Annotated in this window: 52 protein-coding genes (2 of these 52 only partly in view); 42 read left to right on the forward strand and 10 right to left on the reverse strand. The window is 72.2% G+C overall.

What is annotated here, in order from left to right; all coding sequences use genetic code 11:
• From AC27IY_RS32145 to AC27IY_RS32155, 3 genes are all read right to left on the reverse strand, one after another.
• A protein-coding gene (locus AC27IY_RS32145) for a hypothetical protein (protein WP_487180200.1) crosses the window boundary here: on the reverse strand, nt 1-242 show its beginning. It extends 247 nt beyond the left edge of the window; 242 of the gene's 489 nt are visible here — the first part of the coding sequence; the start codon lies at nt 240-242; its stop codon lies beyond the left edge, outside the window.
• Nucleotides 243-507: 265 nt separating this feature from the next.
• Nucleotides 508-3,456, reverse strand: a complete 2,949-nt coding sequence (locus tag AC27IY_RS32150) for a DUF6351 family protein (protein ID WP_487180201.1) — start codon at nt 3,454-3,456, stop codon at nt 508-510.
• Nucleotides 3,457-3,526: 70 nt separating this feature from the next.
• A complete protein-coding gene (locus AC27IY_RS32155) occupies nt 3,527-4,993 on the reverse strand; it encodes a hypothetical protein (protein ID WP_435408341.1) in 1,467 nt (488 codons plus the stop codon).
• Nucleotides 4,994-5,157: 164 nt separating this feature from the next.
• Here AC27IY_RS32155 and AC27IY_RS32160 point away from each other — a divergent pair, with 164 nt between their 5' ends.
• From AC27IY_RS32160 to AC27IY_RS32190, 7 genes are read left to right on the forward strand one after another with little or no spacing between them, the layout of a single operon-like run.
• A complete protein-coding gene (locus tag AC27IY_RS32160; protein ID WP_423475829.1) occupies nt 5,158-6,483 on the forward strand; it encodes an ABC transporter substrate-binding protein in 1,326 nt (441 codons plus the stop codon).
• Nucleotides 6,484-6,524: 41 nt separating this feature from the next.
• Nucleotides 6,525-7,472 carry a carbohydrate ABC transporter permease gene (locus tag AC27IY_RS32165; protein ID WP_487180202.1) on the forward strand — a complete coding sequence of 316 codons (948 nt, stop codon included), beginning with the start codon at nt 6,525-6,527 and terminating at the stop codon, nt 7,470-7,472.
• Nucleotides 7,469-8,338, forward strand: a complete 870-nt coding sequence (locus AC27IY_RS32170) for a carbohydrate ABC transporter permease (protein WP_487180203.1) — start codon at nt 7,469-7,471, stop codon at nt 8,336-8,338. Before AC27IY_RS32165 ends, AC27IY_RS32170 begins: the two co-directional genes overlap by 4 nt.
• Entirely contained in the window at nt 8,335-9,828 is a 1,494-nt protein-coding gene (locus AC27IY_RS32175; protein ID WP_487180204.1) for a DUF4127 family protein, read from the forward strand. The genes AC27IY_RS32170 and AC27IY_RS32175 overlap by 4 nt, the downstream gene beginning before the upstream one ends.
• On the forward strand, nt 9,825-10,880 hold the full coding sequence (locus AC27IY_RS32180) for a LacI family DNA-binding transcriptional regulator (RefSeq protein WP_423475827.1): 1,056 nt from the start codon (nt 9,825-9,827) through the stop codon (nt 10,878-10,880). Before AC27IY_RS32175 ends, AC27IY_RS32180 begins: the two co-directional genes overlap by 4 nt.
• A complete protein-coding gene (locus AC27IY_RS32185; protein ID WP_487180205.1) occupies nt 10,881-12,491 on the forward strand; it encodes an FAD-dependent oxidoreductase in 1,611 nt (536 codons plus the stop codon).
• Nucleotides 12,492-12,504: 13 nt separating this feature from the next.
• Nucleotides 12,505-13,167, forward strand: coding sequence for a hypothetical protein (locus tag AC27IY_RS32190; protein ID WP_487180206.1), 663 nt, complete (start codon nt 12,505-12,507; stop codon nt 13,165-13,167).
• A 78-nt stretch (nt 13,168-13,245) separates the two neighbouring features.
• Here the strand turns inward: AC27IY_RS32190 and AC27IY_RS32195 are convergent, their stop codons facing one another.
• On the reverse strand, nt 13,246-14,436 hold the full coding sequence (locus AC27IY_RS32195; RefSeq protein WP_423450113.1) for an NADH:flavin oxidoreductase: 1,191 nt from the start codon (nt 14,434-14,436) through the stop codon (nt 13,246-13,248).
• Between the two features lie 25 nt (nt 14,437-14,461).
• On the opposite strand from AC27IY_RS32195, the gene AC27IY_RS32200 reads away from it, so the two are divergent.
• The 6 genes from AC27IY_RS32200 to AC27IY_RS32225 all read left to right on the forward strand — a co-directional run bounded on the left by AC27IY_RS32200 (nt 14,462) and on the right by AC27IY_RS32225 (nt 20,998).
• Nucleotides 14,462-15,067, forward strand: coding sequence for a TetR/AcrR family transcriptional regulator (locus AC27IY_RS32200; protein ID WP_423450115.1), 606 nt, complete (start codon nt 14,462-14,464; stop codon nt 15,065-15,067).
• An 8-nt stretch (nt 15,068-15,075) separates the two neighbouring features.
• Entirely contained in the window at nt 15,076-15,900 is an 825-nt protein-coding gene (locus AC27IY_RS32205) for an SDR family oxidoreductase (protein ID WP_487180207.1), read from the forward strand.
• Nucleotides 15,901-16,022: 122 nt separating this feature from the next.
• Nucleotides 16,023-16,760, forward strand: coding sequence for an IclR family transcriptional regulator (locus AC27IY_RS32210; protein WP_423475823.1), 738 nt, complete (start codon nt 16,023-16,025; stop codon nt 16,758-16,760).
• A gap of 91 nt (nt 16,761-16,851) precedes the next feature.
• Nucleotides 16,852-18,372 carry an FAD-binding protein gene (locus AC27IY_RS32215; RefSeq protein ID WP_487180208.1) on the forward strand — a complete coding sequence of 507 codons (1,521 nt, stop codon included), beginning with the start codon at nt 16,852-16,854 and terminating at the stop codon, nt 18,370-18,372.
• Nucleotides 18,365-19,522: an acetyl-CoA C-acetyltransferase gene (locus tag AC27IY_RS32220; protein WP_487180209.1), complete on the forward strand. Its 1,158-nt coding sequence runs from the start codon at nt 18,365-18,367 to the stop codon at nt 19,520-19,522. The genes AC27IY_RS32215 and AC27IY_RS32220 overlap by 8 nt, the downstream gene beginning before the upstream one ends.
• Nucleotides 19,523-19,741: 219 nt before the next feature.
• Complete coding sequence (locus AC27IY_RS32225; protein ID WP_487180210.1) at nt 19,742-20,998, forward strand: TIR domain-containing protein; 1,257 nt, start codon at nt 19,742-19,744, stop codon at nt 20,996-20,998.
• 5 nt (nt 20,999-21,003) lie between these two features.
• Here the strand turns inward: AC27IY_RS32225 and AC27IY_RS32230 are convergent, their stop codons facing one another.
• The 3 genes from AC27IY_RS32230 to AC27IY_RS32240 all read right to left on the reverse strand — a co-directional run bounded on the left by AC27IY_RS32230 (nt 21,004) and on the right by AC27IY_RS32240 (nt 27,232).
• Nucleotides 21,004-21,879 carry a macro domain-containing protein gene (locus AC27IY_RS32230; RefSeq protein WP_487180211.1) on the reverse strand — a complete coding sequence of 292 codons (876 nt, stop codon included), beginning with the start codon at nt 21,877-21,879 and terminating at the stop codon, nt 21,004-21,006.
• 5 nt (nt 21,880-21,884) lie between these two features.
• The gene (locus tag AC27IY_RS32235) at nt 21,885-26,066 is read right to left on the reverse strand and encodes a CHAT domain-containing protein (protein ID WP_487180212.1); all 4,182 of its coding nucleotides are present in this window, start codon (nt 26,064-26,066) and stop codon (nt 21,885-21,887) included.
• Between the two features lie 110 nt (nt 26,067-26,176).
• Nucleotides 26,177-27,232, reverse strand: coding sequence for a MarR family winged helix-turn-helix transcriptional regulator (locus AC27IY_RS32240; RefSeq protein ID WP_423475817.1), 1,056 nt, complete (start codon nt 27,230-27,232; stop codon nt 26,177-26,179).
• Between the two features lie 207 nt (nt 27,233-27,439).
• On the opposite strand from AC27IY_RS32240, the gene AC27IY_RS32245 reads away from it, so the two are divergent.
• Genes AC27IY_RS32245 through AC27IY_RS32295 form a run of 11 tightly spaced genes read left to right on the forward strand, consistent with a single transcriptional unit; the run spans nt 27,440 to nt 37,778 of the window.
• Nucleotides 27,440-28,267, forward strand: coding sequence for a CoA transferase subunit A (locus AC27IY_RS32245; protein WP_423476338.1), 828 nt, complete (start codon nt 27,440-27,442; stop codon nt 28,265-28,267).
• Nucleotides 28,264-29,004 (forward strand): CoA-transferase subunit beta, encoded by a 741-nt coding sequence (locus tag AC27IY_RS32250; RefSeq protein ID WP_487180213.1) that lies wholly within the window; start codon nt 28,264-28,266, stop codon nt 29,002-29,004. Before AC27IY_RS32245 ends, AC27IY_RS32250 begins: the two co-directional genes overlap by 4 nt.
• Before the next feature lie 5 nt (nt 29,005-29,009).
• Nucleotides 29,010-30,080 (forward strand): NAD(P)H-dependent flavin oxidoreductase, encoded by a 1,071-nt coding sequence (locus AC27IY_RS32255; protein ID WP_487180780.1) that lies wholly within the window; start codon nt 29,010-29,012, stop codon nt 30,078-30,080.
• Nucleotides 30,077-30,838 carry an SDR family oxidoreductase gene (locus AC27IY_RS32260; RefSeq protein WP_487180214.1) on the forward strand — a complete coding sequence of 254 codons (762 nt, stop codon included), beginning with the start codon at nt 30,077-30,079 and terminating at the stop codon, nt 30,836-30,838. The genes AC27IY_RS32255 and AC27IY_RS32260 overlap by 4 nt, the downstream gene beginning before the upstream one ends.
• Before the next feature lie 9 nt (nt 30,839-30,847).
• A complete protein-coding gene (locus tag AC27IY_RS32265) occupies nt 30,848-31,585 on the forward strand; it encodes an enoyl-CoA hydratase family protein (protein WP_423475814.1) in 738 nt (245 codons plus the stop codon).
• 1 nt (nt 31,586) lies between these two features.
• Nucleotides 31,587-32,720: an acyl-CoA dehydrogenase family protein gene (locus tag AC27IY_RS32270; RefSeq protein ID WP_487180215.1), complete on the forward strand. Its 1,134-nt coding sequence runs from the start codon at nt 31,587-31,589 to the stop codon at nt 32,718-32,720.
• 2 nt (nt 32,721-32,722) lie between these two features.
• Nucleotides 32,723-33,703 (forward strand): acyl-CoA dehydrogenase family protein, encoded by a 981-nt coding sequence (locus tag AC27IY_RS32275; RefSeq protein WP_487180216.1) that lies wholly within the window; start codon nt 32,723-32,725, stop codon nt 33,701-33,703.
• Entirely contained in the window at nt 33,700-34,542 is an 843-nt protein-coding gene (locus tag AC27IY_RS32280) for an enoyl-CoA hydratase (protein WP_487180217.1), read from the forward strand. The genes AC27IY_RS32275 and AC27IY_RS32280 overlap by 4 nt, the downstream gene beginning before the upstream one ends.
• Nucleotides 34,539-35,402, forward strand: coding sequence for an SDR family oxidoreductase (locus tag AC27IY_RS32285; protein ID WP_487180218.1), 864 nt, complete (start codon nt 34,539-34,541; stop codon nt 35,400-35,402). The genes AC27IY_RS32280 and AC27IY_RS32285 overlap by 4 nt, the downstream gene beginning before the upstream one ends.
• A 4-nt stretch (nt 35,403-35,406) precedes the next feature.
• The gene (locus AC27IY_RS32290) at nt 35,407-36,576 is read left to right on the forward strand and encodes an acyl-CoA dehydrogenase family protein (protein WP_487180219.1); all 1,170 of its coding nucleotides are present in this window, start codon (nt 35,407-35,409) and stop codon (nt 36,574-36,576) included.
• 5 nt (nt 36,577-36,581) lie between these two features.
• The gene (locus AC27IY_RS32295) at nt 36,582-37,778 is read left to right on the forward strand and encodes an acyl-CoA dehydrogenase family protein (RefSeq protein WP_487180220.1); all 1,197 of its coding nucleotides are present in this window, start codon (nt 36,582-36,584) and stop codon (nt 37,776-37,778) included.
• 15 nt (nt 37,779-37,793) lie between these two features.
• Here the strand turns inward: AC27IY_RS32295 and AC27IY_RS32300 are convergent, their stop codons facing one another.
• Together AC27IY_RS32300 and AC27IY_RS32305 are read right to left on the reverse strand one after the other, a co-directional pair.
• Entirely contained in the window at nt 37,794-38,537 is a 744-nt protein-coding gene (locus tag AC27IY_RS32300) for an SDR family oxidoreductase (RefSeq protein ID WP_487180221.1), read from the reverse strand.
• Complete coding sequence (locus AC27IY_RS32305) at nt 38,530-40,041, reverse strand: FadD3 family acyl-CoA ligase (RefSeq protein WP_487180222.1); 1,512 nt, start codon at nt 40,039-40,041, stop codon at nt 38,530-38,532. Before AC27IY_RS32305 ends, AC27IY_RS32300 begins: the two co-directional genes overlap by 8 nt.
• 123 nt (nt 40,042-40,164) lie before the next feature.
• Between AC27IY_RS32305 and AC27IY_RS32310 the strand changes: the two genes are divergently transcribed.
• The 17 genes from AC27IY_RS32310 to dmpG are packed head-to-tail and all read left to right on the forward strand — an operon-like array spanning nt 40,165 to nt 55,666.
• Entirely contained in the window at nt 40,165-41,379 is a 1,215-nt protein-coding gene (locus AC27IY_RS32310; RefSeq protein ID WP_487180223.1) for a DegT/DnrJ/EryC1/StrS family aminotransferase, read from the forward strand.
• Nucleotides 41,380-41,389: 10 nt separating this feature from the next.
• A complete protein-coding gene (locus tag AC27IY_RS32315; protein ID WP_487180224.1) occupies nt 41,390-42,547 on the forward strand; it encodes a 3-ketosteroid-9-alpha-monooxygenase, oxygenase component in 1,158 nt (385 codons plus the stop codon).
• On the forward strand, nt 42,544-42,771 hold the full coding sequence (locus AC27IY_RS32320) for a hypothetical protein (protein ID WP_487180225.1): 228 nt from the start codon (nt 42,544-42,546) through the stop codon (nt 42,769-42,771). The genes AC27IY_RS32315 and AC27IY_RS32320 overlap by 4 nt, the downstream gene beginning before the upstream one ends.
• Nucleotides 42,768-43,268, forward strand: a complete 501-nt coding sequence (gene hsaB / locus AC27IY_RS32325) for a 3-hydroxy-9,10-secoandrosta-1,3,5(10)-triene-9,17-dione monooxygenase reductase subunit (RefSeq protein ID WP_423475802.1) — start codon at nt 42,768-42,770, stop codon at nt 43,266-43,268. Before AC27IY_RS32320 ends, hsaB begins: the two co-directional genes overlap by 4 nt.
• An 8-nt stretch (nt 43,269-43,276) precedes the next feature.
• Complete coding sequence (locus tag AC27IY_RS32330) at nt 43,277-45,529, forward strand: CaiB/BaiF CoA-transferase family protein (protein WP_487180226.1); 2,253 nt, start codon at nt 43,277-43,279, stop codon at nt 45,527-45,529.
• 13 nt (nt 45,530-45,542) lie between these two features.
• Nucleotides 45,543-46,682 (forward strand): thiolase family protein, encoded by a 1,140-nt coding sequence (locus tag AC27IY_RS32335; RefSeq protein ID WP_449956961.1) that lies wholly within the window; start codon nt 45,543-45,545, stop codon nt 46,680-46,682.
• Complete coding sequence (locus AC27IY_RS32340) at nt 46,679-47,104, forward strand: Zn-ribbon domain-containing OB-fold protein (protein ID WP_449956963.1); 426 nt, start codon at nt 46,679-46,681, stop codon at nt 47,102-47,104. Before AC27IY_RS32335 ends, AC27IY_RS32340 begins: the two co-directional genes overlap by 4 nt.
• A complete protein-coding gene (locus AC27IY_RS32345) occupies nt 47,101-47,940 on the forward strand; it encodes an SDR family NAD(P)-dependent oxidoreductase (RefSeq protein WP_487180227.1) in 840 nt (279 codons plus the stop codon). The genes AC27IY_RS32340 and AC27IY_RS32345 overlap by 4 nt, the downstream gene beginning before the upstream one ends.
• Nucleotides 47,937-48,935 carry an amidohydrolase family protein gene (locus AC27IY_RS32350; RefSeq protein WP_487180228.1) on the forward strand — a complete coding sequence of 333 codons (999 nt, stop codon included), beginning with the start codon at nt 47,937-47,939 and terminating at the stop codon, nt 48,933-48,935. Before AC27IY_RS32345 ends, AC27IY_RS32350 begins: the two co-directional genes overlap by 4 nt.
• Entirely contained in the window at nt 48,932-49,807 is an 876-nt protein-coding gene (locus AC27IY_RS32355) for an SDR family NAD(P)-dependent oxidoreductase (protein WP_449956969.1), read from the forward strand. Before AC27IY_RS32350 ends, AC27IY_RS32355 begins: the two co-directional genes overlap by 4 nt.
• Nucleotide 49,808: 1 nt before the next feature.
• Nucleotides 49,809-50,972 (forward strand): amidohydrolase family protein, encoded by a 1,164-nt coding sequence (locus tag AC27IY_RS32360; protein WP_423475795.1) that lies wholly within the window; start codon nt 49,809-49,811, stop codon nt 50,970-50,972.
• A 3-nt stretch (nt 50,973-50,975) separates the two neighbouring features.
• The gene (locus AC27IY_RS32365; protein WP_423475794.1) at nt 50,976-51,188 is read left to right on the forward strand and encodes a hypothetical protein; all 213 of its coding nucleotides are present in this window, start codon (nt 50,976-50,978) and stop codon (nt 51,186-51,188) included.
• A gap of 5 nt (nt 51,189-51,193) precedes the next feature.
• Nucleotides 51,194-52,054 carry a dihydropteroate synthase gene (gene folP / locus AC27IY_RS32370; RefSeq protein WP_487180229.1) on the forward strand — a complete coding sequence of 287 codons (861 nt, stop codon included), beginning with the start codon at nt 51,194-51,196 and terminating at the stop codon, nt 52,052-52,054.
• Nucleotides 52,051-52,761, forward strand: a complete 711-nt coding sequence (locus AC27IY_RS32375) for a class III extradiol ring-cleavage dioxygenase family protein (RefSeq protein WP_487180230.1) — start codon at nt 52,051-52,053, stop codon at nt 52,759-52,761. The genes folP and AC27IY_RS32375 overlap by 4 nt, the downstream gene beginning before the upstream one ends.
• Before the next feature lie 48 nt (nt 52,762-52,809).
• Entirely contained in the window at nt 52,810-53,673 is an 864-nt protein-coding gene (locus AC27IY_RS32380) for an alpha/beta fold hydrolase (RefSeq protein WP_487180231.1), read from the forward strand.
• Nucleotides 53,674-53,723: 50 nt separating this feature from the next.
• The gene (locus AC27IY_RS32385) at nt 53,724-54,641 is read left to right on the forward strand and encodes an acetaldehyde dehydrogenase (acetylating) (protein ID WP_423450118.1); all 918 of its coding nucleotides are present in this window, start codon (nt 53,724-53,726) and stop codon (nt 54,639-54,641) included.
• Complete coding sequence (dmpG, locus tag AC27IY_RS32390; RefSeq protein ID WP_487180232.1) at nt 54,638-55,666, forward strand: 4-hydroxy-2-oxovalerate aldolase; 1,029 nt, start codon at nt 54,638-54,640, stop codon at nt 55,664-55,666. The genes AC27IY_RS32385 and dmpG overlap by 4 nt, the downstream gene beginning before the upstream one ends.
• A 51-nt stretch (nt 55,667-55,717) precedes the next feature.
• Here the strand turns inward: dmpG and AC27IY_RS32395 are convergent, their stop codons facing one another.
• Nucleotides 55,718-57,391 carry an FAD-binding protein gene (locus tag AC27IY_RS32395; protein WP_487180233.1) on the reverse strand — a complete coding sequence of 558 codons (1,674 nt, stop codon included), beginning with the start codon at nt 57,389-57,391 and terminating at the stop codon, nt 55,718-55,720.
• Between the two features lie 193 nt (nt 57,392-57,584).
• Between AC27IY_RS32395 and AC27IY_RS32400 the strand changes: the two genes are divergently transcribed.
• A protein-coding gene (locus tag AC27IY_RS32400) for an acyl-CoA dehydrogenase family protein (RefSeq protein ID WP_487180234.1) crosses the window boundary here: on the forward strand, nt 57,585-57,671 show its 5' end (the start). 1,101 nt of this gene lie beyond the right edge of the window; only the first 87 of its 1,188 coding nucleotides appear in the window; it begins with the start codon at nt 57,585-57,587; the stop codon falls past the right edge of the window.

Consider the following 57,671-nt stretch of genomic DNA (forward strand, 5'->3'; position numbering starts at 1 on the left):
GCGCCGTCTTGCTGGGCGAAGTCGAGGCTGGCGTTCAGGAGGTAGTTGCCCGCACCGGGCAGTTGGACGGTGGCCACAATGATGGGAGCTGTGTTGGCCCGGTGGATGCCGTAGCTGTCCTCGTCGATGAACACCTCGCCCGGAACGGGAGCCGCGGCGGCGGTGGCTTCCTCTGCCGAAGCGGCGCTGCCAGTGGTGATGACGGTCAGGGCGGCACACGCAATGACGATGATCTTCTTCATGTGAACGGACGTTATAGATCGCGACTGAAAGGCGAGTTGGAGATGACTGGGATCGGGGCGTGAGGAGCCGGCCCTGAGCGCCCAGCGCGGGTGCGCGCGTGCCGGCCACGATCGACAGGATGCGCGGCCGCACCGGATCGTCCAGCGCCGGGTGCGGCCCTTCCTGTCCCTGGTCGTACGTGACTCCTCCGGCATGGCCACGCCGTCCAGGGACAGGAAGGTGGATCGCTCTCCTTATGCGCCGTCGTCGCTCAGCGGTCCGTCGTCAGAAGCGCTGCCAGGTGTTCTTCGTGCGCTGCTGGGACACCCCGGGCTTTGAGTAGTCGCACACTCCCTGAGGGAAGATCGTCCGCAGCCGCTCCCACTGCTGGTCCGTCCACTGGACCCCGTAACCGTCGCGCTTCAGCTTGGTCAGCCGGCACGTGATGATGTCGGCGGTGACGTCCTCCCCCGCCACCTCCCGGGGGAAGGACGCGGTCGGGTACAGCCGCTCGCACGCGCTCGCGGGATCGCGCTCAAGTGTCTCGGCCACGAACCGCGGCTTCTCGTCGCGGGTGTTGCAGCCCTCGACCAGGGTGTTCGGCCGCGCGGTGGTGATCCGCTGAATGGCCTTGCCTCCGGGGCGGAGGCCGGCGAGGTTCGTCAGCCAGTGGTCCATCTGGGTCACGGCGTGCCGCACCAGCGCGCTCTCGGTGCTGAACAGCCCGTATCGGGCGTCCTCCAGCAGGCTGACGTGGTTGGCCGCCGTCCCGTTGGCCTCCTTCAGCCGTTCCCGCATGGAGAAGGTGTGGTAGCGGACGTGGATGTCGCCCCAGGACACGTCGTCCCAGTACGAGCGGTAGTCGATGATCGGCGTCGTGGCCAGCCCGCGACCGCCGCTGATCACCCGCCCGGTGCGGTACGCGATCTTGGTGGCCGCCGGGTCGGCCTCGGTCCGCCGTGGCACGACGTTCGCGTCGGCGTCGAGGCCGCCGATGCGCTCGTTGAGGTCGAGGAACTGCTCCGGCGTGATGGCGCCGTCCTTCAGCGCGCCGAGCCCGTACTGGATGCCGACGTTGTCCAGCGGCCTGCGCGCGAAGCCGGTGGCCGGGTCGGCGCCGTAGATGTTGATCATGTGGTCGTAGACGCCGCAGCGGACGCCGCCGCGGTTGGTGTCCGGGTTGTAGCGCTGCTGCTCGGGGACCATGTCGCAGTCGAGCCGCGGGTCGATCCTGTTGGCGCCCCGCGACATGGCCGACACCATGGCCGCCGTCGCGAAGCCGGAGGCCTTGCGCTTCTGCTCGTCCGTCCACGCGAGCGTCGCGCCGGAGTTGAAGTACGTGTCGAGCAGCCGCGCGTCGGTGAGGAAGTTGACCGTGCTGATGCCGACCTCGGGGAACGAGCAGCCGACGACGATGCCGTCGAAGATGCCCGGGTAGTTGTCGGCGATCTGGTGAGCCTGGTAGGACCCGCCCGAGCAGCCGTAGCCGATCGTGTGCTCGACCGGCCCGTGCCTCTCGACGAACAGCTCCTTCGTCATCATCGCCGTCTCGGCCGCCGTGACGTCGTTGCAGTTGTTGCCGAAGACGTTCAGCGAGGACGACATCAGCGCGAACCCGCGGCCGAGCATGAACGCGTCGGTGACGGTGCCGGTGCCGCTGCCCGACCGGTACCACCCGCCGGCGCAGCCGCCGCCGAGGGTGAACACGGCCCGGCCGTTCCAGCCCGCGGGACGCGCCGCGGGCGAGGGCGCGGGCTCGGCCAGCGGGTCGTGCAGCATGCTCATCTGGACCACCGCGCGGTTGGCGGTGGACGTCTCCATCCGGACGACGAACTTGACCGTGACGCCGAGCGAGTTCGTCGTGGTGGCCAGGTCCGAGGGGTAGGCGGTGGCGCCGGCCGGCCAGGCCTTGTACGCGTTGCCGGTGGTCCGGTAGAAGTAGTCGACCCGGGGGGCGATCGTGCAGTCCGCGTCGAGCGGCTCGCCGAGCCTGCCGCCGATCACCGGGATCGCGAACGCCGCGGTCTCGCAGGCGAACGGCCGCTCGTGCGGGCCGGAGAACACCGGGCCCTGGGCGGGGTGGTTGACCAGCGTGATCGAGGCGCGCGGCCCGCCGGGCGTACGCGTGGTGACCTCGACCGTGTTCTCGCCCTCCCGTAGCCCGGTCACCAGCCCCAGGAGCTCGCCGGCGCCCGCCCCGGCCTGGAAGGCCGGTGTGACGTCGGCCTGGCCGTTCACCGTCACCTGGAGGTCCTCGCGCGAGACGGCGCGGGGCAGCGCGATCCGGAGCAGCGAGTCGCCGCCGGTCACCATGTCGGGCCTGCCGGAGATCGCGGAGATCGCGAGCTCGTCCGGCCTCGACTCGCCCGGCTCGGCGGTCACCGTGATGGTGACGGTCGCGGTCGAGCGCTCGGAGTCGTCGCCGACCCCGTAGGTGAAGGTGTCGACGCCGACGTACCCGCGGTCGGGCCGGTAGCGGAACGACCCGTCCGCGGACGTCGTCAGGGTGCCGTGGGCCGGCTCGGACCACGCCGTCACCGCGGGCGTGACACCGTCGGGGAAGCTGTCGTTGCCGAGCACGCCGGGCGCGTCGGCCACCAGCTCGGTCCCCTGGGTGACGGTGCGGAAGTCGTCGGCGGCGATGGGACGCGGCGTGGGCGGTCCCTCGCCGGGCGCTCTGACGACCAGCTCGTACAGGCGGGCCGCGTTCGTGCTGTGCCGTGACTTCTTGGTGATCACCAGGCGGAGCGTGTCGGTCGTGAGGTCGGTGCTGAACGTGACCACCGGCTTGGTGTTGTCGACCGCGGTCCCGACGGTCACCCAGCCGTCATCGGTCCGGGCCTCGACGGTGAAGTCCACCAGGACCGTGTCGGCGTACGGGTTGGGCCAGCCGGAACCGCTGTAGATCCCGACCGTGCCGACCCGGGTCCGGGCCGGGAACTTGATCGTCAGTGTGGGGGTGGCGTCGGCCGCCGACGACATCCAGCGGGAGGACTCCGCGCACAGGCCGTCGACGGCGTTCTTCGCGCCGTAGCTCGAGCTGAAGGTCGAGGACGCCGTGACGGTCGCCCCCATCGCCCGGTGACCGGTGCATTCGATGTCCGATGCCAGGGCGGAGTTCTGGGTGGTGGTGGTCTCGGCCGACAGCGATGGGGCGGTCAGACCGCCCGCTGCCAGCAGGGCGGTGGTCAGCAGCGCGATGACCGAGGACCTCAGGTGCATCCTCGCGGACACGACGTCTCCTCGTCTACGTGGTGGGGGGTGGGGGCCCGCCGGCCGCGTGGCCGGCGGGCCTCGCGATCACTCAGGGGCCGTCGGGGTAGGTGAGGTGGACCCGGATGTTGGTCCAGTTCTGCGGGCAGTTCGCCGCCTGGCAGGTGCTGGGGTCGTGCACGCCGGTGAACTCCGGGCTCAGCTGCCAGGTCTTGCCGTAGTCGTAGGAGACCTCGAAGTAGGTGGACTCGCCGAGGTTGTTCGGGTCGAACGTGGTCCGGGCGTACATGCCGAACACCGGCGCGATCGCCTCCCAGCCCGGGGAGAACGAGGGCTTGCCGTCGATGATGTACCGCTTGTCGAACAGCCGCTTCGGGTCGGCGCCGACCGGGCCGACGATGAGCCACTGGGGCCGGCCCATGAACGAGTTCTGGCCGAGGTCGTTGCTGAGGAACTTCACGTGGTTCGCGGGGACGATCTGGAAGCCGCCGCGGACGTTCTCGTCCCAGCTGAAGCCGACGTACGGCGAGGTCGAGAAGGTCATCGCGCCGGGGTGGTTGGTGTCCATCTGGCCGATGTGGGCGAACTCCGTGCCGCCGAAGCGCCCGGTGCCCTCGACCCGCTGGACGACGTCGGCGACGTGGCGCTTCGCGCCCTTGGCGTAGCCGACGTAGATCCCGCCGTTCTTCTGGTGCGTCTTCCCCGCGACCGTGTCGCCCGCGGCCCAGTTCTCGAACTCGATGTAGGTCGGCGAGGCGTTGCGCACGAGGGGCTGGTAGGCGGTGAAGCGCAGCTTGCGCGGGGGCGCCGCGGCCGGGTCGGCGCGGAAGTGCTCGGCGATGGGGCGCCAGTCCTGCTTCGCCTCGTCGAAGTAGGACAGCGGCGCGCCGGTGGGCAGCGCGCTCTTCCCGCCGAAGATGCCCGAGCCGCCCGGGATGTCGGTGTAGATGGTGTCGGCCAGCCAGTTGCCCCAGTCCGCGCCGATGTACCGGTCGGGCCGGATGTTGAGCAGGCTGGTGGTCCAGTCGCGCTCGCCGGTGGCCGGGTCGAAGTTCTCGTAGCGCAGCGGGTCGTAGCTCTCCTCGGGCCAGACCTTGGAGCGCAGCACGTAGACCGACGTGGCGAGCAGGTGGCCCGCGGTGCCGTCGATGGCGCGCGAGTACTTCGACGCCCAGAAACCGTCGTTGGCCTTGACGGTGGCGGTCGCCGGCCGCTGCACGTGGCCCAGCACGGTACGAGTGCCGTCCAGCGCGACGTGCTCGATGGCGCCGCCCGTGGAGTTGTCGATCTCGACGTGGAACTGCGCGACGAAGCGCGGGTTGTTCTCGGGCGTGGCGTGCGGGGGGATCGGGGTTCCCGCCATGTTGCTGATGCCTGCCGGGGGACCGCCGCGGTGGTCCCCGACGGGCGACGCGGTGGCCGCGGTGGCGGGGGCGAGCAGCGCCACCGTCGCGAGGCCCACGCACCACAGGCGGGCGCTGCGACGTCGGCGGGTGGTCGTGGTGTGGGGGGTGGCTTGCACGGTGTCCGGGCGAGCCGCCCGGCGATCGGGAACCACGGGATGGTCCCTCCTTCTGGTGTTGCGCATTATCGCGGCTGCAAGTGTCGGCCAGTGTTCCGACCCGATCAGCGCCTGTCAAGATCTGGTATTGACTGATAATGCGCAACACCACCATGATGTTGCGCATTATCGAACCGGGGGGCAGCCCTCAGGAGGTACAGATGATCACAAAATCCCGTGGCGCTTCTCGTCTGGCGGCCGGGCTCATCGCGGTGATGGCGCTGAGCGCGTGCGGCGGCGGCGGGACCGCAGGCGGCACCGCGAGCGGTGGCGGCTCCGGCGACGGCGCGAGCACCCTGCGGGTCTGGTTCCCCGGCAATCTCGCCGAGGAGATCTCCTGGGTGAACGAGAAGCTGGTCCCCGCGTTCGAGGCCGAGCACAAGGTCGACGTCCAGGTCGAGTTCGTCGACTGGGCCAACCTGGCCACGCGGCTGTCGACCGCCTTCGCCGGCGGCACCGCGCCCGACATCTTCGGCCACGGCAACGCCGCGGCGGCCGGATACGCCGCCAACAACCGGGTGATCGCGCTGGACGACTACCTCGCCAAGCTGCCCGACTCCGACGTGAAGGACCTGACCTTCCTCGACCAGGGCAAGGTCGGCGGCAAGCAGGTCATCATGCCGCTGCGGGGCTTCGGCCACCTGCTCGCCTACCGCACCGACCTGTTCCAGGAGGCCGGGCTCGACCCGGCCTCCCCGCCCGCGACCTGGCAGGACCTGCGCGCCGCGGCGGACAAGCTCGTCGTCCGCGACGGCGACCGGATCACCCGCTCCGGCGTGATCTTCCCCGCCGACGACCCGACGAGCATGTCGCAGGCGTTCGGCAGCTTCCTGTTCCAGGCCGGCGGGAACTTCGCCGACGAGAGCGGCACGACCATCACCTGGAACTCCGACGCGGGCAAGCGCGCCCTGCAGTTCCTCGCCGAGTTCTACACCGGGCCGAAGGCCGTCTCCACCGGCCTGGGCGAGGCGACGAGCGGCGCGGGGGCGCAGCACCCGCTGGTCACCGGGCGCGCGGCCATGGCCGTGATCGACGAGGCGACGCTCAAGAGCATCCACGAGCAGGCTCCCGACGTCGCCGCGAAGATCAAGCTGGCCCCGCCGCTGAAGGACACCACCGCGGCGTCGTTCGGCGGAGCCGGCAACGGGCTGTTCATCAGCGCCGACTCCGGCCACAAGGACCAGGCGTGGCAGTTCATCGAGTTCCTGCTCAAGCCGGCGAACGCCAAGGCGTACGTCCAGGCCGTCGGCGGCATCCCGGCGCGCGCCTCCCTGGCCACCGACCCCGACCTCGCCGCCCAGCAGTACATCAAGCCCTACATGGACGCCGCCGCCCAGTTCCGCGGGAACCCCAACATCGCGACGTGGACCCAGCAGCGCGAGGCGCTGGCCAAGCAGATCGAGGCCGTGCTGCGCGGCAAGACGCCCGCCGCCGAGGCGCTCGACCGCGCGGCGTCGGAGGCCGCGGCCCTGGCGAAGCAGAACTGATCGCCGACTCGAACGGATCTCCGAACGGATGAAGCTCCATCATGGTGACTGAGACCCGGCCGCCGGGAACGTCCTCGGGGCCCGAGCCCGTGACGGCACGCCGGCCGAGCCGGAGCCCGCTCCGCTCGGCCCAGCGCCGGGCGGGCTGGCTCCTGGTCCTGCCCGCCGCCCTCGCGTTGTCGCTGGTCACGATCGTGCCGATCGGGTACGGCTTCTACCTGAGCCTGACCTCGTACAATCCCGTCGAACGCGGCGGGCCCAGGTTCCACGGCCTGGACGGCTACCTCGCCGTGCTCCAGTCCGGCGAGTTCTGGCACGCGATCTGGATCACCGTCCAGTACGCGTTCGGCACGCTGATCCTGGCCGTGCCGGCGGCCCTCGCCCTGGCGCTGCTGGTCAACGGCCGGTTTCCCGGCGTGGCCCTGTTCCGCGCGGTGCTCTACCTGCCGCGGGTGGTGCCGCTGGTGGCGGTGAGCATGATCTGGCTGTGGCTGTACTCCCACGACGGGCTGTTCAACTACCTGCTGGACCTGGTCGGGCTGCCACCGGTGGACTTCCTCACCGACGAGGACACCGCCCTGCTGTCGCTGATCGGGATGCGGGCCTGGAAGGCGCTCGGCGGCAGCATGATCATCTTCCTGGCGGGGCTCCAGGCGGTCCCGGCCTCGCTGCTGGAGGCCGCGTCCGTGGACGGCTGCGGACGCTGGCGGACGCTGCGGCACGTGATCCTGCCGCTGCTCGTGCCGATCACGACGTACGTGGTCGTGGTCGACCTCATCTACCTCGCCCAGTCCTTCTCCGAGATCTACGTCCTGACCTCAGGAGGTCCGCTGTCCTCCACGACCGTCCTGAACATGCTGATCTACAACGAGGCGTTCGAGCACTACAGGCTCGGCAACGCGAGCGCCATGGCGTTCCTGCTGTTCTGCCTGATCTTCGGCCTCGCCTACCTCAGCATCCGCTCGATGACGAGAGGAGGCCGGCGATGAACGCGCGAACGGCCGGCGCCGGCCGGCGCAGGGCGCTGCTCACCGGGGTGGTCACCCTGCTGGTGGCGATGCCGTTCGTGTGGATGGTGTCGCTGGCCTTCAAACCGAAGACCGAGGTGTTCAGCTACCCGCCGAAGCTGCTGCCCGACCAGCCGACGCTGGACAACTTCGCCTACGTCTGGAACTCCACGAACATCCCCGGGGCGATGGCCAACAGCCTCATCGTGGCGATCCTCACGGTCGCGGGGAACTGTATCGCGGCGACGGCGGCGGGCTACGCCCTGGCGCGGATCGACTTCCGCGGCTCGCGCCTGCTGTTCACCACGGTGCTGGGCAGCGCCATGGTGCCGTCCATCGTGCAGCTGATCCCGCTGTTCCTCATCGTCAAGGGCTTCCCGCTGGCCGGCGGCAACGACCTGTTCGGCCAGGGCGGCAGCGGGCTGCTGGACTCGCACGTCGGCCTCGTGCTGCCGATGCTGGTGCAGCCGCTCAACATCTACCTCGCCCGTCAGTACTTCCTCGACATGCCGGGCGAGCTGGCGGAGGCCGGTCGGCTGGACGGCGCCGGGGAGCTGCGCATCTTCTGGCAGGTCTATCTGCCGCTGGCCCGGCCGATCGTCGCCACCATCGCCATCCTCTCCTTCACCGGCGCCTGGGAGGACTTCCTGTGGCCGCTGGTGGCGGTGTCGTCGCCGGAGATGCAGACGCTGCCGCTGGCGCTCAGCTCGTTCGCGGGCAGCGGCGTGACCCAGTACGGCCCGCTGATGGCCGGGACGTTCATCGCGATCGTGCCGGTACTGGTGATCTTCGTGGCCGGCCAGCGGCACTTCGTGCAGGGGCTGGGCGCGGGAGGGGTGAAGGGATGACGCACCGCAGACCGGTCGTGACGCTGCTGCCGCTCGACGACCGGCCCGTGAACACGGGCCACGTGGCCGGGCTGGCCGGCGCCGCCGGGACCCTGCTGCGGCTCCCGCCGGCCGGGCTCCTGCCGGCGGGTGGCGTACCCGCGGACCTGGACGGCACGTCCCGGTGGCTGGAGGACGCCGCCGCCGACAGCGACGCCGTCGTGGTCAGCGTCAACCAGCTCGCCCACGGCGGATTCGTCGCCTCGCGGCGCACCGCCGAGCCGCTGGCCCGGACGCTGGCCCGCCTGGACGTGCTGCGGCGCGTCCGGGCCGGCCGGCCGGACCTTCCCGTCCACGCCTTCGTCACGCTGATGCGGACCAAGAAGACCGACGGCGCCGGAGCCGAGCCGGCCTACTGGGACCGGCACGGCCGGCGGTTCTTCACCCTCTCGCAGGAGCTCTACCGGGCCGAACACGGACGACCCGGCGCGGTGGCGCCCGCCAGGGCGGAGATCCCCGAGCCGTTCGTCGCGGACTTCTTCACCCGGCGGCTGCGCCTGCACGCCATGCACCTGGCCTGCGTCGAGCTGGTGGCGGAGGGAGTCGTCGACACGCTGTCGATCCTGGTGGAGGACAGCACGGTCGAGAGCGTGTCCACGAGCGAGCGGGAGTGGCTGGAAGCCTGGATCGGCCGCCTCGGCCTCGGCGACCGGATCGGCTGCTACCCGGGCGCCGACGAGGCCGGCGCCGTGCTGACCGTCCGGGCCGCGCTGGAGCACGCCGGCCTGCGCCCGAGGGTGGCGCTCGCCTGCCTCGACCCGGACGCGCTCGGGCGGATCGCGGCCTACGAGGACGTGCCCGTCCGCGACACCATCGCCGACCAGGTCGCGGCCATCGGCGCGGTCCTCGTCGAGGACACCGGCCAGGCCGACCTGGTGCTCGCGGTGCACCCGCCCGGCCTGCCGCCGCGCGACTGGTGCTCCGGGCCGGACCAGCCGGAGCGGCCGACCGGCGAGGCGGTGCGCCTCGCCGGACGGGCGCGGGACCTGCTGGAGGCCGGGCTCCCTGTCGCGGTGGCGGACGTCGCCGACGCCAACGGCGCCGACCCCGCGCTGGTCATGGCGTTGCGCGAGGCCGGCCTGCTCCCGCGCCTCGCCGGGTACGCGGGGTGGAACACCGCCGGCAACACGATCGGCAGCGCGCTGGCCCAGGGATGCAGCCGCCTGCTGGCCGCCGGCGACCGGCAACTGGCCGAGCACGCCCGCACCCTCGTCCATCGGCTGCTCGACGACTGGGGGTACCAGACCTCCGCGCGGCGCGGGTTCCTCACCCCGGGGACGGCCCTCCGGCCGGACCAGGTGGAGCGGGAGCTCGGCCAGCTGCTCGCGGACCTCGGCCCACCGGCCGACAAGTTGAGAATTGCGCCCGGCAGCGTCAGCTTCCCGTGGGATCGTCCCTTTGAGATTTCCTTTGAGTTGGAGCACCTCGAGGAAGGGAACGATCCCCGGTGAAAGACGCGCCCCGCCGCAGGCCGCGCCAGTCCGACATCGCCAAGCTGGCCGGTGTCTCGCAGACCACGGTCTCCATCGTCATCAACGGCAGGCATTCGGACACCATCCGGATCCCTCCGGAGACCAGGAGGCACGTCTTCGAGGTGGCCCGGTCCCTGGGCTACACCATCGACCCGGTGGCGCGCAGCCTCGCCGGCGGGATGAACCATCTGATCGGCGTCTACACGTTCGAGTCGCTGTTCCCGATGGATCATCACGACTTCTACTACCCGTTCCTGGTGGGGATCGAGGCCGCGGCCGAGGCGCTCGGCTACGACCTGCTGATGTTCACCAGCGCCACCGGCTCGGACGGCGGCAGGTCGATCTACCGCGAAGGCGTCAACCGGCTGGGGCTCGCCGACGGCTGCGTGATGCTCGGCAAGGAGACCAACCGGGACGACCTCGTCCGGCTGCGGGACGAGGGGTTCAGGTTCGTCCTGATCGGCCGTCGTGACGTGCCGGGCCCGGTCACGTACGTCACCGCGGACTACGCGAACGCGACCGGCAAGGTCGTCGACCACCTGGTGGGCCTCGGGCACGAGCGCATCGCCTACCTGACGGCCGCGGATCCGGGCGAACCGTCCGCCGACCGTGACGCCGGGTTCCAGGCCGCGCAGAGCCGGCACGGGCTCGACACCGACGGGCTCGTCCTGTCGGTCCGCAAGGAGGAGGGGCCGTCGGCCGAGGAGGTACGGCGGCTGCTGGCGGCCGGGGCCACCGCGTTCATCGCCCACGAGTCGGTGGTCGCGCTCAGGCTGCTCGACCTCCTCGCCGGGATGGGCGTCGACGTGCCGGGCGCGTGCTCGGTGGCCGCGCTCAGCGACGCGCCCGACGCCGTGCCGGGGCCGGAGCTCACCTGCTTCCGGATACCGCGGCGGGAGATGGGGATGCGCGCGGTCGAGCTGCTGGTCCAGCAGCTCGAGTCGGCGGAAGAGGTCGAGCCGCGGGCCGTCGAGCTGCCATGCACCTTCGTCGCTGGGCAGACCAGCGGCTCCAACCGAAAGGAATCATGAGTGACCGAGTTCCGCGCAGACGTACTGGTGGTCGGGGGAGGTTTGGGCGGCGTCGCGGCCGCCCTGGCCGCGGCCAGGAACGGTGCGCAGGTGGTGCTCACCGAGGAGACGGCCTGGCTGGGAGGGCAGCTCACCACGCAGCTCGTCCCGCCCGACGAACATCCCTGGATCGAGTCCTTCGGAAGCACCGCGACTTACCGGCGGCTGCGCGACGGCATCCGTGAGTACTACCGGAGGGAATACCCGCTGCGGTCCGCGTCGAGGTCGCTGGCCCACCTGAACCCCGGCGCCGGCCGGGTGGGGCCGCTGTGCCACGAGCCGCGGGTGGCCCTGGCGGTGATCGAGGCCATGCTCGCCCCGTGGCAGGCGGCCGGGAAGATCACCGTGCTGCGCCGGCACGTCCCGGCGACCGCCCAGGTCGACGGCGACCACGTGACGGCGATGGGCTTCCACGACCTGGAGACGGGCGGCGACGTCACCGTCACGGCCAGGTTCGTCCTGGACGCCACCGAGGCCGGGGACGTGCTGCCGATCACCGGGACCGAGTTCACGACCGGCGCCGAGTCGCAGGCCGACACGGGCGAGCCGCACGCCGCGGCGATCGCGCGGCCGGACAACATGCAGGCGGTGTCGGTGTGCTTCGCGCTCTCCCACCACGCGGGGGAGGACCACACGATCGACAAGCCGGACGACTACGCCGCCTGGCGGGCGGTGGCTCCCGAGTGGTGGCACGGCCCCCAGCTCGGCTGGGTCGCCCCGCACCCGCACACGCTGGAGCCCCGCCGCCACGTCTTCACCCCGAACCCGGACGACGACCCGACGGGCATCGTCGCCGACCAGAGCAAGGACCCGGGATCGGACGAGCTGTGGACGTTCCGGCGCATCCTGGCCCGCAACCACTTCCGGCCCGGCGCGTTCGACAGCGACATCACCATCGTGAACTGGCCGATGATCGACTACCTGGGCGGCCCCGTCATCGGCGGCACCGCCGAGCAGAACGCGGCCCACACCGCCGCGGCGCGGGCCCAGAGCCTGAGCTTCCTCTACTGGCTGCAGTCCGAGGCGCCCCGGCCCGACGGCGGCACCGGCTGGCCCGGCCTGAAACCGCGTCCCGACGTCACCGGCACCGCCGACGGCTTCGCGATGCGCCCGTACGTCAGGGAGTCGCGGCGGATCCGCGGCCAGTACCGGATCGTGGAGCAGGACCTCGCGGTGGCCATGCGCCCTGAAGGAGCGGTCTCCTACCACGACAGCGTCGGGATCGGCTCGTACCGGATCGACCTGCACCCCTCGACCGGCGGGGACAACTACATCGACGTGCCGGCGTGGCCGTTCCAGATCCCGATGCGGGCGCTGGTTCCCGAGCGGGTCCGTAACGTGATCGCCGCGGGCAAGAACATCAGCACCACGCACATCACCAACGGCTGCTACCGCGTCCACCCGGTCGAGTGGACCGTGGGCGAGGCGGCCGGTCACCTGGCGTCGTTCTGCGTGGCCAGGGACACCGAGCCGCAGCAGGTCACCGCGACGCCGGACCTGCTGGCCGAGGTCCAGCGATCGATGGCCGCCCAGGGCATGGAACTGGACTGGCCGAATGTCACCTACTACTGAGGCGGGTTCTCGCATGCGTCTGCCCGAATCGCGGCCGGCCCTCCTGGTCAGCCTGCCGCGCAACGAGACCGCGCTCGCCCAGGCCGCGTCGCAGGCCGGGGCCGACGGCCTGAAGGTGCACACGAACGTACGGCACCGGGCCTCGGGGACGGCCTTCGGCTCGCTGGACGCCGAGCGTGAGGCGCTGCTCGGCATCCTCGCGGTCGGCGTCCCGACGGGCCTCGTCGTGGGCGCGGCCGGATCCGTGTCGCTCGCGGAGATGGCCGCCGCGCGGGAAATGGGGTTCGACTACTTCGACGTCTACGCCGCCGACGCGCCCGCGGGCTACGTCGAGGCGTGCGGGCCGGTGACGCCCATGGTCGCCCTGGGGCCGGGCGACGGCCCGTCCCAGGCGCGGGCCCTGGTGCGGCGGGGGTGCGGGGCGCTCGAACTGTCCACGCTCGAACCCGACAGGTATGGCACGCCGCTGACGCTGGCGACCCTGGCGAGGCTGGAGGCGGTGGCGTCGGCGGTCGACGTCCCCGTCATCGTGCCGAGCCAGCACGCGCTGGTCCCGGACGATCTCGCGTCCCTGCGGGACGCCGGGGCGGCCGCGGTGCTGCTGGGGGCCGTGGTGACGGGGGCCGACCCGGCGGAGTTCGGCGCCAGGATCGCGCCGTACGCCGCCGCTCTCTGACCTCTGCGAACCTGTGGGCCCTGCCGTCCGGAGGTCGGCGGGGCCCTGACCGGTTCACCGGCGGAGGGAGGTCTCCTTTCAGGCGAGGACGCAGTGGGTGCCGGTGAAGATGGTCGGCATGCACTTGTTGCAGTGGATGCACAGCGAGCGGGTGCCGGGATCCTTCCGCATGCGGTTGATCAGATCGGGCTCGCGCAGCAGGGCGCGGGCCATGGCGACGAACTCGAACCCCTCGGCCATGGCCAGATCCATCGTGGCGCGCTGGCTGATGCCGCCGAGCAGGACGAGCGGCAGCTTCAGCGCGGCGCGGAACTGGCGGGCGGAGTCCAGCAGGTACGCCTCCCGGTAGGGGTAGGCGCGGATGAACTTGTCACCGACCAGCTTGATGCCGAGGCGCATGGGCTGCTTGAAGGTGGCGGCGAACTCGCGGAGCGGGGCCTCGCCGCGGAAGAGGTACATGGGATTGAGCAGGGAACTGCCCGCGGTCAGCTCCAGGGCGTCCACGCTGCCGTCGCGCTCCAGCCACTGGGCGACCTGCAGGCTCTCGTCCAGCCAGAAGCCGCCGGGCACGCCGTCGTCCATGTTGAGCTTGGCCAGGATCGCGATGCGGTCGCCGACGGCGTCGCGGACGGCGCGGGCGGCGCCGAGAGCGACCTTGGCGCGGTTGGCCAAGGAGCCGCCGTAGCCGTCGCGCCGCTTGTTGACCTTGGGCGACAGGAACGAACTGGCGAAGTAGTTGTGCCCGAGGTGGATCTCGACGGCGTCGAAGCCGGCCTCGACGGCGAGCTTGGCGGCGGTGGCGTGGGCAGCGGTGATGCGCTCGATGTCGGCGACGCCGGCGCGCCGGGTCACCGCCATGGCCTGAGGGCTGAACGAGGCCGACGGGGCCAGCGCCGGCAGGCGGTTGGACTTGCCGTTGGCGACCGGCCCTGCATGACCGATCTGGGCGGAGGCGGCAGCGCCCTCGGCATGGACGGCGTCGGTGAGACGGCGCAGCCCCGGCAGGGCGTCGGGACGCATCCAGATCTGGTCGCGCTCGGTGCGGCCCTCGGGAGCGACGGCGCAGTAGGCGACGGTGGTCATGGCCACGCCGCCGGCGGCATGGGCGCGGTGGAAGGCGATGAGGTCGTCGCTGACCAGGGCGCCCTTGGTCATGCCCTCGAAGGTGGCGGCCTTGATGATGCGGTTGCGCAGGGTGAGCGGGCCGAGCCTGGCCTGGTCGAACACGTCCATGTCGAGCCTCCTGGTCACGTGGATGGCGTCATTCAATCACTGATTGGAATATGATTTGAACATGGTGGACGACGTTGTATCGACTCGGGCCCGTCTGCTGGCCGCGGCCGAGCGCCTGTTCCTCGACAAGGGCTACGAGCAGGTCTCGGTGCGGGCCATCAACGCCGAGGCCGGGCTCAACCCCGGAGCCGTGCACTACCACTTCGGCTCGCGCGAAGGGCTGATCGCGGCACTGCTGGAACAGGAGCTGTCGCCCCTGTGGGCCGACCGGCTGGACGTGCTCTCCCGTCGCTCCCGTGGCGAGGGCGAGCCGTTCGAGGTGGGTGACCTGGTGACGGCGCTCGTGGAGCCGTTCGAGGAGCTCTCGCGCAGCGAGAAGGGGCGCATGCTGTGCCATCTGCTGGCCCGCTCGGCGCTGCGCAGCGGAAGGCTGATCAACGTCTCGACCTGGTTCGGCGCCGCGCCGTTCGAGGTCATGCTCGGCCGGGCGCTGCCGCACCTTCCTGTGCGGCAGGTGGCCGACCGGTGGCGGCTGGCGTTCACGCTGCTGCTGGAGGTCTACGGCCGCGCGGTGACACCCGCCCCGGCCGCGGCGGCGCCGTTGCCCGAGACCGCCACGGTCGTCGCCTTCATCACCGCGGGGCTGACCGCGCCCCCACACCCCTGAGGAGAGTCATGGGCACGTACGCCGTCACCGGATCGGCCTCCGGCATGGGAGCGGCCAGCGCCGAGACCCTCGCCGCCGCCGGGCACACCGTCATCGGTGTGGACCTGCACGACGCCGACATCATCGCCGACCTCGGCACCGCCGGCGGCCGCGAGCAGGCCGCCGAGGAGATCCTGGCCCGCTGCGGCGGCACGCTGGACGGCGTCGCCGCCATCGCGGGCGTCGGCCCGAACCTGCCCGACGCCGCGGCTGTCATGTCCATCAACTACTTCGGTCCCGTCCGCCTGCTGGAGCTGCTGCGGCCCGCACTGGCCGCCGCCGACGCCGGCCGCGCCGTCGCGATCGGCTCGAACGCCGCCACCACCGTCCCGCTCATCGACGACCGGCTGGTGGAGCTGGCGCTGGCGGGGGAGGAGGAGGTTGCTCGCGAGCACGCCCGGGCCGCGGCCGAGGCCATGCCCGCCGAGCTGCGTGAGCTCGCGCCGAGCATCTCCGCCTACGCCTCCTCGAAGTTCGCGCTCGCGCGCTGGATCCGCCGCACCGCCGTCACCCCCGAGTGGGCACGGCAGGGCGTGCTGCTCAACGCCATCGCGCCCGGCGCGGTGCTGACCCCGCTCATGCTCGGCTCCACCGGCGAGGCCGGCGACCCCGACCGGTTCCCCACCCCGATGCCCCTCGGCGTCTTCGGCGAGCCGAAGGACATCGCGTTCTGGGTGCACCAGTTCCTCAAGCCCGAAGCCCGCTTCACCACCGGCGCGATCCTGTACGTGGACGGCGGCACCGACGCCGCCATGCGCCCCGACGGAACGCCGACGGCAATGTCTCTGGGTTAGCCGACAAGTACTTGTGCGCCGCTTTTCCAGGGCATACCGTTGCGGCACAGACTAGTTGCGGGTAGGAAGGCAACTAAATGGAAGCATCCGAGTCAGCGGCTCCCGCATCGATGATCGACCGTGTGGTGCAGATCCTCGAGACGTTCGACGGGCCGGGCGGCCTGACGCTGGCCCAGGTGGTGACCCGCACCGGCCTGCCCCGCTCGTCCACTCACCGGATCCTCGAACACCTCGTCAAGATCCGCTGGCTGCATCGTGAGGGCAACAGCTACCGGCTCGGGCTCGGGGTGCTGGAGCTGGGCACACTGGCGGTGCACCAGCACCAGCTCCGCAAGGCGGCGCTGCCGTACCTGCACGAGTTGCAGAGCCGCACCGGGATGGTGGTGCACCTCGCCGTGCTCGACGGGCCCGAGATCGTCTACCTGGACAAGATCGGCGGCCGGTTCGGCATGAGCATCCCGTCCCGGATCGGCGGGCGGCAGCCCGCGCACTTCACCGCCGCGGGCAAGGCGCTGCTGGCGGAGGCCGGCGACGACGTGCTGGACGCGGTTCTGACGGCCGCGCCGGATGCGCGCACCAGCCGGAGCATCATCGGTGAGCAGCCGCTGAGGCGGGAACTGCGCCGGGTGTCCGAGCGCGGTGTGGCGTTCGACCGTGAGGAGTCGGCCCCAGGCATCGGCTGCGTCGGCGTGCCCGTAGGCGCGCCGGGCATGCCCGCCGAGGCGGCCGTCTCCGTGTGCGGGCCGATCGGCAAAGTGCACTTCGACCAGCTCGTCGGCCCCGTCAGAGCGGTCGCGAGCCAGATCTGGAACGTGGTGGCCAGGGAACGCGGCCCAGGCCGGCTGAGCTACGCGTCCTGACGCGTTCCCGGTGACCGGGACGGCCCCTGCCGACGACCCCGCGCGATGGTTACCGTCTGCCGCAGCCGTCTGGTCATCGAGGAGGCCGAGCGTGGGCACAGGCTGGGATGAGACTTACGACGTCATCGTGATCGGCTCCGGCGGAGGCGGGCTGACCGCGGCCTGTACGGCCGGCAGCGCCGCGCTGCGCACGCTGGTGCTGGAGAAGTCCGAGTACTTCGGCGGCATGACCGCCTACTCCGGGGCCTGCCTGTGGCTGCCGGGCAATCCGATCACGGCGAAGGCGACCACGGAGGACACCCCCGAGCGGGCGCTGGAGTACGTGCGCGCCGTGGTCGGCGACACGGCTCCGGAGGCCATGCAGCGCGCCTACGTCGCCAACGCCGGGCGCGTGGTGGAGTTCCTGACGCGACATCCGGCGCTGCGGTTCCGCTACGGCGCCTTCCCCGACTACTACGACGTGCCCGGCCGGGTCAAAGGCGGACGCGGGATCTTCCCCGAGCCGCTCGCCGGCGCCGAGCTGGGGAGCCTGCTCGACCGGTTACAGCCGTCGATGGCCGCCCACCGCTTCGGCCGCGCCGTCGACCGCACGCGGCTGGAAGGCGGCCAAGCGCTCGTCGGCAGGCTGCTGCTGGCCGTGTCGAGCCTGGAGAGCGTGACGCTCCGCGCCCGCACGCCCTTCGACGAGCTCGTCGTGGAGGACGGTCGCGTCACCGGCGTCGAGGCCGACGGCGGCCGGCTACGTGTTCGCGCCGAGCGCGGCGTGCTGCTGGCCGCCGGCGGTTTCGAGGCCGACGCCGAGCTGCGCCGTCAGTGGCAGGGGCTGGAGGAGGTCTGGACGAACGCGCCCGCCACGCACACCGGCGACGCCATCCTCGCCGGCATGCGGGCCGGCGCCGCCGTCGCACGGCTGGAGAACGCCTGGTGGGCGCCCAACCTGCTGTATCCCGGCGGGTCGTCGGCCTTCGCCGTCGGCATTCGCGGCGGCCTGTTCACCGATGCGGCCGGACGCCGCTTCGCCAACGAGTCCCTGCCGTACACCCGGCTGGGCCAGAGCATCCTCGACGTGGACCCGCCGCGCCCGCTCTACTGGATCTTCGACGACCGGTTCAAGACGCCGCCCTGCATCCTGGAGGTCGAACCCGACCCCGACGAGTTCCGCGCGGCCGGCCTCTGGCACACGGCCGACACCGTCGAAGCCCTGGCCGACCGGCTCGGCATGCCCGAGCTCCCCGGGACCGTCACGCGCTTCAACTCCTTCGCCGCCTCAGGGACCGACGCCGACTTCCACCGGGGCGAGGACGAGTGGGACCTGTTCTTCGGCCAGGGCGACGGGCCGAACCCCTGCCTGGTGCCGGTCGAGCACGGGCCGTTCCACGCCGTCCGCATCGGTCTCGGCGACCTCGGCACGAAGGGCGGGCTGGTCACCGACACCTCCGCGCGGGTGCTGGACGAGGCCGGCGAGCCGATCCCGGGCCTGTACGCCACGGGCAACACCATCGCCAACGCCACCGGCAAGGTCTACCCCGGGCCGGGCGCCCCGATCGGCACCGCCATGGTCTTCGGCTTCCTGGCCGCCCGCCACCTGTCAGGAGAAGGCGCTCATGCCTGAGGCTTACCTGGTCGAGGCCGTCCGGACCCCGGTGGGACGGCGCAACGGAGCTCTGGCCGGCGTCCACCCCGCCGACCTCGGCGCCCACGTGCTGCGGGCATTGATCGACCGGACCGGGATCGATCCCGCCGCCGTGGACGACGTGGTGTTCGGCTGCGTCGACACGGTCGGCCCGCAGGCCGGCGACGTCGCCCGCACCTGCTGGCTGGCCGCCGGGCTGCCCGAGGAGGTGCCCGGGGTCACCGTCGACCGGCAGTGCGGATCCTCCCAGCAGGCCGTGCACTTCGCCGCGCAGGCCGTGCTGAGCGGCACCGCGGACCTCGTCGTCGCGGGCGGGGTGCAGAACATGAGCGCGATCCCGATCAGCTCGGCGATGACGCTCGCGGCGCCGCTGGGCTTCTCCGACCCGTTCTCCGGCTCGGCGGGCTGGCGCGCCCGCTACGGCGACCAGGAGATCAACCAGATCCGCGCCGCCGAGCTGATCGCCGGCAAGTGGGGCATCTCGCGGCAGGACATGGAGACCTACGCGATCGCCTCGCACGAACGAGCCCTGCGCGCACGTGACGAGGGCCGCTTCGACCGCGAGATCGTCCCGATCGACGGGGTCACGGCCGACGAAGGACCGCGTCCTCCCGACCTCGCCAAGATCCGCTCACTGCCGCCGGTCCGCGAGGGCGGCCTGATCACCGCCGCCGTGTCCAGCCAGATCTCCGACGGCGCGGCCGCGCTGCTCGTCGCCTCCGAACGGGCGGTGGCCGAGCACGGACTGACGCCGCGGGCGCGTGTCCACCACCTGTCGGCGCGTGGCGCCGACCCGGTCTTCATGCTCACCGCGCCGATCCCCGCCACCGCGCACGCGCTCGCGCGCACCGGGATGAGCCTGGACGACATCCACCTCGTCGAGATCAACGAGGCGTTCGCCTCCGTGGTGCTGGCCTGGCAGCGCGAGACCGGGGCCGACCTCGGCAAGGTCAACGTCAACGGCGGCGCGATCGCGCTGGGCCATCCGCTCGGGGCGACCGGCGCGCGGCTGATGACCACGCTCCTGCACGAGCTGGAACGCACCGGCGGCCGGTACGGGCTGCAGACGATGTGCGAGGGCGGCGGCCAGGCCAACGTCACGATCATCGAACGGCTCGCTCGGAGCTGAGGGGATCGCGGCGGCCGCCGCTCCGTTTCCCGCAACCACTTCCCGAGGGCGTCCGTGGGAGTGACAGTTCCATGGGCTGGGGCGTGAGGCCGGGCACGGCGATGGGCCATGGCGCTGGAACACCACGGCGGTCGGCTGCGACACTGGCTGAGACCTGTGCGCCCCCGGCAGGTCCAGAGGCGTATGCGTCCGAGGCGGCCATTCGTCGAAGGGACGGTCGTGGACTCTTCCCAGCCAGTGAGCGAGGCGCCGTTGGCCGAGGTGCGCATGTTCCTCACCGACGGCACGACCAGATCGTCCGGTCACGGTGACGAGATCGGCATCGGCGCGGTACGTTTCGGCACCTGGCAGGTTCACGCCCTGTCGTCGCCGCGGTACGCGACCGACGCGTACCTCGTCCGGGTGACGTTCGACCTGGAGCTGGCGCCCGAGGTTCCCGGCCCACGCTGGGCGGAGGTCGGATTCGAGTTCTGCGGCAGCGGTGCGTACGTGCTTGACGCAGCGCCCCGCTCGGTCTTGCGTGAACAGGACAGCCAGATCCTGACGCTCACGTCGCACCTGCAGTTCGTCGTGCGGAACAGTCCGGCCTCAGCGGAGAGTCCGCAGCTCGAGATCCCGATCGGGGGGCTCACCCCGACGATTGTGGCCTTCGGCATCGGCAGGCGAGCGCTGCGCTGGCGGCACATAGCGACCACCGGAGCCGGCGTGCCCGTGGGTTCGCACACGGCGTGGCTGGTGCTGGAGGTGCCGAGCGGCGAACGCGAGGTGACCGTCCGGTTCACAGCGGCTTGCCGGCTGGCTCCAGAGGACGAGATGGGCCTCACTCCTGGCGCCGAGCCGGTGCAGCGCACAGTGCCCCTGCCGGTAGCCGAGATGCCCGCCCGTCGTGCTCGTGACGCCGGCTCTGACCACATGCGGCGCGTGTTCCTCATCCATGGCCGTGACGACGAGTTCGCCGGCCACATGCGGGAGTTGCTGAGCCTGCTGGGGCTGCGCGTCATGGAGTGGGAGCCGCTCGTCGCCGATGCCGGCCACGGGCCCTCGCCAGTCCTCAGCGATGTCATTCACAACGGTTTCACCCGGGCACAGGCCATCGTGGCCCTGCTGACCCCGGACGACGTGGTGGCTCTGCACCCTGACCTGCACCTGCCTCGCGAGGACTGGCATGAGCTGTCGCCGCGGTGCCAGCCACGGCCGAACGTCCTGATGGAGCTCGGCGCGGCGCTGTTCGCGTTCCGTCAGCACACCATCGTGCTCAAGGTCGGTGACATCCGGCCGATGGCCGACCTGGGTGGCCTCAACTACGTCGACTTCGACGGAAGCGCGACTGCGCTCAGGAAGCTTGTCCAGCGACTGAGGACCGCCGGTTGCGAGGTCGACGATTCCGGCAGCGAATGGGGGCGGGCGTCGCGGTTCGAGGGCCTCACGACCTACGCCCGCAGACCTCCGGGCACGGCCGGTGGACCGGCCGTATGACAGGGTCACAGCGAACGGAGGAAGGCGGCGAGCTCAAGCAGGTCAAGTGCGTGCACATCACCAGGGTGAATGATGACACGCAGGTCCTTGCAGATCGGGAGCTCACGAGCGTGAGCGAGGAACGACATGAGGATCAGCTTCAGGAGCGCGTCACGGTCCAGCTGATCGATCCGAGCCGCGCCCGAACCGACGATGGCCATCGACAGCGGCTGGCGCTGGCCGTGCTCGTACACGGCCTCCCAGAGATTCGTCAGGCTCCGCCACAGTTCGTCCACGCTGGAGCGAGGCACCAGATCATTGCCCATCCGGCTGTAGGCGACCCCGAAGACGTGCCGCTGGGGTGTACCGAGAACGGCCACCGTACCCACCGGATAGCGGGTCAGCTTGCCCAGCCGTTTGCTTCCTCGTTCCTCCACGCCGATCGGCGTGTGCCGGGCGAGGGCCTGAGCCAGTTCCCGGTCCAGGCGGCGCTGGTCACCGTCGTAGCACCGCTGCAGGAACTGGCCCTGCAGCGCCGTATGGTTGATGATCCGGTCCTCGGTGACGGAGGTGTCGAAGGTGTCGGTGAAGCCGATCACGAGGTGCGTTTCCTGCTCCAAGAGATCACCGACCTCGACGCACACCGTCATGCCAGGGTTGTGGAACTCGCGCTCCAGCCGTGACCGCGGGTAGGCACGGGCGATCGCCCAGATCGTGCAGCTCAACAGGGTGATGACCGTTACTGTGACGGGTGCCGGAAACGTCGTGTGGAAGTACAACTGGCCGACGAACTGCACCACGGCAGAGAACAGGCCGGCAGCGGCGAGGAAGTTGGCGGTGAAGGAGCGCAGGCCGCGGCGAGTGCCGAAGACCAGCCGGAACGCGTAGGTCGGTCGCAGCATGTCTGTCACGGCCCGCTGTGCACGTACGGCGCCCACAGTAAGGGCGCGTGCGGGTATTGGGCACGAAGCCGCATGACTGCGGCGTGCAGGGCTCGGGCGGCCTTGGTGGGGTTCGCCGTGCCGTCCTCCGTGAGCGAGGCGTAGACGTCATCGGCGATCGCCATGGACCGCTCATCGATGATCGTCCACAGGGTCGCGATCACATGCCGGAAACCGGCCACCTGAAAGGCGGCCGACAGGTGCATCGCTTCGTCGAGGACGCGCACTCCGCCGGTGAAGGTCTCGCATGCCGACAGGTACGCCAGTTGCCCGCCCGCGAACCGATGTCCGGCGATCTCCGCCACGGTCAGCGGGCGGTCGTGGAGGTACAGCGCGCTGCCGGCGGGATCGGTGGGGTGTTGCCGGCCGTGACAGCTCAGGTGCACCCAGCTGTGACGGGAGAGCTCGGTGAGCACCGTGTCCGCGGTCGCCGCTGCTTCGGACAAGTCCTCGCCGTCCGGTAGGTGCTGCCGGACCTTGCCTGCTTCCCGTGCCGCGAACGGCAAGGGCCGGAGATCGTCGTAGGTCGTGGACGGGGCGACCACCAGGGCACGGGCAGGCGGTCCGGCGGCGCCGGCGGTGCGGGCGCGATGTAACGCGCTGATCGTCGGCAGATAGGAAGACACGACCCGATTCAGCAGCGTGTCAGCAGCTGCACCGGAATAGTGCCCCGCAGCGTGCAACGGCAGCATGGTGAGCGGCCCCGTCGGGCACCACCAGACACGCGGCGGTCGACGGTCCCCGTCGGCACCTTCCAGGACGGGTGCGAGCGCGGCCAGGACCGGTGCGGCGATGGTGTCGTACAACCAGGCCAGGACATCGACCAGCGCGCGGTGGGCGGCGCGTGCGTTTGCGAACGTCCGTTCCTTCTCCGCGGTGAGCCGAGTCTGCAGCAGCAGGTTGGCCCGATCCACAGCTGACGCGCGGGTGAGGGCGGGCAGGTCGATCACCACTGGTTCGCTCCCGGTCAGCGCGATGGCACAGCAGCCGTACCGGCTGAGGTTGACGAAGACGATGGGACCGTGTGCCGCCTCGGCGGCGAGCTTCTCATAAGGCACTGCGGTCAGAAACGTCTCCAGGCCTGCCACACCACGGATGCTCTCGACGACGTCGTCCCATTCCTCGGCCAGCCGACGCCGTACCTGCGCGTCCCGCTCACGGTCGAGGACCGGTAGGACGTCGTCATGCCCGGTCACCGACGCCGGCGCGTCCAGCGCTTCCCGCAATTCGTCCAGCCGGGCCGCAAGCTCGGGTGCGGCCGCCCGGGCGGCGGTCAGGTCCGCGTGGGTCTGGACGATCTGTTGCCAAGTGATCGATCGGCCCTGTTCCAGCAGCTCCACCGCACGCCGGGGCTCGCCCGCACGCAGCGCCCAGGCGCAGGCGTCACTGGCGAGGCCGGCCCACCGCCACAGGTGCTCCTCGCGAACAGCCTGGTCAAGACCCCGCCAAGCCAGAACCGGCAGCAGCGACACCGCGGTGGCGAAGGCGTCGGCCGCGTCGGCCGCGTCGTTCGCGGTCGCAGCCGCGGTGCCCCACGCCCATGCCGCTCGCAGCCTTACCTCTGTCGCTCCGGTCCGGCTGCGAGCGGCGGCGCGCCATGCCTCTGGCACTCGGCCCGACGGATCGGCGGCGTGCAGGGCGTGTCCGGCCGTGAACAGGAATGCGGCGTGATCGGGATGATCCGGTGGTGACGAGCGGACCGCCTCGGCCGTCACCGTGGCCGCACGTGCCAGATCCGCCGAGCTGCCGCGGGTGATGAGGGCGTTGCCGAGGTTGGCCAGGTAACGGCCACGATCCGACTGCTCGATCGAGGCGGTGATCTCGACGGCCTCCTCGGCCGCCTCGATCGCGGCGACAAGAGCGTCGCTTCTCCCGGGGTCATGCTCGACCGTGCTGAGCAGGACCGCGGAGAGGTTGGACAGGTACTTCGCGCGGTCGGCACCGCGGGGCGTCACCGCTACGGCCAGTTGCGTGGCCTCCCTGGCGGCGGCCAGGTCGTGCACATCATTGCGCTCGTCGAACCGGACGCGCAGCGCGTTGCCGAGATTGGACAGGTAGCCGCCACGCTCAGGATGCGTTGGAGGCAGGGCCGCCACCGCTTCCCTGGCTGCCTCGACCGCCTCGTCGAGATCGGTCAGGTCGTGGGTCTGGCGGTATCGCACGTGCAGGGTGGCGGCAAGGTTGGTCAGGTAACGGCAACGCTCGGCATGCTCGGGTGGCACTGTCGCCAGCACACGGCGGCCGAGCATCACGGCCTCGTCGGCGTCGGCGAGCCGGCCGGAGCGTTCGAACCGCACACGCAGGATCAAGGCGAGGTTGTTCCACCGGCCTGGCAGGTCGGCGTGGCCGTCGGACGTCTGCTCCACCGCCTCCCTCGAGCGTTCGACCGCACGATCGAGGTCGGTCCAGTGGCCGGTGCGCTCGAACCGGCTCGCCGACGCGGAGGCGAGGTTGACCAGATAGCCGGCCCGCTCGGGATGTCCGACCGGCAGCCGCGCGACGGCTTCCTCACCGGCCTGTACGGCGGCGTCCAGGTCGGCGAGATCATCGTAGGCATCGGCCCGCAGCCGCAGTGCGTAGGCCAGGTTCGACAAGTAACGCCCGAGCTGAGGATGATCCGGCCGGGCCAACGCCACGGCATCACGAGCGTCCGCGACGGCCGCGTCGAGGTCGGCGCGGTCGCCGCGGCTCGTATACCTCGTCAGGAGTGTCGAACTCAGGTCGGACGACCGCGCCGCGCGCTCGGGATGACCGGTGGGCACCGCCTCGGCCGCCGTGTCGGCGGCCTGGACGGCGGCGTCCAGGTCGGCCGGGTCGCCGGTCGTCTCGAAGCGGACCAGCAGAGCCGCCGCGTAGTTGCCGAGCATGGTCGGCCAACTCGGGCCGCCCGTCGTCGCGGTCACCGCTTCACCTGCCGCCGACACTGCCGCATCCATGTCAGCGACGCCGCCGGTGCGCGAGGCACGGGTGCGCAACTGCAAAGCGAGATTCGACAGCAGGGCCGGCCGGACGGCGGCGCGCGGCGGCGCTCCGGACACGGCCTCACGGGCCGCGCCCACCGCGGAGTCGAGATCGTCGAGCGAGTCAGTCATCAGGTACCGCTCGCGCAGGGCGATGCTGAAGTTGGTCAGGTAGCCGAGCCTGTCAGGCTGACCGACCGGCGTCTCCCGCACGGCCGCGGCACCGGCGTCGATCGCGGTGTCGAGGTCAGAGGCAGCGCGGTAACGCTGATATCGGGTGAGAGCGCAAACGGCGAGGCTGCTCAGGCAGGTCGGCCGGTCGGGGTCGCCGGACGGTAGCGACTCGACGGCCCGCTGAGCCGCGTCGAGGGCTTCGTCGAGATCCGCCCTCACCTGGGTAGCCGCGAAACGCGTCCGCAGCAGCGTGGACAGGCTCGCCAGGTACGTGTTGACGTGCGGGTGCCCGGACGGCAGTACGGCGAAGGTGTCCCGCAGTAGTCCGACGGCCGCGTCCAGGTCGCCGAGGTCGCCGGCGTGCTCGTAACGCGTCCGTAAAGCGGTCGCGAGATTGCCCAGAGTCGCCGCACGGATCTCTTCGTCGCCGCCGTCCAGCCCGGCGGCCTGGAAGCCGAGCTCGATGGCGACGTCCAGGTCTCCCCGGTCGCCGGCGATCCCGAACCGGGCCAGGCATGCGCCCGCCAGGTTGGACAGGTACTGCCGCTGTCCAGGCCGGTCGGCGGGGCCCGCGGCGACGGCCTTGGCGAACATGTCGACGGCGTTGTCGAGCGCCGCGGGAGCGCCCGTGCGTTCGAACTCGTCGAAGAGCTGAGCTCCGCAGTAGTTGTAGGCCGTGCCTCGCGCGTCCTCGTGAGTCGCGAGAAAGTCGCTGATGGGCGCAGGCACCTCCTCCGGGACTGCTCGCCGGAGAGCGCTGAACAACTCCATCGCGTAAGCCCAATCGGACCCGTCACCGCCTTCGGGCAAGGCCTGGTGCCGGCGCCAGTGGAAATGGGCGAGTACCAGCGCCGTGTAGGCGGACAGCTCGGATTGTTCGCACAGTTCCCAGGCGCGGGTGAGCAACGCGCTGCCCTCGCCGTCCAGCACCGCAGCCTCGTCGTCACTGTCAAATCGGTCGATCCGCAGCTTGAGCGCGTCGATCACCGCGTCGAGAGCCGGAGCGTCGGTCACCACTCAACGATGTCAAACCGGCGGCCGGCCCGCCATCGTGAATACGCGGGCCCACGGCCTCGCAGGGCGACTCGATGATCTGCCTGCTGTCGCAGATCAACGCTGTGCTCTCACGACGTCGAGACGCCGGTCTTCGCGGGCCAGGTTCTGGCGGGTGGCACCGCCCAGCCCCGCGCGTCCACGTGGCCGCTCGCCAGGTCGTCGGCGTACCGCTCCAGCAGCGACGAGCAGCCGGTGACGTCGGCGGGCGGCCAGGCGGCCACCGCCTCGCACACCTTCTCGTGCTGCAGGGCGTCGATCCGGCGGATCAGCTCGGCCCCCTTGCGGGTGGCCCGCAACCGGCTGCTGCGCCGGTCGAGATTGTCCACCGCCCGCACCAGGAGCGCCTTGTCGGCCAGTTCGGTGGCGTACTTGCTGGCACGAGAGGAGTCGATCTCGAGCCGGTCGCCCAGCTCGGAGACGGTCAGCGGGCCGTGCCGCGCCACCACCCGCAGGGCGATCAGGCTGCGCATCGCCACCGGGCACCTCGCGAGCTGGGCCAGGCGCAGGCTGTTCACCGCGGGGTCGGCGGTCAGGCCCGTCCACTCCACGAAGGAGACCACGACCGGCGCGAAGCGTTCCAGGACGGCGCGCCTGGCGGGGTCGGCGTGCGGGGCCGCGCGCTCCACACAGCCCGCAGGAAGATCGATGACGGGGCCGAGGTCGTCCAGCGCCATCGCCCGGTGCAGGCGCTCGATCAGCTCGCCCAGCCGGGCGATGTCGCCGGTCGGCCAGTCCTCGACGGCGACGAGGTAGTCGTTCACCCAGACGGCCCACCAGGCATGCAGCAGCGCGCGTCCTCCGTCGGTGATGGTGATCCGGCTGCTGCGCCGGTCGCCGGGGTCGGCGGTCCGTGCGACGAGCCCCAGCTCCTGCAGGCGGGCGAGCTGGCGGCTGGCGCGCGACAGGTCCACGTCCATGACGGTCGCGGCCTGGCCCACGGTGATCTCCCGGTCGGGCATCAGCCGCACCAGGGCTCGCGTGTCGGTGATGGTGACGTTGGCCTGGACGACCGTCTGCAGCCGGCGGGTGGTGCGGGGACTGCGTCCGCTCGCGGCGATGAGGTTGACGAACCGGATGATCCCGGCAACGTCCGCCGCGGCTGGCTCCTTCGTCACCGGGGTCATGGCCATCAGCATAGCTTTCGATGATTACCTGCATGTCATCAGGTTGTTTGCGGCGGGTGAAGTCGCCGTCGGCCGGGGCCGAGGGCGCTGCCCCTCGTAAAGATAGCGGTGCCCGGTCAACTTTCCCGGCGCGGTCCCGATGAGTGGGATCGGCCCCTGGTGGCGTGCGGCGGATCACGTGATCCTGCGGGCGTGGCTGACAAGCGGATGACCGAGGACGACGTCGTCGCCGAACTGCGCTCGGGGATGACCATCGGAATTGGCGGCTGGGGCTCGCGCCGCAAACCCATGTCCCTGGTACGGGCGATCCTGCGCTCCGACCTGACCGACCTGACCGTGGTGTCGTTCGGCGGGCCCGACGTCGGGCTGCTCTGCGCGGCGGGCAAGGTCGAGCGGCTGGTGTACGGCTTCGTATCGCTGGACTCCATCCCCCTGGAACCCCACTTCCGGGCCGCCCGCGAGGCCGGGACGGTCGAGGTGACCGAGTACGACGAGGGCATGCTGCGGCTCGCGCTGTACGCCGCGAGCACCCGGCTGCCGTTCCTGCCCACCCGGGCCGGGCTCGGCTCCGACGTGCCCCGCATCAACCCGGAGCTGCGCACCGTCACCTCTCCCTACGCCGACGGCGAGGAACTGCTCGCCGTGCCCGCTCTGCGCCTGGACGCCGCGCTGGTCCATCTCAACCGCGCCGACGCCGCCGGCAACGCGTGCTTCCTCGGCCCGGACCTCTACTTCGACGACCTGTTCTGCACCGCGGCCGAGCGCGCCTACGTCTCCTGCGAGCGCATCGTCCCGGACGGCCGGCTGGCCGACGAGGGCGACGTCACCCGGCTGCGCATCCACCGCTGGATGACCGCCGGAGTGGTGGAGGCGCCGAACGGCGCCCACTTCACCTCCTGCGCCCCCGACTACGGGCGCGACGAGGCGTTCCAGCGCGAGTACGCCGGCGCGGCCGCCGATCCGGATGAATGGGCCGCCTTCACCGCCCGGTACCTGTCGGGCGGCGAGCGCGACTACCAGGAGGCGGTCGCATGAGCGGCTGCACCCGCGCCGAGGTGTGCGTCGTGGCGTGCGCCGAAGCCTGGCGCGGCGACGGCGAGATCGTGGCCAGCCCCATGGGGACGATCCCGACGATCGGCGCGCGGCTGGCCAGGGCCACCTTCGAGCCGGACCTGCTGCTGTCGGACGGCGAGGCGTACTTCGGCGCCGGCACCTGGCCACTCGGCGAGCCGCCGGAGGTGGTGGAGGGCTGGATCCCGTACCAGGCCGTGTTCGACCTGGTGTGGTCGGGGCGGCGGCACGTGATGATGGGCCCCAGCCAGCTCGACCGGTACGGCAACGCCAACATCTCCTGCATCGGCCCCCACGAACGGCCCCGGCGCCAGCTCATCGGCGTGCGAGGCGCCCCCGGCAACACGATCAACCACCCGACGAGCTACTGGATCGCCCGGCACGACCGCCGCCGCCTGGTGCCGCGCGTGGACCTGGTCAGCGGCGTCGGCCACGACAGCGCCGCCAGGGCCGGAACTGCCGTCCACCTGCGCCGGGTCGTGACCGACCTGGCCGTGCTGGACTTCGGCGGCGAGGAGCGGGCGATGCGCCTGGTGTCGGTACACCCCGGGGTCGAGGTGGCGGACGTGATCGCGGCCACCGGGTTCGAGCTCGACGTGCCCGGCGAGGTGCCACGCACGCGCGTCCCCACCGACGAGGAACTCCGCCTCATCCGTGACATCGACCCGCGCGGCCTGCGCGAGCGGGAAGTCCCCGCGTGAGCGGCCTGCACCCCGCGCTCACCACGCCGGCCTGCGCGCTGTTCGGCGTGCGCTACCCGATCGTGCAGACCGGGATGGGCTGGGTGTCCGGGCCGGCACTGACCGCCGCCACCGCCGACGCGGGCGGCCTCGGCATCCTGGCGACCGCCACGCTCACCGCCGAGGAGACCGCCTCGGCGATCGCGCGCACGAAGGAGCTGACCGGCGCGCCTTTCGGCGTCAACCTGCGCGGGGACGCGCCGGACGCGGCCGAGCGCATCCGCCTGCTGATCGACGGCGGCGTGCGGGTGGCGTCGTTCGCCATGGCCCCGCCGCGGCGGCTGATCGAGGAACTGCACGACGCCGGCCTCGTCGTCGTGTGCTCGGTCGGCGCGCGGCGGCACGCCGAGAAGGTGGCCGCGCTCGGCGCCGACGCCGTCATCGCGCAGGGCGGCGAAGGCGGCGGGCACACCGGCCCGGTCGCCACCTCCATCCTGCTGCCCCAGGTGGTGGACGCCGTGGACGTGCCGGTGCTGGCGGCGGGCGGCTTCCACGACGGACGCGGGCTGGTGGCGGCACTGGCGTACGGGTGCGCGGGCGTGGCGATGGGCACCCGCTTCCTGCTCACCAGCGACAGCACCGTCCCCGAACAGGTCAAGCAGGAGTACCTGCGCCGCACGGTGGCCGACATCGTGGTCACCGACGCCCTGGACGGAGTGCCGCAGCGGGTGCTGCGGACCGAGCAGGTGCGCAGGCTCGCCGAGGCGGGCCGGCTCACCTGGCTGCTGCGCTCGCTGGCCAACGCCGTCGCCTTCCGGCGCGTGTCCGGGACCCGGTGGCGCGACCTCGTACGGGAAGGGCTGGCCATGCGCCGCGGCAGGGAGCTGACCTGGCGGCAGGTGCTCATGGCGGCCAACACGCCGATGATGCTGCGGGCCGGCCTGGTCGAAGGGCGCGTCGACGCGGGCACCCTGGCCAGCGGGCAGGTGGCGGGCGTGCTCGACGACCTGCCGAGCTGCGCCGAACTGATCGACCGCGTGGTGCGGCAGGCCGACGAGGTGCTGCGTGCCCTGGCCCCGGCCGAGGTGAGCGCATGAGCGCCTCCCACGGGCTGCTCGCCGGGCGGACGGTGCTGGTCACCGCGGCCGCCGGAACGGGCATCGGCTTCGCCACCGCCCGCCGCTGCGCCGAGGAGGGCGCACGGGTGGCGATCAGCGACCGGCACGAGCGCCGCCTGGCCGAGGCCGCCGAGAAGCTGGGCGCCGTCAGCGACCTGCCGCCGCTGGCCGTGCCGTGCGACGTCACCGACGAGGAGCAGGTACGCCACCTGTTCGACACCGTGACCGAGACCTTCGGCAGGCTGGACGTGGCGGTCAACAACGCCGGGCTCGGCGGCACCGCCACCGTCACGGAGATGACCGACGAGCAGTGGCACCGCGTCCTCGACGTGACGCTGACCGGCACCTTCCGCTGCACCCGGGCCGCCCTGCGCCACATGGTGCCCCAAGGCCGGGGCGTCGTGGTGAACAACGCCTCCGTCATCGGCTGGCGGGCCCAGCACGGGCAGGCGCACTACGCCGCCGCCAAGGCCGGCGTCATGGCGCTGACCCGGTGCGCCGCCGTCGAGGTCGCCCACGCCGGCGTCCGCGTCAACGCGGTCGCCCCCAGCATCGCCATGCACGAGCACCTGGCCAAGGTCACCACGCCCCAACTGCTCGACGAGCTGTCCCGCCGCGAGGCGTTCGGCCGGGCCGCCCGGCCCGATGAGGTGGCCGACGTGATCGTCTTCCTGGCCAGCGACTACTCGTCCTACATGACCGGCGAGGTGCTGTCGGTCTCCAGCCAGCATCCCTGAGGAGCCTCTTTGATCAGCACCACGATCGGACCGGACGGCGTCGCCGAGGTTGTTATGGACCGTCCCCCGGTCAACGCCCTGACCGTCACCGGCTGGCACGACCTGGCCGCCGCACTGCGCGCCGCGGGGGAGGACCCCGGCACGCGGGCCGTCGTCCTGCGCGCGGAGGGCCGGGGGTTCAACGCCGGCGTGGACATCAAGGAGATCCAGGCCGACGACGGGTTCGGCACGCTGGTCGGCGCCAACCGGGGCTGCTTCGCCGCCTTCGCCGCAGTGTACGAGTGCCCCGTCCCCGTGATCGCCGCCGTGCACGGCTTCTGCCTCGGCGGCGGGATCGGCCTCGTGGGCAACGCCGACATGATCGTGGCGAGCGAGGACGCCTCCTTCGGACTGCCCGAGGTGGACCGGGGCGCCCTCGGCGCGGCCACGCACCTGTCCCGCCTGGTCCCGCAGCACAAGGCCCGGGCGATGATGTACACCTCCGCCACCGCCACCGCCGCCGAACTGCACGCTTTCGGATCGGTGCTGGAGGTCGTGCCACGCGACCGGCTCGCCGGTCGCGCGCGCGAGCTGGCCGGCGAGATCGCGGCCAAGAACCCGGCCGTCATCCGCGCCGCCAAGGAGGCGTTCAACGGCATCGACCTGTGGGACGTGCGCCGCAGCTACCGCTACGAGCAGGGCTACACCTACGAGCTCAACCTGACCGGCGTCGCCGCCCAGGTCAGGAACACCTTCGGGCAGGACTGACATGGACCTGGAGTGGACCCCGCAGCAGCAGGCGTTCCGCGCCGAGGCCCGCGCCTGGCTGACGGCCAACGTGCCCGCCGCGCCGCTGCCGTCCGGCGACACCCGCGAGGGCTTTGCCGCCCACCTGGAGTGGGAGCGCCGGCTGTACGAGGCGCGCTGGGCCGTGGTGTCGTGGCCGCCGGAGTACGGCGGGCGCGGCGCGTCCCTGTGGGAATGGCTGATCTTCGAGGAGGAGTACCACCGGGCCGGCGCGCCGCAGCGCGTCACCCAGAACGGCATCTTCCTGCTGGCCCCCACGGTGTTCGAGTTCGGCACGCCCGAGCAGCGCGACCGCATCCTGCCCCGGATGGCCGCCGCCCAGGACCTGTGGTGCCAGGGCTGGTCGGAGCCCGGCGCGGGCAGCGACCTGGCCGCGATCAGCAGCCGCGCCGTACGCGACGAGACCGGCGGCGGCTGGCGGCTGACCGGCCAGAAGACCTGGACCACCCGCGGCGCCTTCTGCACCCACCTGTTCGGCCTCTTCCGCACCGACCCGGACGCCGCACGGCACCGCGGGCTCACCTATTTCCTCGTGCCGCTGAAGGCCGACGGGGTGACCGTACGCGGCTTCGAACGGCTGGACGGCGACGAGGGCTTCGCCGAGGTGTTCTTCGACGACGTCTTCGTCCCGGACGCCGACGTGCTCGGCGAGGCCGGACGCGGCTGGCAGGTGGCGATGGCCACCACCGGCTCCGAACGCGGCCTCACCCTGCGCTCGCCCGGCCGCTTCCTGCACGCCGCCGACCGGCTGCTCGCCCTGGCCCGTGAACGCGGCGCGAGCGGGTCGCTGCGCGAGCGGGCGGTGCAGGCCGCCGTCGACGCGTGGGCGTACCAGATGTTCACGCTGCGGCAGGTCACCGACATCGCCGACGGCCGGCCCGTCGGCGCGGAGTCCAGCCTCAACAAGCTGTTCTGGTCCGACCTCGACGTGCGCCTGCACGAGACCGCCATGGACCTGCTCGGCGAGGAGTCGCAGGAGATGGGGCCGTGGAGCCGCGGCTTCCTGTTCGCCCTGGCCGGTCCCATCTACGCCGGCACCAACGAGATCCAGCGCAACATCGTGGCCGAGCGGCTGCTCGGCCTGCCGAGGAAGTGAGCATGCGGTTCGAGATCTCCGAGACGGACGCCGCCCTGCACGACGCGGCCTCGGCGTTGCTACGCGCGGAAGCCGGTCCCGGCCTGGCCAGGCTCGGCTGGTCGGAGCAAGTCGCCGCCGTGTGGCGCAAGCTCGCCGGCCTCGGCGTCACCGGCACGCTCGTCGCCGAGCAGGCCGGCGGCATCGGGCTGGACGAGAACGCGCTCCCGCCGCTGCTGGAGGAGGTCGGCCGCGCCGTCCTGCCCGTCCCGGCCGTGGAGACACTGGCCGTCGCCGCGCCGCTGCTCGCCGAGCACGCCCCCGAACACCTTCCCGGCGTCCTTTCGGGGGACACGCTGGTCGCCGCGCAGCTCGGCGACTCGCCGCTGGTGCCCTTCGGCCAGCACGCCGACCTGGTGCTGCTGTGCCACGGCGACCGGCTGCACCTGTACGAGGACTTCGCCTGGGAGCCGGTCGAGGCGGTGGACGGCGCCCGCCCGCTCGCCCGGCTCGCCGGGCCGCCCTCCGGCGGCATCGAGCTGCCCGCCGACCCCGAGATCGCCTGGCGGCGCGGGGTGCTCGGCACGTCGGCGCTGCTGGTCGGGCTGGCCGCCGCAATGCTCGACCTCACCGTCGACCACGTCCGCGAGCGGCGGCAGTTCGGCGTTCCGGTGGGGAGCTTCCAGGCGGTCAAGCACGCCCTGGCCGATGCCGCCCTGGCGATCGCGTTCGCCCGGCCCGCCGTCCTGGCCGCCGCCTGGGCGCAGGCGAGCGGAGCCGCGGACGCGGGCCCGCAGACCTCGATGGCGAAGATCCTCGCCTCGACCGCCGCCCAGCGGATGGCCCGCACCGCGCTCCAGTGCCACGGCGCGATCGGCTACACCACCGAGTACGACCTGCACCTGTACGCCAAACGAGCCTGGGCGCTCGCCGCGACCTGGGGCGACCCGGGCTGGCATCGCGCCCGGCTGGCCGAGACCTGGCAACTCACACCCGAGGGATGACCATGGAATCCGAGGTCGTGCGCTACGAGCGCACCGGGCCCATCGCCCGCGTCACCATGAACCGCCCGGAATATCGCAACGCCCAGAACTCGGCCATGACCTATGCCCTCGACGACGCCTTCTATCGGGCGGCGGCCGACGACGAGGTCAAGGTGGTCGTCCTGGCCGGCGCGGGCGATCACTTCTCGGCCGGCCACGACATCGGCTCCCCGGGCCGCGACGTGGACGTGTCGTTCGAGCGCCGCGCCGGACTGTGGTGGGACCACGTCGGCAAGCCCGGCGGCGAGAGCCGCTACGCCCGCGAGCAGGAGGTCTACCTCGGCATGTGCCGCCGCTGGCGGGAGCTGCCCAAACCGGTGCTCGCACAGGTGCAGGGCGCGTGCGTGGCCGGCGGGCTCATGCTGGCCTGGGTGTGCGACCTCATCATCGCCTCCGACGACGCGTTCTTCGCCGACCCCGTGGTGCGCATGGGCATCCCCGGCGTGGAGTACTTCGCGCACCCGTGGGTGATGGGGCCACGCTTCGCCAAGGAGTTCCTCTTCCTCGGCGAGCGGGTGCCCGCGGCCCGCGCCCAGGAGCTGGGCATGGTGAACCGGGTCGTGCCGCGCGACCGGCTCGCCGCGGAGACGACGGATCTCGCCGAGCGGATCGCGCGCATGCCGCGCCTGGGCCTGGCGCTGACGAAGAAGGCGGTCAACCAGGCCGAGGACCTCATGGGACTGCGTACCGGCATGGACTCCGTCTTCGGCCTGCACCACTTCGCGCACGCGCACAACGCCGAGGTCGGCGGCGACTCCCTGGCCGGGCACGACGCCCGCAGCATGCGGAGCCCCCGGTGAACGGGCGCGTGGTCGTCGTCACCGGAGCCGGGCAGGGCCTCGGCCGCGCACACGCTCTCGCCCTGGCCGCCGCCGGAGCCCACGTCGTGGTCAACGACCTCGGCCCGGCGGCCGGCGCCGTCGCCGCCGAGATCCGCGACCGGGGAGGCACGGCGATCGCGCACTCCTGCGACGTGAGCGACTTCACCGCGGCGGGGAAGCTGGTCGGCACGGCCGTCGCGCACTTCGGCCGTCTTGACGCGCTGGTCAACAACGCCGGGGTCAACCGCGACCGCATGCTCGTCACCATGTCCGAGCAGGAGTGGGACGACGCGGTGCGGATCAACCTCAAGGGCTGCTTCGCGCCGCTGCGTCACGCCGCCGCCCACTGGCGCGAGCAGGCCAAGGCCGGTGCCCCGGTGGCGGCCCGTGTGGTCAACACCAGCTCGGGCGCGGGCCTGATGGGAAGCGTCGGCCAGGCCAACTACTCCGCCGCCAAGGCCGGGATCGCCGCCCTGACCGTCGTGGCCGCCGCCGAACTGGCCCGCTACGGGGTCACCGTCAACGCCATCGCGCCCACGGCCAGGACCCCCATGACGGAACGGGTGTTCGCCGGACGCATGCGTGCTCCCGCCTCCGGCTTCGACGCGATGGACCCGGCCAACGTCTCGCCGCTGGTCGTCTGGCTGGCGAGCGCCGACTCCGGCGAGGTGACCGGCCGCATGTTCGAGGTCGAGGGCGGGACGGTGAGCCTGGCGGACGGCTGGCGGCACGGCCCCGCGGTGACGCGGGACGGCCGATGGGAGCCCGGCGAGCTCGGCGGCGCCGTCCGCGACCTGCTCGCCGCCGCTCCTGTCCCCGTACCCGTCTACGGAGCGTGAAGGCATGGACTTCCGATTCGACAGCGCCGACGAACGCTTCAGGGACGAGGTCAGGACATGGCTCGCCGAGAACCTCACCGGCGAGTTCGCCCAGCTCATCGACAAGGGAGGCCCGGGACGCGAGCACGAGCTGATCCCCGAGCGGCAGGCATGGGAGCGCCGTCTCGGTGAGGCCGGCTGGATCGGTCTGGGCTGGCCGCAGGAGGCCGGAGGGCGCGGGCTGAGCTGGACCCGCCAGGTGATCTTCGCCGAGGAGTACGCCCGCGCCGGCGCCCCCGGCCGTGTCGGCCACATCGGCGAGCAACTGCTCGGCCCCACGCTGCTCATGTCCGGCACCGCCGAGCAGCGCCGCCGCTTCCTGCCCGGCATCCTGGCCGGCACCGAGCTGTGGTGCCAGGGGTACTCCGAACCCGACGCCGGCTCCGACCTGGCCGCCGTCCGCACCCGCGCCGAGCTGCGCGACGGTGAGTGGCACGTGACGGGCCAGAAGGTGTGGACCTCGCTCGCCCAGTTCGCGGACTGGTGTTTCGTCCTCGCCCGCACCGATCCCGCTGCCGAGCGGCACCGCGGGTTGTCGTACCTGCTGGTGCCGATGAACCAGCAGGGCGTCGAGGTCCGGCCGATCACGCAGCTCACCGGGACGTCGGAGTTCAACGAGGTGTACTTCGACGACGCTCGCACGGCCGCGGGGAACATCGTCGGCGCGCCCGGCGAGGGATGGAAGGTGGCGATGGGCACCCTGGCCGTCGAACGCGGGGTGTCCACCTTCGGCCAGCAGATGGGTTTCCAGCGCGAGTACGACGCCGTCCTGTCGACGGCGCGTGACAACGGCGCCATCGAGGACCTGGACATCGCCGCCCGGCTGGTCGACGCCTGGATCGGGCTGCGCGTCATGCGGTACACGGCGCTGCGCACCCTCGGCGCCGCGCCCGGCGCGGTCCCGGGCGCCGAATCCAACATCGCCAAGCTCCTGTGGGCGCCCTGGCACCAGCGGCTCGGCGAACTGGCCGTGGACGTCGCCGGCCCGGCCGCCACCCTGGGCGGCCGCGGCGACGAGTTGTCCGACGCCCAGCGGCTGTTCCTGTTCACCAGGGCGGACACGATCTACGGCGGCTCCAGCGAGATCCAGCGCAACGTCATCGCCGAGCGGATGCTCGGCCTGCCCCGGGGATAACGGCCATGGACTTCACCTTCACCGCCGACCAGCTCGCGTTGCGCGAGGTCACCCGGCAGTTCCTGGCCAAGCATGGAGAGCCGGCCCGGCGGACGGCGCTCGCGGAACCGGGCGGTTTCGACCGCGTGTTGTGGCGGCGGCTCACCGGCGAGCTCGGCCTGGCAGGGCTCGCCGTGCCGGAACGCTTCGGCGGTGCGGGAGCGGGCCTGCTGGAGGTCGCCATCGTCGTCGAGGAGTTCGGCGCGAGCCTGCTGCCGATGCCCTACCTGCCCAGCGCGCTGGCCGCCGCGCTGCTCGCCGAACTCGCGGACGGCGAGTCCGCCGCTCCGGCCGCCCGCCCCGCCGCCGCTTCGGCCGCGGAATTCGCGGCCGAGCATCTGCCCGGGCTGGCCGACGGCACGCTCATCGGCGCCCTCGCCTGCGCCGAGGTCGCCGCCGGGCAGCCGCCCGGCGTACGCCTGGACGCCGGCGGGCGCCTGCACGGCACGACGGCCCACGTCCTCGGCGGCGACGTCGCCGACGTGCTGCTCGTCGCCGCCGCCACGAGCGGCGGCGAGGCTCCGGGCGGAGCGCGGCGCGACGCGCCCGGCGTGGCCCCGGACGGAGCGCGGCGCGACGCGCCCGGCGTGGCTCTGTACGGAGTGCGGCGCGACGCGCCCGGCGTGGCCGTCAGCACGCCGCCACCTCTCGACCCCACCCGCCCCCAGGCCCTGATCACCTTCACCGGCACGCCCGCCGTACCCCTCGCAGCGGACGAACGGCGAGCGGTGGAACTGCTGTGGACCGCCCTGGCCGTCGAGTCCGCGGGCGCGGCCCGCCGCTGCCTGACCGACACCGTGGACCACCTGCGCACCCGGACGCAGTTCGGCCGTCCCCTCGGCTCGTTCCAGGCCCTGAAGCACCGCTGCGCCGACCTCGCCGCCGAGATCGAGTCGGCGGTCTCCACCGCCTACTACGCCGTCTGGGCCGCGGCCGAGTCACAGCGGGAGTCGGCGGTCGTCGCCCCGCTGGCCAAGGCACACTGCGCCGACGTGTTCTTCCACGCCGCCGCCGAGTCCATCCAGCTCCACGGCGGCATCGGCTTCACCTGGGAACACGACGCACACCTCTACCTTAAACGCGCCAAATCCACCCAACTGCTGTACGGCTCTCCGTCGTACCTGCGGCGAGCAGTGGGGCGAAGAGCCCTCATTCTGGATTGACGGCTCCCATGCGCCTCACCCACCGGCGGCCAGGAAACGCGACGGCACTTCACCGCCGCCGTGCACGGCGAGGTCCGCGCCCGTGACGTACGCCGCCTGCTTCGAGGCGAGGAACAGACAGGCCGCGGCCACATCGGCCGGGGATGCCAGGCGCCCCATCGGAACGACCCCATTGAGCGCCGCGACGTCCCCGTAGTGGTCGGCGGCCGCTTCGGTGGCGACCATGCCCACTGTGACGTGGTTGACCCGCACCTGCGGCGCCCACTCCAGGGCCAGCGCCCGCGTCAGCATGAGCAGCCCGGCCTTCGCGGCCGAGTACGCGGCGGTGCCGGGGGCGGGCTGGTGGGCCGACACGCTGCCGATGTTGATCACGCATCCGCCGTCCGGCTGCCGCCGCATCACCTGGCAGGCGGCCTGAGCCAGGTAGAAGGGGGCGAGCAGGTTCAGCGCCACGACCTTGTCCACGAAGCGGGGGGACACCTCGGCCGCCTCCGCCGCCGGAGAGCCGCCCGCGTTGTTCACCAGCACGTCGAGCCGCCCGCACTGCCGCACCAGCGTCCGGCAGGCCGCCGCGTCCCGCACGTCGGCGGCGGCGAACCTCGCGCGCCGGCCGCCCGCCTCGGGCAGCGAGTCCGGCTCGCCGCGGCCGCACACCACGACCTCGGCGCCGGCCGCCAGGAAGGCGGTGGCGACGGCGCGGCCGATGCCGCGGGTGCCGCCCGTCACCAGGACCTTGCGCCCGTCGAAGTCCTCACCCACGGCCGCCGCCCAGCAGGCGCTTGACCACCTTGCCGCCCGCGTTGCGCGGCAGCTCGGCGACCATCTCCACGTGCCGGGGCACCTTGTAGTTGGCCAGGTGCCGTTTGCAGTGCTCGATCACCTGCTCCTCCTGCACCGATCCCACCAGGTACGCCTTTCCCACCTCGCCCAGCCGCGGGTCGGGGACGCCGACCACGGCGGCCTCGACCACGCCGGGCAGCCGGGCGAGCACCTGCTCGACCTCGGCCGGGTACACGTTGAAGCCGCCGCAGATGTACATCTCCTTGAGCCTGCCGGTGAGCGTCAGGTAGCCGCGCTCGTTCAGCGCGCCCACGTCGCCGGTGTGCAGCCAGCCGTCGGCGTCGATCGCCTGGGCGGTGGCCTGCGGGTCGTCGAGGTAGCCGAGCATGACGTTGGGGCCGCGCAGCAGCACCTCTCCGGGCTCGCCGGGCGGGCAGGGCGAGCCGTCCTCGCGGACGATCGCGATCTCGAAGCCGGCGGCGGCCCGGCCGGAGGTCGTGGCGACCGTGTCCGGGTCGTCGCCCGGCGCGCACAGGGTCGCCACCACGGCCTCGGTCAGCCCGTACGCGGTGAGCACATGCTCGAAGGTCAGCTCCCTCCGCATCCGCTCCACCAGCGTCACGGGCACGGGCGCGGCCCCGGTGACCGCCAGCCGCAGGCTCGACAGATCGTGTTCGCCCCGGCCGGGATGGTCCAGCATCGTCTGATAGATCGTCGGCGCTCCGGGCAGCACGGTGACCCGCTCGGCGGCCACCAGGGACAGGGTCTGCTCCACGTCGAAGACCGCCTGCGGCAGCACCGGCACGCCGCGCAGCAGCGCCGCCAGCAGCCCGGCCTTGTACCCGAAACTGTGGAAGAACGGGCTGACCACCAGATAGCGGTCATCGGCGGTGAGTCCCACGCGCTCACCCCACGCCCACGCCACCGACAACGCCTGCCGGTGGGTGCTCATCGCCCCCTTGCTGCGTCCGGTCGTGCCGGAGGTGAACAGGATGTCGGCCACGTCGCCCGGCCGCACCGCGGCGGCGCGCGCGTCGAGCTCCGGCGCGGGAACGCCTCCGGTCAGCTCGCCCGGCACCTGGACCACCGTGTGCAGTTCGGGCAGCGCCGCGCGGTCGAGCTCGGCGCCGCGGTCGCGACCCAGGAACGGCCCGGCGACCACCAGCGCCCGCGTCCGGCTGCGCCGCAGCACGTCCGCCGCCTCCTCGGCGGTGAAACGGGTGTTGAGGGGCACCAGGGCGCAGCCGGCGTACAGGGTGCCGTAGGCCGCCTGGATCCAGTGGCGGGTGTTGGGCGCCCAGATCGCGACCCGCTCACCCGGCTCGACTCCTCGCTCGACGAGCAGCGCGGCGAAGGCCCGCGCCCGCTCCCGTAACTGACTGAAGCTCCATCGCACGGGACCGTCCACGACGGCCTCGCGCTCGCCGAAACGGCGCGCGGCGGCGTCCAGGGCCGCCGGCAGCGTGTGCTCGTGCACCGACATGCCGGCACGCTATCCGCGCCCGCGTGAGCGGGGAGCGCCGCCGCCCGCTGAGTGGGACGGGCGATTTCCGCCCCGCGACGCCGCAGGCACGATCGGACCCGAGCCGACCCAGAGGAGGACACGGTGGTGGACACGGTGCCCCGCGTTGTCTACGCACGCAGCGTGCACGACGAAGCCGAGATCAACGCCTGCCTGGAGGTCCTGCGCAGCGGCCCGTACGGGCTGAAGATCGGCAAGAACGTGGCCGAGATGGAACGCCGGGTCGCCGACCTGTACGGCAAACGGCTCGGCCTGATGTGCAACTCCGGCTCCTCGGCCCTGTACCTGGCGCTGGAACTGCTGGACCTGCCCAAGGGCGCCGAGGTCATCACCTCCCCGCTCACCTTCTCCACCGACGTCGCGCCCATCGTGCGCGGCGGCTGGATCCCCGTCTTCGCCGACGTCGAGCCGGACACCTACAACATCGACGTCACCAAGATCGAAGAGCTGATCACCGGCCGCACCAAGGCGATGCTCATCCCCAATCTGGCCGGCAACGCCCCGGACTGGGACGTCATCCGCGCCATCGCCGACCGCCACGGCCTGAAGGTCATCGAGGACTCCTGCGACTGCATCGGCACCACCCTGCGCGGCACCAGGACCGGCACCCGCAGCGACATCACCGTGACGAGCTTCGCCATGGCGCACATCATCACCTGCGCCGGCAACGGCGGCATGGTCTGCCTGGACGACGAGGCGCTGCGCGACAAGGGGCTGATGCTGCGGCGCTGGGGCCGCCGCTCCGAGCCGCACCTGTTCGGCTCGGGCGGGACCGGACGGGTGTTCCGCGAGGATCTCGACGGGGTCGCCTACGACAACGACTTCATCTTCGACGTCCTGCCGTGGAACTTCGAGCCCTCCGAGCTCGGCGCCGCCTTCGGCCTGCAGCAGCTGGAGAAGCTGGAGGCCAACTACCGCCGCCGGGCCGAGATCTTCGCCGCCTACAACGCCGCCTTCGGCGCCTATCCGCAGTTCTTCCGGCTGCCCCGGCAGCACCCCGACTTCCACACCGCCTGGCTGTGCTACCCGGTCACCGTCCGCGCCGAGGCCGGGTTCCGACGCTCCGACCTGCAGGAATCCCTGGAGGCGGCGGGCATCGACACCCGCACCGTGTGGAGCGGCAACGTCACCCGCCACCCCATGATGCGCGGCGTCGACCACCGCGTACCGGACGGCGGCCTGCCCAACGCCGACGAGGTGTTCGAGCGCGGCATGTCGCTCGGGATGAGCCACGGCATGAGCGACGAGGAGATCGCCCACGTCGTGAGCAGCATCCACGCCTTCGCCCGCTCCTACTGAAGGAGGACTGATGACCGACCAGGTCCGCGTCATCGAAGCCGGCGCGCCGCCGGCCCGCTACGCCCGCGGCTGGCACTGCCTCGGCCTCGCCGACCGCTTCCGCGACGGCCAACCGCACGCCGTGCACGCCTTCGGCACCAAGCTCGTGGTCTTCGCCGACAGCACCGGCAAGCTCAACGTGCTCAACGGCTACTGCCCGCACATGGGCGGCGACCTCACCATGGGCACGATCAAGGGCGACGAGATCGCCTGCCCGTTCCACGACTGGCGCTGGTCCGGCTCAGGCCGGTGCGCGAGCATCCCGTACGCCCGCCGCGTCCCGCCCCGCGCCCGCACCAGAGCCTGGCCGGTGCTGGAGGAGAACCGGCAGCTGTTCGTCTACCACGACCCGCAGGGCAACCCGCCCCCGCCGGAGGTGACGATCCCGCGCCTGGACGCCGCCTTCTCCGACGAGTGGTCGGACTGGACGTGGGACTCGGTGCTCATCGAGGGCGCCAACTGCCGCGAGATCGTGGACAACGTGGTCGACATGGCCCACTTCTTCTACGTGCACTACTCCTTCCCGGTGTACTTCAAGAACGTCTTCGAGGGCCACCTCGCCACCCAGTACATGAACTCCAAGAGCCGCCCCGACGTCACCTTCGGCACCCACTACAGCAAGGCCGAGGGTGAGGAGGAGCGCATCGGCCGCTCCGAGGCGACCTACTTCGGCCCCTCGTACATGATCGACTGGCTGTACGGTTCCAACGGCCTGGTCGAGACCGAGACCGTCCTCATCAACTGCCACTACCCGGTCACGCCCACCAGCTTCGTGCTCCAGTGGGGTGTGATCGTCAAGAAGCAGCCGGGACGCCCCGACAAGGAGGCCCAGGCGATCGCCCGCGCCACCGCCAAGGGCGTCGAGGTCGGCTTCCTGCAGGACGTCGAGATCTGGAAGAACAAGACCCGGATCGACAACCCGCTGCTGTGCGAGGAGGACGGCCCGGTCTACCAGCTCCGCCGCTGGTACGAGCAGTTCTACGTGGACGTCGAGGACGTCGCCCCGGAGATGACCAACCGCTTCGAGTTCGAGCTGGACACCGAACGGGCCGTCACGTTCTGGCAGCGGGAGGTCGAGGACAACCTCGTCCGCCAGGGCGGCGTCCCGGTGCGGCCCTCCGCGCCATGATGCCGCTGTCCTGCCGCCGCTGCGGCACCGCTGTCCTGGTGAAGAAGAACAGCCTGGCCCAGACGTCGGTCCAGTGGGACGGCGACTCCAGCGGCTGCCCGGTCTTCGCCGAACGGCGCGCGAGCGAGCCGGGCGCGCCCGCCGTCATCCCCACGTGCCCGCAGTTGCGCGACTCCATCGAGGACGCCGTGCGCAGCGGCCTGCTCCCGGTGCCCGCCCCATGACGCGGGCATCGGTGGACCAGCGCACCTTCCGCGCCGTGCTCGGGCACTTCTGCACCGGGGTGACGGTGATCGCCGGCCGGGACGGCGCCGAGGCGGCCGGGCTGACCTGCCAGTCGTTCTCGTCGCTGTCGCTCGACCCGCCGCTGGTGCTGTTCTGCCCCAGCCGTACGTCGAGAAGCTGGCCCCGGATCAGGCAGGGCGGCCGGTTCAGCGTGAACGTCCTGGCCGAGGACCAGCAGGACGTGTGCGAGGCGTTCGGCTCGCCCACCGGCACGAAGTTCGACGGGATCGGCTGGCGGCTGACCCCCGGCGGGGCGGTGGTGATCGACGGGGTGCTGGCCTGGCTGGACTGCTCGATCGAACGCGTCCACGACGGCGGCGACCACGAGATCGTCATCGGCCGGGTGCGCGAGCTGCGCGTGGAGCGCGACCATCGGCCGCTGCTGTTCTACCGCGGCGGCCACGACCTCGACACCTCGCTGGCCGGCAAGCGTTAGGAGGGGGCATGTTCCGAGTCCTCGACATGACCACCGGTCTGGCCGGCCCCTACGCCACCAAGCTGCTCGTGGACGCGGGCGCCGACGTGGTGAAGGCCGAGCCGGGGACGGGTGATCCGTTCCGGCGCTGGACGGCGTCCGGAGCCGGTCCGGGCGGCGCCCTGTTCGCCTTCCTCAACGCGGGCAAGCGGTCGGTGCGCGGCGACGCGCGCGATCTGCTGGCCGGGGCCGACCTGCTGGTGGAGTCCGAGCTGGACGGCGACGCGCTGGCCGCGATCAGGGCGGACTTCCCGGCACTGGACGTCGTGTCGATCTCCGGGTTCGGCAGGACCGGGCCGTGGGCGGGACGGCCGTGGACCGAGTTCACTCTTCAGGCGCTGGCCGGGTCCACCGGCGGACGCGGCCTGCCCGGACGTGCGCCGGTGCACGCGGGCGGGCGGCTGGGCGAGTGGATCGCCGGCAGCTACGCGGGAGCGGTGGCGCTCGCGCTGCGTACCGCGGCGCGGCGGCGCCGGCAGCGCGGCGAGCACGTGGATCTGTCCGTGCTCGAATGCATGACCGTCGCCATGTCGCTCTACGCCCCGCTCACCGCGAGCCTCGGCGGCGCGACCGCCCGCACCGTGGAGATCCCGTCCGTGGAACGCAGCGCGGACGGCTGGGTCGGCTTCTGCACCATCACCGGCCAGATGTTCCAGGACTTCCTGGTCATGATCGGCCGCCCCGACCTCGCCGACGACCCGACCATCGTGAACCCGAGGGCACGCCAGAGCCGCTACACCGAGTTCCAGAAGATCATCGAGTCCTGGACCACCACCTTGCCGACGGCGGCCATCGAGGAGATCGCCAGCGCGATGCGCATCCCGGTCTCGCCCATCGGCACGCCGTCCACCGTCACCGCCAACGAGCACTTCGCCGCCCGTGGCGTGTTCGTCCGGAACCCCGCAGGATTCGCGCAGCCGCGCAAGCCCTACCTGATCGACGCCGACGCGGGTCCCGCCCCTGGCCCCGCTCCCGGCCTCGGCGAGCACACCGGCCGGATCGACTGGGAGCCCCGCCAGGACGCCGAGACCTCGCCGCCGGACGGACGGCCTCTGGACGGGCTGCGCGTCGTCGACCTCACCTGCTTCTGGGCCGGCCCGGCTGCGACGCAGGTCCTCGCGGCGCTCGGCGCCGACGTCGTCAAGGTCGAGTCCGTCCAGCGGCCCGACGGCATGCGCTTCACCTCCACCCGTTCCCCTGCCGACGACCGGTGGTGGGAGTGGGGGGCCGTCTTCCAGGGCGCCAACGCCGGAAAGCGCGGCATCACCCTGGACCTGACCTGCCATGAAGGGCGGCAGGCCCTGGACGAACTGCTCGGCCGGGCCGATGTGCTCATCGAGAACTACTCGCCGCGCGTGCTGGACAACTTCGGCCTCACCTGGGCGGCGCTGCACGCCGCCCATCCGAGGCTGACCCTGGTCCGGATGCCCGCGTTCGGGCTGGAGGGCCCCTGGCGCGACCGCACCGGCTTCGCCCAGACGATGGAGCAGGCGACCGGGCTGGCGTGGATGACCGGCTACCCCGACGGCCCGCCCATGGTCCTGAAGGGACCGTGTGACCCGCTCGCCGGGCTGCACGCCGTTGTCGCCACCCTGACCGCGCTGGAACGGGCCGACGTCGCGGGCTCGGGCGTCCTGGTCGAAGTGCCCATGGTGGAGACCGCGCTCAACGCCGCCGCCGAGGTCGTCATCGAACACAGCGCCTACGGCGCCGAGCTGACCCGGACCGGCAACCGCGGCCCCGTCGCCGCGCCCCAGAACCTCTACCGCTGCGCGGACGGCGCATGGCTGGCGCTCGCCGTCGTGACCGACGACCACTGGATCGAACTGTGCGAGGCGCTCGATGACCCCGCCCCGCCGGAACGGCACGACCACGATCAGGCCGACCGGTGGATCGCCGCCTGGTGCGCCTCCCGCGACGCGGCCGCCCTGGCCGAGGAGCTGACCGCGCGCGGGATACCGGCCGCCCCGGTGGTGCCGCCGCCGGACGTGCTCGACAACCCGCAGTTCGCCGCCCGCGGTTTCGCCGAGACCGTGTGCCACCCGCTGCTCGGCGAGCTGCGCCTGCCCGGCCTGCCCGTCAGGCTGGCCTCCAGGAACGGCCCGTGGTTCACCCGTCCCGCCCCCACCCTCGGCGAGCACAACGACGAGGTGCTGGCCGGCCTGGACCTCGCCACGCTGCGCCGCCTCGGCGTCATCGGCGAACGACCGGACAACCTGTAGGAGAGGGGGACCATTGCCGCATCCCTTCCGCGACGTCGCGATCGTCGCCGCCCACAACACCCGCCAGGCGCGCACGCTGGACGGGCACACGACGTTCTCCATCACCCTGGAGGCCGCCCGCGGCGTGCTGGCCGAGGCGGCCGTCCCGCCCGCGGAGGTGGACGCCGTGTTCAGCAAGCACGCCGCCGAGCTGATCCACGCCCTCGGCTGCGGCCCGGCGTGGAACTCCAACGCCGCGAGCGGCATCGCCGGCGTCCTCCAGGCCGCCTCCCTGGTCGCGACGGGGCTGGCGAGCACGGTGCTGCTCGCCGACGGCGGCGCCGGCCTGTACACCGAGCGGGCCGCGACCGCGCCGTGGACCCGTCCCGCGAACGAGTTCGTCGTCCCGTTCGGGCTGTACACCGCCGCCGAGTTCGCGCTGATCGCCCGCCGCCACATGGACCTGTACGGAACCACCCCCGAGCAGCTCGCCGAGGTGGCCGCCACCATCCGCAACAACGGCCACGTCAACCCCGAGGCCGTCTACCACGGCCGGGGCCCCTACACCCCGGCCGACGTCCTGGCCTCCCGCATGATCGCCGACCCGTTCCACCTGCTCGACTGCGCGATGACCGCCGAAGGCGGCTGCGCCCTGCTGATCACCACGGCCGAACGCGCCGCCGACCTGCCCGGCACCCCTGTCCACATCCTGGGCGGCGGCCTGGACACCCTCGGCCCCGCCTACCGGCACGCGCCCGTCTGGGACGAGACCGGCCACGTCGGCCGCCGGGCCGCCCGCCGGTCCTTCGCCATGGCCGGGCTCAGCCCGGAGGACGTGGACGTGTGCGAGCTGTACGACCCGTTCTCCTTCGAGATCATCCGCCAGTTCGAGGCGTTCGGCTTCTGCGGCGAGGGGGAGGGCGGCGACTTCGTCATGGACGGCCGGATCGGCCCGGGCGGCCGGTACCCGATCACCACGGACGGCGGGCTGATGTCCTACAGCCACGGCGGCGGCATCGTCCAGCTCCTCCAGCGCGTCGCCCGCGGCGTGCACCAGCTGCAGAAACGCTGCCCCACCCGGCAGGTGCCCGACGCCCGCGTGGCCCTGTGCAGCAACGGCGGGGCGGGAGCGCTGTTCACCGACGTCATCCTGCTCGGGAGCGAACGCCCATGACTCAGCTCACGCCCCAGCTCCCCGGCATCCCGCTGCCCGAGCCCACCCCGGTGTCGCGGCCGTTCTGGGACGGCTGCGCCGCCGGCGAGCTGCGCTACCAGCGTTGCGCCGGCTGCGGGCAGGCCGAGTTCGACCCCGCGTGGGCCTGCCGGAGCTGCGGCTCGGACCTGGAGTGGCAGGTCAGCGAAGGCCGTGGCGAGGTGTACAGCCACAGCGTGGTCTGGCGGCCCCAGACGCCGGAGTTCACCACCCCGTACGCCGTCGTGATCGTCGCCCTCGACGAGGGCTTCCACCTGCTCACCAACCTCGTGGGCTGCACGGTCGCGGACGTGCGCACCGGGCTGCGCGTCCGCGTCGCCTTCCACGACGCGGGCGGCGTCACCCTCCCGTATGTCACGCCTGACAGAAAGGCACCGAGATGACAGCAGACCTGCTCGGCCTCGACGGCGCGGTCGCGCTGGTGACCGGCGGCGCCGGCGGCATCCCCAAAGCCACCGCCCTCGCGCTGGCCAAGGCGGGCGCGGACGTCGCGGTCGCCGACGTCGCCGGCGACTTCGCCGCACAGACCGTCAAGGAGATCGAGGCGCTGGGCCGCCGGGCCGTCGCGCTGCACGCCGACGTCCGCCGCCCCGACCAGGTGCGCGTCATGGTCGAGCAGGCCCGCGAGCACCTGGGGCCCATCACGGTGGCGGTCAACGGCGTCGGCAGCCTGGGCGCGGCCACGCCGAAGTCGTTCCTGGACTTCACGCTCGACGACTGGAACGGCCCCATCGAGCTCAACCTCACCAGCGCGATGTTGTGCATGCAGGCCGAGGCGATCGCCATGATCCGCGACGGCGTGCCGGGCCGGATCGTCAACTTCGGCTCCACCAGCGGCGTGCGGGCGGCCCCGTCCGTCGCCCATTACGGCGCGGCCAACGCGGGCGTCGTCCACCTGACCGCCTCGGCCGCGCTGGAGCTGGCCCCGTACGGCATCCGGGTCAACTGCGTGGTGCCCGGCACCCATGACGTGGACCGCGCGGGCCGGGAGACGCCGACCTCGCGCCGCCCGGAGCAGGCCGAGTTCCTGCGCAGGACCGCCGAGGCCGTGCCGCTGGGACGGCTCGGGCTGCCTGGCGAGACGGCCGGGGTGGCGGTGTTCCTGGCCTCGGAGCTGTCGTCGTACCTGACCGGCCACGCGGTCGTCTCCGACGGCGGTGTCATCCACACCACCCGCCGCCCGCCGGTGGGCGCGCTCGACCCGGCGGCGATCTCATGAGCGGCGAGCTGGAGATCATCGACTGCCACAACCACGTGCTGCGCACCGCCGACCACAGCTGCGACCTCTACAGCAACCTGCTGCGCTTCAGCGCCGCCATGGGCCTGCCCGACAAGCCGGGCTTCCACGGCACCCCGGACGAGGCCGGACGCGTCATGGACGCCACCGGCATCACGCACATGAACATCCTCATGTTCACCTGGTCCGGCGTGTACTGGAGGCAGGGACAGAACATCCTCCCCGACGACCCGGCCGAGCGCGCTCGCGAGGCCGAGAACCTGCGCCGCCGCATCGTCCGCCGCATCCAGGACAACAACACCTGGGCCCTGGAGCAGGCGGCGGGCAGCCCGCGCCTGAGCTGCTTCGTCGGCGTCGACCCTGTCCTGATGGATGAGGAGACCCTGCTCGCCGAGGTCGAGAACGGCGTCCGCCGCGGCGCGCTGGGCGTCAAGCACGTGCCGATGAACCACGGCACCGAGGGCGACGACCCGCGCATGTGGCCGGTCTTCGACTACTGCGCCTCGGCCGGGATCCCGCTGCTCACCCAGGCCGCCGGGTTCATGCCGGGCCGCCCGGCACGGTACGCCAAGGCGCTCGGCGAGTTCCCCGGCCTGAAGCTGGTCTTCGCGCACCTCGGCCACGACCGCGCCTTCGGCCAGGGCGCCGACGCGGAGGTGCTGGAGCTGGCCCGCGCCTACCCCGGCGTGCACACCGACGTGTCCCTGCGCCTCATCGAAGTCGCCGACGGGCATGTCGGCGCCGACGCCATGGCCGCCCACCTGCGCGCCATCGGCACCGACCGGGTGCTGTTCGGCAGCAACTGGGTGATCAGCGAGTACCTGTGGTTCCGCGCCCGGCCCGGCGTCACGCCGGACAGCAGCCATGAGCGGCTGGACCGGGAGATCGAGGTGCTGAAGGCCCTCCCGCTGACCTACGACGAGCTGGCCGACGTGGCCGCGCGCAACTTCCGCCGCCTGACGGGACTGCTGCCGTGACAGGGCATGTGGCCGTGGTGACGGGAGCCAGCCGCGGCATCGGCCGCGCCATCGCCCGCCGCCTCGCCGCCGAGGGCATCGCGGTGGCCGCCGTGTCGCGCTCGCTGCGTCCCGGCGACGGCACGCTGCCCGGCTCGCTGGAGGAGACCGTGGCGCTGATCCGCGCCGCGGGTGGGCAGGCCGTCGCCGTCGCCTTCGACCTCGCCAACCCCTACGCCGACCGGGGGGAGATCCTGGACCGGGCACGGGCCGAGCTCGGCGCCGCCCCCGACATCGTGGTCAACAACGCCGCCGCTCCCCGTCACTTCGACCGCGCCTTCCCGGCCATGACGCGCGAGGCGTTCCAGCAGGCCGTCGAGACGAACGTGTGGGCCGGCTGGGAACTGGCCGCGCGAGCGGTGCCCGGCATGCGCGAGCGGGGCGCGGGCTGGATCCTGTTCATCTCCTCTTCCCAGGCCGGGCCGCGCAAGGGCCCGCCCTACCCGCCCAACCCGACCGGCGGCGCGGCCCTCTACGGCGGCACCAAGGCCTTCATCGACCGCCTCACCACCGGCGCGGCGATGGACCTCTACGACGACAACATCGCGGTCAACGCCCTCGCCCCGGAACACCAGGTCGCCACCGCCAACGCCCTCACCGTCCCCGGCGTCCGCCACGACAACTCCGAGCCCGAGGAAACCCTCGCCGAAGCCGCGCTCGCGTTGTGCAGCGGCGATCCCAGAAAGCTCACCGGCCGCGTCGCCTACAACCTCTCCCTGCTCGTCGAGCTCGGCCGGCCGGTCCGCACGCTCGACGGCCGTGCCCTGCTGCCCGGCTGGCAGCCCGACGACATCGCCCCCGCCCGTCTGCGCGTGCCGTACCTAGGAGGATGACGTGCCCCTGCGACCGTGGATGAAGCTCATCTCCGTCGACGACCACCTCATCGAGCACCCCCGCGTGTGGGCCGACCGCCTGCCCGCCAAGCACCTGGAGCGCGGCCCGCGCATCGTGGACGAGCCGTCCCCGTCCGGGGGGCCGCCCATCCAGGTCTGGTACTACGAGGGCAAGCGGTTCCCGGCGATCGGGCTGAACGCCGTGGCCGGCAAGCGGCCGGAGGAGTTCGGCGTCGAACCCGTGCGCTACGCCGACATGATCCCCGGCTGCTACGACCCCAAGGCCCGGCTGGCGGACATGGACCTGGACGGCGTGTGGGGCGCGGCCAACTTCCCGTCCTTCCCGCGCTTCGCCGGGGCGCTGTTCACCGTCGAGAGCGCGGACTTCGACCTCGGCCTGGCGTGCGTGCGCGCCTACAACGACTTCGTCATCGACGAGTGGTGCGCCACCGCGCCCAACCGGTTCATCCCGCTGATCATCCTGCCGCTGTGGGACCCGGAGCTGTGCGTGGCCGAGATCCACCGCACCGCGGCCAAGGGGGCCAAGGGCATCACCTTCCCGGAGAACACCGTCCCGCTCGGCCTGCCGTCGATCTACACCGACCACTGGGACGCCGTCTTCTCCGCCGCCGAGGAGACCGGCATGCCGCTGTGCATGCACTTCGGCTCCTCCGGTTCGCCGCCCGCCACCGCCCCCGAGGCCCCGTACGCGGTCACGATCTCCCTGTACGGCACCAACTCCATGTCCGCCACCGCGCACCTGCTGTTCTCCCCGGTCTTCCACCGGCATCCGAAGCTCAAGGTCGCCCTGTCGGAAGGCGGCGTCGGCTGGGTGCCGTACCTGCTGGAACGCATCGACGGCACCTGGCACCGGCACCGCTGGTACCAGAACGTCGTCAAGGACGTCCGCCCCTCGGACCTGTTCCGCAAGCACATCTACGGCTGCTTCATCGACGACGTCGCCGGTCTGAAGGCCCGCCACGACATCGGCATCGCCAACATGACCTGGGAGTGCGACTACCCGCACTCGGACTCCTACTGGCCGCACAGCCGCAAGTACGCCGAGAAGGTGTTCGCCGACATCCCCGACGACGAGACGCACCAGATCGTCGAGCTGAACACCCGCAGGCTCTTCAACTTCCCCGACGACACCCCGGCGGGCTGAGCCGTGCCCGACAAGGACATCCCCGCCTCCGACTGGACCGAGCAGGACCTGCTCACCCGCGACCTGGCCCGCGAGCGCCTGGCCGAGGCCGAGAGCGAGGCCCTCGCCGAACTGCACGCCCTGCGCGCCGCCCCGGCCGCGGACCCGGCCGCCGTGGATCTGCTCGAACGGCGGCTGGAGGCGATCGCCACCACCCGCGCCCTGATCGGAGGCTGAACGCGGTGCTGCGGCTCGGACGCCGGTGCTTCGACGACGACGCCATGCTCACCATGGCCATCGTCAACCGCACTCCCGACTCCTTCTACGACCGCGGCGCGACCTGGCAGGAGGACGCCGCGCACGAGCGCGTCCGCCAGGTCGTCGCCGAGGGCGCCGACATCGTGGACATCGGCGGGGTCAAGGCGGGGCCGGGGCAGGAGGTCGACGCGGCGGAGGAGATGCGGCGCGTCGTCGGCTTCGTGGCCAAGGTCCGGGCCGAGCACCCCGGCGTCGTGATCAGCGTGGACACCTGGCGGGCCGACGTGGCGCGGGCGGTCTGCGCGGAGGGCGCCGACCTCGTCAACGACACCTGGGGCGGCCACGACCCGGGCGTGGCCGAGGTCGCCGCCGAGTTCGGGGCCGCCCTGGTGTGCGCGCACACCGGCGGCGCCCGGCCGCGCACCCGCCCGCACCGCGTCCACTACCGTGATGTCGTCGCCGACGTGCTGGAACGGACGATCGCGCTGGCCCGGCGGGCCCTGGACGCGGGCGTGGACCCGGCCTGCCTGCTCATCGACCCGGCACACGACTTCGGCAAGAACACCTGGCACTCCCTGGAGATCACCCGGCGGCTGGACGAGCTGGTGGCGACCGGCTGGCCCGTGCTGGTCTCCCTGTCCAACAAGGACTTCGTCGGCGAGACCCTCGACCTGCCCGTCGGGGAACGCCTGGAGGGCACGCTCGCCGCGACGGCCGTCAGCGCGTGGCACGGCGCGCGCGTCTACCGGGTGCACGAGGTGCTCCCGACCCGGCGGGTGCTCGACATGGTGGCCGCGATCAAGGGCCTGCGGCCACCGGAACGGCCCGTGCGAGGGCTGGCGTGATCGTCGCCGCCGCGGTCTGCCCGCACCCGCCGCTGCTGCTGCGCGAGCTGGCCGGCCGCCAGGACGTTCTCGCGGACCTGCGCGCCACGTGCGCCGAGACCGTCGCCGACCTGCTCGCCCACGCCCCGGACCGCGTCGCCGTCGTGGGCGGCGCCGACACCACCCACGAGCCGTACCCCCTCACCAGGCCGGACATCGCCGCGTACGGAACCGCGCGGCCCCGCTCCGCTCCCGGCCATCGGGCCGGCATGGACGGTCCCGACCTGCCCCTGAGCCTGGCCATCGGCGGGCGCCTGCTCGCCGGCAACGGATGGTACGGACCCACGGCGCGACGCGCCGTCGCCTGGGACGCGTCACCGGAGGTCTGCGACCGCCTGGGCCGCGAGCTGGCCTCGCTCCCCGGACGCGTGGCCCTGCTCGTCCTGGCCGACGGCACCGCCCGCCGCTCGGTCCAGGCACCCGGCCACCTGGACGATCGCGCGCACGCCCTCGACCAGCACATCGTCACCGCACTGGAGTCCGGCGACCCCGGGGCCCTGACGGCGCTGGACCCCGACCTCGCCCATGACCTCATGGCGCAGGGCCGTGCGGCGCTGCACGTACTCGGCGCCGCCGTCGCCGGAAGCTCGCCGCGAGCCCGGCTGCGCCGGCTGGGCGACCCGCTCGGGGTGCTCTACGCCGTGGCCTCGTGGAAGCTCTCCCGCTGAGCGGGAACGCCGCCCCGGCGCGGCGGTCGGCACACGTACGTTCCCCTCATGACGGCAGAGCTGACCCACGCATCGACGTCACGCGAGCTCGACACCCCCGAGGGCGTGCTGCGCTACCACGAGGCCGGGCAGGGCCCGCCGCTGCTGTTCCTGCACGGCTCGGGGCCGGGCGTCACCGGCTGGCGCAACTTCGGCGGCAACCTGGCCCGGTTCGCCGAGCGGTTCCGCTGCCTGATCCTCGAGTTCCCCGGCTTCGGGGTGAGCGACCCGACCGGCGAGCATCCGATGACGGCCGCGTCGGGCGCGGTCGTCCGTTTCCTGGACGGGCTCGGGCTGCGCCAGGTGGACGTGATCGGCAACTCCATGGGCGGCATCGTGGGGGCCCAGGTGGCCCTGGCCCACCCCGACCGCATCGGCCGGCTGGTCACCGTCGGCGGCATCGGCCGCAACGTCTTCAGCCCCGCGCCCGGCGAGGGCATCCGGCTGCTGATGGAGTTCACCGAACGGCCGACCCGCGAGGCCCTGACCCAGTGGCTGCACTCGATGGTCCACGACCCGGCCCTGGTCACCGAGGAGCTGATCGAGGAACGCTGGCGGCAGGCCACCGACCCCGGCACCCTCGCCGCCGCCCGCCGCATGTACGGCAGGGCCGCCATGGCGGCCGCGCTGAGCGCGCCCGGCACCCCCTACTGGGCGAAGCTGCACCAGCTCAAAGCCAGGACACTGATCACCTGGGGCCGCGACGACCGGGTCAGCCCGCTGGACATGGCGCTGCTGCCCATGCGCCTCATCCCCGACGTCGAGGTGCACGTCTTCCCCAACTGCGGGCACTGGGTGATGATCGAGCAGAAGGACGCCTGGGAGGGCGTCGTGCTCGCCTTCCTCACCCGCAAGGACGAGCCGTCCCGCTGAGTGGGTCACGCGCTTCAACGCCGTGAGCCCCGGCTGCGACAGTGCAAGGCATGGGATCAGGGAAAGTGACGGCCGCGATCGTCGGCCCCGGGAACATCGGCACGGACCTGCTCGTCAAGCTGCGGCGCAGCGCCGTGATCGACGTCGCCTACGTCGCCGGCGTGGTCGAGTCCGACGGGCTGCGACGGGCCCGCGACCAAGGGGTCGCCGCCTCGGCCGAAGGCGTGGACTGGCTGCTGCGCCAGGACCCGCTCCCACGGCTCGTCTTCGAGGCGACCTCGGCCAGGGCGCACGCGGCCAACGCCCCGCGATACGCCGAAGCCGGCATCCAGGCCATCGACCTGACGCCGGCGCATCTCGGGCCCATGGTGGCGCCACCGGTCAACGGAGCCGAGCATCTGGACGCGCCGAACGTCTCGATGATCACGTGTGGCGGGCAGGCGACGATCCCGATCGTGCACGCGGTCTCCCGGGTGACGCCGGTCCCGTACGCCGAGATCGTCGCGTCGGTGGCCTCCCGCGGAGCGGGGCCGGGGACGCGCGCCAACATCGACGAGTTCACCGAGACCACCGCCCGCGCCGTGGAGGAGATCGGCGGCGCCCGCCGCGGCAAGGCCATCATCATCCTCAACCCCGTCGAACCACCCATGATCATGCGCGACACGGTGTTCTGCGCGATCGGCCCCGACGCCGACCGTGACGCGATCACCGGCTCGATCCACGCCATGGTCGCCGAGGTGCAGCAGTACGTGCCCGGCTACACCCTGCGGGCCGAGCCCCAGTTCGACGACCCCCGCCCCGACTGGGACGGCCACGCCCGGGTCGCGATCTTCCTGGAGGTGCGCGGCAACGGCGACCACCTGCCGCCCTGGGCCGGCAACCTCGACATCATGACCGCGGCCGCCGCCCGTGTCGGCGAGCTGATCGCCGCCGCCCGGCAGGCCGAGACGACGGGAGCGACCGCATGAGCCGGCCCGGACTGCGCGACGACGTCCGCATCACCGACACCACGCTGCGCGACGGCAGCCACGCCATGGCGCACCGCTTCACCGAGACCCAGGTCCGCGACACCGTACGGGCCCTGGACCGGGGTGGCGTCGAGGTGATCGAGGTCTCGCACGGCGACGGGATCGGCGGCTCGTCCTTCAACTACGGCTTCTCCGCCACGGACGAGATGAAGCTCATCGCCGCCGCCCGCGAGGAGGCGTCCCAGGCCCGCATCGCCGTGCTGCTCGTGCCCGGCATCGGCACGGTGGAGGACCTGCGTCGGGCCCGCGACGCCGGCGCCGACATGGTGCGGGTGGCCACCCACTGCACCGAGGCGGACGTCTCGCCGCAGCACTTCGGCGCGGCCCGCGGACTCGGCATGGAGACGGTCGGCTTCCTCATGATGGCCCACCGCACCTCACCGGAGGAGCTGGCCAAGCAGGCCCGCATCATGGTGGAGGCGGGCTGCCAGTGCGTGTACGTCACCGACTCCGCGGGCGCGCTGCTCATGCACGAGGCCAGGGCCCGCTTCGAGGCGCTGGTCGCCGAGGTGGGGGAGGAGGCGTGGGTCGGCTACCACGGTCACCAGAACCTCGGCCTCGGCATCGCCAACTCGGTCATCGCCTACGAGTGCGGCGTCCGCTCGATCGACGGGTCGCTGTGCGCGCTCGGCGCGGGCGCGGGGAACTCGCCGACCGAGGTGCTGGCCGCCGTCTTCGACCGGCTCGGCGTCCGGACCGGTCTGGACGTGGCGGCGCTGGTGGACGCGGCCGAGGAGGTCGTGCGGCCGTACCTGACGCGGTGGCCGAAGATGGACCGCAACGCCGTCGTGCAGGGCTGGGCCGGGGTGTACTCGTCGTTCCTGCTGCACGCGGAGCGGGCGGCCGAGCGGTACGGCGTGCCCGCGCACGCGATCCTGCGCCGGTGCGGCGAGCTGGGCTATGTCGGCGGCCAGGAAGACATGATCATCGACGTGGCGATCCAGCTCGCCGCGGGCCACCGCTGAGCCGCCGGGGCCCGGCCGCCTCCCCCGAGGAGGCCGGCCCCGGCGGGCGCGTCAGGCGGCGGGCGCCGGCCGGGTGGCGGCGTGCCGCGCGGCGAGGTAGCCGAACGCGATGGCGGGGCCGATCGTGGCGCCCGCGCCGGCGTACTCGTTGCCCATGACCGAGGCCGAGGCGTTGCCGGTCGCGTACAACCCCTCGATGACGGTGCCGTCGGCGCGCAGCACCCGGCCGTGCTCGTCGCTGACCAGCCCGCCCTTGGTGCCGAGGTCGCCGGCCTCGACGCGGACGGCGTAGTAGGGGCCGCGGCCGATCTCGTCCAGGTTCGGGTTGGGCAGGGTCGGGTCGCCGTAGTAGTGGTCGTAACGGCTGTCGCCGCGGCCGTGGTCCTCGTCGCGGCCGTTGCGGGCGAAGCCGTTGAAGCGTTCCACGGTGGCCCGCAGCGCGTCCGCGGGCACGCCGATCCTGCCGGCCAGCTCGGTCAGCGTCGCGGCCCGGGTGACCAGGCCGGTCCGGTACCAGTCCTTGGGAAACGGCTGGCCGGGCATGATGCCGGCGAACTGGTAGCGGCTGCGCGCGGTGGCGTCGAAGATCTCGTACGCGGGCACATGGCCGCCCTCCAGCTGGGCGTGCACGAAGTTGACGTACGGCGCCGCCTCGTTGGTGAAGCGCTCGCCGTGCCGGTTGACGATGATCATGCGGGGGATGCACCGTTCGGAGACCAGCGGGAAGATCGAGCCGTCAGGAAGCCGGACCGACGGCATCCACCAGGCGTCGTCCATGAGGTCCACGTCGGCGCCCGCCCGCTGCCCGATCCTGATCCCGTCGCCGACGTTGGCCGCCGCGCCCGCGCTGTAGTCGTCCTGTCCGGGCGCGGGCAGGTGTTCCTTGCGCAGTTCGGGGTCATGGTCGAAGCCGCCCGTGGCGATGAGCACGCCGTGCCGGGCTCGGACGCGCAGCGCCCGCCCGTCGCGCTCCACGACGGCGCCTGTCACGCGGCCGTCCTCGACGATCAGCTCGGTGATGGGGGAGCTGAGCCACAGCGGAATGCCGAGGTCCTTCATAGTGAGCCGCAGCCTGACCGTCAGGGCGGCACCGAGCGCCTTCATGTGCCGGCGCAGGAACAGGTTGCTGACCACCCGCCAGGCGGCGATTCTCAGGGTCCATCTGCCGGACCAGGTCCGCATGAACATCATCAGCCTGCGGCCTTCCGACCCGGTGAACCACAGCCCGAGCGGGGCGGGCAGGCTGGCCTTCAGCAGGTGTTTCTCGTCCTCGCCCAGCAGCTTGGCGTCGATCGGCCGGGGCTCGATGGTGCGGCCGCGCGGGCGGCCGCCGGGCGCCTCCGGGTGATAGTCGGAGTAGTCGGGACACCAGGTGAAGTCCATGTGCCGGCTCACCCGGTGCAACATCTCCATCGCCGCCGGGCCGTGCTCGACGTAGGCGTCCAGCCGCGCTTGCGGAACGCGGTCGCCGACCACCGCCTTCAGATAACGGCGCACGTCATCGCGGTCGTCGCCGCGGCCGATCGCCCTCAAGACCGGGTTGTCGGGAATCCAGATGCCGCCACCGGACAGCGCCGTGGAGCCGCCGAAGAAGGCGGCCTTCTCCACGAGCAGGGCCGACAGCCCGGCGTCCCGGGCGGCGATGGCCCCGGTCATGCCCCCGGCGCCGCTGCCGGCGACGAGGACGTCGACCTCGTGGTCCCACGACTGAACGCCAGATGTCACTATTTCTCCTATTGATAGGCGAAGAGGGTTTTCTGACCGATTTTTCGGGTTCTTGGCCTGCCGTCGCGACCGTCCGTCCCGCTGACCGGGAGGATCGTCGCCCTCCCGGTCAGCGGGAACGCGCATGGGAGCCCCGCCCCGCGGCGTCCTATCGTCGCTCGCACCATGGCTCGACAGGGATGCGGAGGCTTCTATGGCCCATGAAGTGGTGCGGCGCGTACAGGCCCTGGCCTCGCGGCTGCGCGCGGCGGCCGAGGAGAGCGAGCGGCTGGGCAAGCTG

The organism is Nonomuraea sp. B208 (assembly GCF_057536035.1).

Bases quoted from the DNA above. Each gene is read 5' to 3' on its own strand.
- AC27IY_RS32160 (WP_423475829.1), top strand. From the start codon at position 5,158: ATGATCACAAAATCCCGTGGCGCTTCTCGTCTGGCGGCCGGGCTCATC.
- AC27IY_RS32165 (WP_487180202.1), top strand. From the start codon at position 6,525: ATGGTGACTGAGACCCGGCCGCCGGGAACGTCCTCGGGGCCCGAGCCC.
- AC27IY_RS32170 (WP_487180203.1), top strand. From the start codon at position 7,469: ATGAACGCGCGAACGGCCGGCGCCGGCCGGCGCAGGGCGCTGCTCACC.
- AC27IY_RS32175 (WP_487180204.1), top strand. From the start codon at position 8,335: ATGACGCACCGCAGACCGGTCGTGACGCTGCTGCCGCTCGACGACCGG.
- AC27IY_RS32190 (WP_487180206.1), top strand. From the start codon at position 12,505: ATGCGTCTGCCCGAATCGCGGCCGGCCCTCCTGGTCAGCCTGCCGCGC.
- AC27IY_RS32200 (WP_423450115.1), top strand. From the start codon at position 14,462: ATGGTGGACGACGTTGTATCGACTCGGGCCCGTCTGCTGGCCGCGGCC.
- AC27IY_RS32205 (WP_487180207.1), top strand. From the start codon at position 15,076: ATGGGCACGTACGCCGTCACCGGATCGGCCTCCGGCATGGGAGCGGCC.
- AC27IY_RS32220 (WP_487180209.1), top strand. From the start codon at position 18,365: ATGCCTGAGGCTTACCTGGTCGAGGCCGTCCGGACCCCGGTGGGACGG.
- AC27IY_RS32230 (WP_487180211.1), bottom strand. From the start codon at position 21,879: ATGCTGCGACCGACCTACGCGTTCCGGCTGGTCTTCGGCACTCGCCGC.
- AC27IY_RS32240 (WP_423475817.1), bottom strand. From the start codon at position 27,232: ATGACCCCGGTGACGAAGGAGCCAGCCGCGGCGGACGTTGCCGGGATC.
- AC27IY_RS32245 (WP_423476338.1), top strand. From the start codon at position 27,440: ATGACCGAGGACGACGTCGTCGCCGAACTGCGCTCGGGGATGACCATC.
- AC27IY_RS32250 (WP_487180213.1), top strand. From the start codon at position 28,264: ATGAGCGGCTGCACCCGCGCCGAGGTGTGCGTCGTGGCGTGCGCCGAA.
- AC27IY_RS32260 (WP_487180214.1), top strand. From the start codon at position 30,077: ATGAGCGCCTCCCACGGGCTGCTCGCCGGGCGGACGGTGCTGGTCACC.
- AC27IY_RS32270 (WP_487180215.1), top strand. From the start codon at position 31,587: ATGGACCTGGAGTGGACCCCGCAGCAGCAGGCGTTCCGCGCCGAGGCC.
- AC27IY_RS32275 (WP_487180216.1), top strand. From the start codon at position 32,723: ATGCGGTTCGAGATCTCCGAGACGGACGCCGCCCTGCACGACGCGGCC.
- AC27IY_RS32280 (WP_487180217.1), top strand. From the start codon at position 33,700: ATGACCATGGAATCCGAGGTCGTGCGCTACGAGCGCACCGGGCCCATC.
- AC27IY_RS32290 (WP_487180219.1), top strand. From the start codon at position 35,407: ATGGACTTCCGATTCGACAGCGCCGACGAACGCTTCAGGGACGAGGTC.
- AC27IY_RS32295 (WP_487180220.1), top strand. From the start codon at position 36,582: ATGGACTTCACCTTCACCGCCGACCAGCTCGCGTTGCGCGAGGTCACC.
- AC27IY_RS32305 (WP_487180222.1), bottom strand. From the start codon at position 40,041: ATGTCGGTGCACGAGCACACGCTGCCGGCGGCCCTGGACGCCGCCGCG.
- AC27IY_RS32315 (WP_487180224.1), top strand. From the start codon at position 41,390: ATGACCGACCAGGTCCGCGTCATCGAAGCCGGCGCGCCGCCGGCCCGC.
- AC27IY_RS32320 (WP_487180225.1), top strand. From the start codon at position 42,544: ATGATGCCGCTGTCCTGCCGCCGCTGCGGCACCGCTGTCCTGGTGAAG.
- hsaB (WP_423475802.1), top strand. From the start codon at position 42,768: ATGACGCGGGCATCGGTGGACCAGCGCACCTTCCGCGCCGTGCTCGGG.
- AC27IY_RS32330 (WP_487180226.1), top strand. From the start codon at position 43,277: ATGTTCCGAGTCCTCGACATGACCACCGGTCTGGCCGGCCCCTACGCC.
- AC27IY_RS32340 (WP_449956963.1), top strand. From the start codon at position 46,679: ATGACTCAGCTCACGCCCCAGCTCCCCGGCATCCCGCTGCCCGAGCCC.
- AC27IY_RS32345 (WP_487180227.1), top strand. From the start codon at position 47,101: ATGACAGCAGACCTGCTCGGCCTCGACGGCGCGGTCGCGCTGGTGACC.
- AC27IY_RS32350 (WP_487180228.1), top strand. From the start codon at position 47,937: ATGAGCGGCGAGCTGGAGATCATCGACTGCCACAACCACGTGCTGCGC.
- AC27IY_RS32380 (WP_487180231.1), top strand. From the start codon at position 52,810: ATGACGGCAGAGCTGACCCACGCATCGACGTCACGCGAGCTCGACACC.
- AC27IY_RS32385 (WP_423450118.1), top strand. From the start codon at position 53,724: ATGGGATCAGGGAAAGTGACGGCCGCGATCGTCGGCCCCGGGAACATC.
- dmpG (WP_487180232.1), top strand. From the start codon at position 54,638: ATGAGCCGGCCCGGACTGCGCGACGACGTCCGCATCACCGACACCACG.